At 38.7% G+C, this 56,908-nt stretch carries 57 protein-coding genes and 4 tRNA genes (2 of these 61 cut by a window edge); 18 read left to right on the top strand and 43 right to left on the bottom strand.

All coding sequences use genetic code 11. The annotated features are described in order from the left end of the window. The 9 genes from EHQ24_RS11380 to EHQ24_RS11340 form a co-directional block, all read right to left on the bottom strand. Positions 1-841 carry the 5' portion of a tRNA dihydrouridine synthase gene (locus EHQ24_RS11380; RefSeq protein ID WP_135601734.1) on the bottom strand. 173 nt of this gene lie to the left of the window's left edge, so only the first 841 of its 1,014 coding nucleotides appear in the window; it begins with the start codon at positions 839-841; the stop codon falls past the left edge of the window. 9 nt (positions 842-850) lie between these two features. Further along, complete coding sequence (gene gyrA, locus EHQ24_RS11375) at positions 851-3,376, bottom strand: DNA gyrase subunit A (RefSeq protein WP_135601733.1); 2,526 nt, start codon at positions 3,374-3,376, stop codon at positions 851-853. 19 nt (positions 3,377-3,395) lie between these two features. Next, positions 3,396-5,315 carry a DNA topoisomerase (ATP-hydrolyzing) subunit B gene (gene gyrB / locus EHQ24_RS11370; RefSeq protein WP_135601732.1) on the bottom strand — a complete coding sequence of 640 codons (1,920 nt, stop codon included), beginning with the start codon at positions 5,313-5,315 and terminating at the stop codon, positions 3,396-3,398. Between the two features lie 78 nt (positions 5,316-5,393). Beyond that, positions 5,394-5,717 carry a DciA family protein gene (locus EHQ24_RS11365; RefSeq protein ID WP_135601731.1) on the bottom strand — a complete coding sequence of 108 codons (324 nt, stop codon included), beginning with the start codon at positions 5,715-5,717 and terminating at the stop codon, positions 5,394-5,396. Beyond that, on the bottom strand, positions 5,714-6,817 hold the full coding sequence (gene recF, locus EHQ24_RS11360; protein ID WP_135601730.1) for a DNA replication/repair protein RecF: 1,104 nt from the start codon (positions 6,815-6,817) through the stop codon (positions 5,714-5,716). Before recF ends, EHQ24_RS11365 begins: the two co-directional genes overlap by 4 nt. Beyond that, entirely contained in the window at positions 6,817-7,935 is a 1,119-nt protein-coding gene (gene dnaN / locus EHQ24_RS11355) for a DNA polymerase III subunit beta (protein WP_004786738.1), read from the bottom strand. The genes recF and dnaN overlap by 1 nt, the downstream gene beginning before the upstream one ends. Positions 7,936-8,181: 246 nt before the next feature. Next, positions 8,182-9,507, bottom strand: coding sequence for a chromosomal replication initiator protein DnaA (gene dnaA, locus EHQ24_RS11350; RefSeq protein ID WP_135601729.1), 1,326 nt, complete (start codon positions 9,505-9,507; stop codon positions 8,182-8,184). Positions 9,508-9,724: 217 nt separating this feature from the next. Then, positions 9,725-10,657 carry a hypothetical protein gene (locus EHQ24_RS11345; RefSeq protein WP_135601728.1) on the bottom strand — a complete coding sequence of 311 codons (933 nt, stop codon included), beginning with the start codon at positions 10,655-10,657 and terminating at the stop codon, positions 9,725-9,727. Positions 10,658-10,663: 6 nt separating this feature from the next. Further along, the gene (locus EHQ24_RS11340) at positions 10,664-11,587 is read right to left on the bottom strand and encodes a branched-chain amino acid transaminase (protein WP_100743666.1); all 924 of its coding nucleotides are present in this window, start codon (positions 11,585-11,587) and stop codon (positions 10,664-10,666) included. 168 nt (positions 11,588-11,755) lie between these two features. On the opposite strand from EHQ24_RS11340, the gene mnmG reads away from it, so the two are divergent. Further along, positions 11,756-13,630: a tRNA uridine-5-carboxymethylaminomethyl(34) synthesis enzyme MnmG gene (gene mnmG, locus EHQ24_RS11335; protein ID WP_135601727.1), complete on the top strand. Its 1,875-nt coding sequence runs from the start codon at positions 11,756-11,758 to the stop codon at positions 13,628-13,630. Positions 13,631-13,886: 256 nt separating this feature from the next. Here mnmG and EHQ24_RS11330 read toward each other — a convergent pair whose 3' ends face one another. Then, a complete protein-coding gene (locus EHQ24_RS11330; protein ID WP_135601726.1) occupies positions 13,887-14,612 on the bottom strand; it encodes a hypothetical protein in 726 nt (241 codons plus the stop codon). A 58-nt stretch (positions 14,613-14,670) separates the two neighbouring features. Here EHQ24_RS11330 and EHQ24_RS11325 point away from each other — a divergent pair, with 58 nt between their 5' ends. From EHQ24_RS11325 to EHQ24_RS11315, 3 genes are read left to right on the top strand one after another with little or no spacing between them, the layout of a single operon-like run. Next, positions 14,671-15,414 carry an RsmG family class I SAM-dependent methyltransferase gene (locus EHQ24_RS11325; protein ID WP_135601725.1) on the top strand — a complete coding sequence of 248 codons (744 nt, stop codon included), beginning with the start codon at positions 14,671-14,673 and terminating at the stop codon, positions 15,412-15,414. After that, complete coding sequence (locus EHQ24_RS11320; RefSeq protein WP_100743669.1) at positions 15,407-16,168, top strand: ParA family protein; 762 nt, start codon at positions 15,407-15,409, stop codon at positions 16,166-16,168. The genes EHQ24_RS11325 and EHQ24_RS11320 overlap by 8 nt, the downstream gene beginning before the upstream one ends. Before the next feature lie 4 nt (positions 16,169-16,172). Next, positions 16,173-17,069, top strand: a complete 897-nt coding sequence (locus EHQ24_RS11315) for a ParB/RepB/Spo0J family partition protein (RefSeq protein WP_135572738.1) — start codon at positions 16,173-16,175, stop codon at positions 17,067-17,069. On the opposite strand, the gene EHQ24_RS11310 is transcribed toward EHQ24_RS11315, so the two are convergent. Genes EHQ24_RS11310 through EHQ24_RS11295 form a run of 4 tightly spaced genes read right to left on the bottom strand, consistent with a single transcriptional unit; the run spans position 17,043 to position 20,695 of the window. Next, complete coding sequence (locus EHQ24_RS11310; protein ID WP_135601724.1) at positions 17,043-18,869, bottom strand: ABC transporter transmembrane domain-containing protein; 1,827 nt, start codon at positions 18,867-18,869, stop codon at positions 17,043-17,045. The genes EHQ24_RS11315 and EHQ24_RS11310 overlap by 27 nt on opposite strands. A 4-nt stretch (positions 18,870-18,873) precedes the next feature. Beyond that, complete coding sequence (locus tag EHQ24_RS11305) at positions 18,874-19,344, bottom strand: YaaR family protein (RefSeq protein ID WP_135601723.1); 471 nt, start codon at positions 19,342-19,344, stop codon at positions 18,874-18,876. Positions 19,345-19,352: 8 nt separating this feature from the next. Further along, on the bottom strand, positions 19,353-19,706 hold the full coding sequence (locus tag EHQ24_RS11300; RefSeq protein WP_100788910.1) for a bactofilin family protein: 354 nt from the start codon (positions 19,704-19,706) through the stop codon (positions 19,353-19,355). Continuing rightward, entirely contained in the window at positions 19,706-20,695 is a 990-nt protein-coding gene (locus tag EHQ24_RS11295; RefSeq protein WP_135601722.1) for a M23 family metallopeptidase, read from the bottom strand. Before EHQ24_RS11295 ends, EHQ24_RS11300 begins: the two co-directional genes overlap by 1 nt. A gap of 106 nt (positions 20,696-20,801) precedes the next feature. Between EHQ24_RS11295 and EHQ24_RS11290 the strand changes: the two genes are divergently transcribed. The 6 genes from EHQ24_RS11290 to EHQ24_RS11265 all read left to right on the top strand — a co-directional run bounded on the left by EHQ24_RS11290 (position 20,802) and on the right by EHQ24_RS11265 (position 27,755). Further along, positions 20,802-21,611, top strand: coding sequence for a TatD family hydrolase (locus tag EHQ24_RS11290; RefSeq protein WP_208725756.1), 810 nt, complete (start codon positions 20,802-20,804; stop codon positions 21,609-21,611). Continuing rightward, complete coding sequence (gene serS, locus EHQ24_RS11285; protein ID WP_135601720.1) at positions 21,604-22,860, top strand: serine--tRNA ligase; 1,257 nt, start codon at positions 21,604-21,606, stop codon at positions 22,858-22,860. The genes EHQ24_RS11290 and serS overlap by 8 nt, the downstream gene beginning before the upstream one ends. Positions 22,861-22,889: 29 nt before the next feature. Then, positions 22,890-24,464 carry an OmpA family protein gene (locus tag EHQ24_RS11280; RefSeq protein WP_135601719.1) on the top strand — a complete coding sequence of 525 codons (1,575 nt, stop codon included), beginning with the start codon at positions 22,890-22,892 and terminating at the stop codon, positions 24,462-24,464. A 54-nt stretch (positions 24,465-24,518) separates the two neighbouring features. Next, positions 24,519-25,364, top strand: a complete 846-nt coding sequence (locus tag EHQ24_RS11275) for a substrate-binding periplasmic protein (RefSeq protein WP_208725803.1) — start codon at positions 24,519-24,521, stop codon at positions 25,362-25,364. Between the two features lie 6 nt (positions 25,365-25,370). Next, positions 25,371-26,921, top strand: a complete 1,551-nt coding sequence (locus EHQ24_RS11270; RefSeq protein ID WP_135601717.1) for an alginate export family protein — start codon at positions 25,371-25,373, stop codon at positions 26,919-26,921. A gap of 552 nt (positions 26,922-27,473) precedes the next feature. Then, on the top strand, positions 27,474-27,755 hold the full coding sequence (locus EHQ24_RS11265) for a hypothetical protein (protein ID WP_244310396.1): 282 nt from the start codon (positions 27,474-27,476) through the stop codon (positions 27,753-27,755). A 28-nt stretch (positions 27,756-27,783) separates the two neighbouring features. On the opposite strand, the gene recR is transcribed toward EHQ24_RS11265, so the two are convergent. The 8 genes from recR to EHQ24_RS11225 all read right to left on the bottom strand — a co-directional run bounded on the left by recR (position 27,784) and on the right by EHQ24_RS11225 (position 31,712). After that, on the bottom strand, positions 27,784-28,392 hold the full coding sequence (gene recR, locus EHQ24_RS11260; RefSeq protein WP_135601716.1) for a recombination mediator RecR: 609 nt from the start codon (positions 28,390-28,392) through the stop codon (positions 27,784-27,786). Then, positions 28,370-28,735, bottom strand: coding sequence for a YbaB/EbfC family nucleoid-associated protein (locus EHQ24_RS11255; protein ID WP_208725802.1), 366 nt, complete (start codon positions 28,733-28,735; stop codon positions 28,370-28,372). Before EHQ24_RS11255 ends, recR begins: the two co-directional genes overlap by 23 nt. 20 nt (positions 28,736-28,755) lie before the next feature. Next, the gene (dnaX, locus tag EHQ24_RS11250; RefSeq protein ID WP_135601714.1) at positions 28,756-30,264 is read right to left on the bottom strand and encodes a DNA polymerase III subunit gamma/tau; all 1,509 of its coding nucleotides are present in this window, start codon (positions 30,262-30,264) and stop codon (positions 28,756-28,758) included. Positions 30,265-30,494: 230 nt separating this feature from the next. Then, a tRNA-Ser gene (locus tag EHQ24_RS11245) sits at positions 30,495-30,581 on the bottom strand. Between the two features lie 45 nt (positions 30,582-30,626). Beyond that, a complete protein-coding gene (locus EHQ24_RS11240) occupies positions 30,627-31,067 on the bottom strand; it encodes a nucleoside deaminase (protein WP_135601713.1) in 441 nt (146 codons plus the stop codon). 1 nt (position 31,068) lies between these two features. Further along, positions 31,069-31,142 (bottom strand) — tRNA-Arg (locus EHQ24_RS11235). Positions 31,143-31,534: 392 nt separating this feature from the next. Continuing rightward, positions 31,535-31,621, bottom strand: a tRNA-Ser gene (locus tag EHQ24_RS11230). Between the two features lie 7 nt (positions 31,622-31,628). Continuing rightward, positions 31,629-31,712 (bottom strand) — tRNA-Ser (locus tag EHQ24_RS11225). A gap of 70 nt (positions 31,713-31,782) precedes the next feature. Here EHQ24_RS11225 and EHQ24_RS11220 point away from each other — a divergent pair. Next, complete coding sequence (locus EHQ24_RS11220; RefSeq protein ID WP_135601712.1) at positions 31,783-32,898, top strand: class I SAM-dependent RNA methyltransferase; 1,116 nt, start codon at positions 31,783-31,785, stop codon at positions 32,896-32,898. A 57-nt stretch (positions 32,899-32,955) separates the two neighbouring features. On the opposite strand, the gene EHQ24_RS11215 is transcribed toward EHQ24_RS11220, so the two are convergent. The 6 genes from EHQ24_RS11215 to EHQ24_RS11190 all read right to left on the bottom strand — a co-directional run bounded on the left by EHQ24_RS11215 (position 32,956) and on the right by EHQ24_RS11190 (position 36,167). Next, positions 32,956-33,156: a YgaP family membrane protein gene (locus EHQ24_RS11215; RefSeq protein WP_100743683.1), complete on the bottom strand. Its 201-nt coding sequence runs from the start codon at positions 33,154-33,156 to the stop codon at positions 32,956-32,958. A 48-nt stretch (positions 33,157-33,204) separates the two neighbouring features. Then, positions 33,205-34,083: an alpha/beta fold hydrolase gene (locus tag EHQ24_RS11210; protein WP_135601711.1), complete on the bottom strand. Its 879-nt coding sequence runs from the start codon at positions 34,081-34,083 to the stop codon at positions 33,205-33,207. Next, positions 34,064-35,080 carry a CE1 family esterase gene (locus tag EHQ24_RS11205; RefSeq protein ID WP_135601710.1) on the bottom strand — a complete coding sequence of 339 codons (1,017 nt, stop codon included), beginning with the start codon at positions 35,078-35,080 and terminating at the stop codon, positions 34,064-34,066. Before EHQ24_RS11205 ends, EHQ24_RS11210 begins: the two co-directional genes overlap by 20 nt. Beyond that, positions 35,077-35,550: a WbuC family cupin fold metalloprotein gene (locus tag EHQ24_RS11200; RefSeq protein ID WP_135601709.1), complete on the bottom strand. Its 474-nt coding sequence runs from the start codon at positions 35,548-35,550 to the stop codon at positions 35,077-35,079. The genes EHQ24_RS11205 and EHQ24_RS11200 overlap by 4 nt, the downstream gene beginning before the upstream one ends. After that, positions 35,528-35,719 (bottom strand): (2Fe-2S)-binding protein, encoded by a 192-nt coding sequence (locus tag EHQ24_RS11195; protein WP_135601708.1) that lies wholly within the window; start codon positions 35,717-35,719, stop codon positions 35,528-35,530. Before EHQ24_RS11195 ends, EHQ24_RS11200 begins: the two co-directional genes overlap by 23 nt. 70 nt (positions 35,720-35,789) lie before the next feature. Continuing rightward, positions 35,790-36,167: a winged helix-turn-helix transcriptional regulator gene (locus EHQ24_RS11190; protein ID WP_135601707.1), complete on the bottom strand. Its 378-nt coding sequence runs from the start codon at positions 36,165-36,167 to the stop codon at positions 35,790-35,792. A 157-nt stretch (positions 36,168-36,324) separates the two neighbouring features. Here EHQ24_RS11190 and EHQ24_RS11185 point away from each other — a divergent pair, with 157 nt between their 5' ends. Then, positions 36,325-36,687, top strand: a complete 363-nt coding sequence (locus EHQ24_RS11185; RefSeq protein WP_135601706.1) for a DoxX family protein — start codon at positions 36,325-36,327, stop codon at positions 36,685-36,687. A gap of 48 nt (positions 36,688-36,735) precedes the next feature. On the opposite strand, the gene EHQ24_RS11180 is transcribed toward EHQ24_RS11185, so the two are convergent. After that, a complete protein-coding gene (locus tag EHQ24_RS11180; RefSeq protein ID WP_244310395.1) occupies positions 36,736-37,827 on the bottom strand; it encodes a glycosyltransferase family 4 protein in 1,092 nt (363 codons plus the stop codon). Between the two features lie 137 nt (positions 37,828-37,964). Between EHQ24_RS11180 and folE the strand changes: the two genes are divergently transcribed. Continuing rightward, positions 37,965-38,537 (top strand): GTP cyclohydrolase I FolE, encoded by a 573-nt coding sequence (folE, locus tag EHQ24_RS11175; protein ID WP_276401133.1) that lies wholly within the window; start codon positions 37,965-37,967, stop codon positions 38,535-38,537. Between the two features lie 83 nt (positions 38,538-38,620). Continuing rightward, on the top strand, positions 38,621-40,585 hold the full coding sequence (acs, locus tag EHQ24_RS11170) for an acetate--CoA ligase (RefSeq protein ID WP_135601705.1): 1,965 nt from the start codon (positions 38,621-38,623) through the stop codon (positions 40,583-40,585). Positions 40,586-40,594: 9 nt separating this feature from the next. On the opposite strand, the gene EHQ24_RS11165 is transcribed toward acs, so the two are convergent. Continuing rightward, a complete protein-coding gene (locus EHQ24_RS11165; protein WP_135601704.1) occupies positions 40,595-41,764 on the bottom strand; it encodes a tetratricopeptide repeat protein in 1,170 nt (389 codons plus the stop codon). Between the two features lie 70 nt (positions 41,765-41,834). On the opposite strand from EHQ24_RS11165, the gene EHQ24_RS11160 reads away from it, so the two are divergent. Continuing rightward, positions 41,835-43,982 (top strand): sodium-translocating pyrophosphatase, encoded by a 2,148-nt coding sequence (locus EHQ24_RS11160; protein ID WP_135601703.1) that lies wholly within the window; start codon positions 41,835-41,837, stop codon positions 43,980-43,982. Between the two features lie 129 nt (positions 43,983-44,111). Here the strand turns inward: EHQ24_RS11160 and EHQ24_RS11155 are convergent, their stop codons facing one another. From EHQ24_RS11155 to EHQ24_RS11115, 9 genes are read right to left on the bottom strand one after another with little or no spacing between them, the layout of a single operon-like run. Beyond that, on the bottom strand, positions 44,112-44,528 hold the full coding sequence (locus EHQ24_RS11155) for an Ig-like domain-containing domain (RefSeq protein WP_244310393.1): 417 nt from the start codon (positions 44,526-44,528) through the stop codon (positions 44,112-44,114). A 27-nt stretch (positions 44,529-44,555) separates the two neighbouring features. Beyond that, positions 44,556-44,942 (bottom strand): TRL-like family protein, encoded by a 387-nt coding sequence (locus EHQ24_RS19370; protein WP_244310392.1) that lies wholly within the window; start codon positions 44,940-44,942, stop codon positions 44,556-44,558. Then, positions 44,878-45,123: a hypothetical protein gene (locus tag EHQ24_RS11145; protein ID WP_135601702.1), complete on the bottom strand. Its 246-nt coding sequence runs from the start codon at positions 45,121-45,123 to the stop codon at positions 44,878-44,880. Before EHQ24_RS11145 ends, EHQ24_RS19370 begins: the two co-directional genes overlap by 65 nt. Continuing rightward, positions 45,120-45,437, bottom strand: coding sequence for a TRL-like family protein (locus EHQ24_RS11140; RefSeq protein ID WP_135601701.1), 318 nt, complete (start codon positions 45,435-45,437; stop codon positions 45,120-45,122). Before EHQ24_RS11140 ends, EHQ24_RS11145 begins: the two co-directional genes overlap by 4 nt. A 3-nt stretch (positions 45,438-45,440) precedes the next feature. Beyond that, the gene (locus EHQ24_RS11135; RefSeq protein ID WP_135601700.1) at positions 45,441-46,262 is read right to left on the bottom strand and encodes a hypothetical protein; all 822 of its coding nucleotides are present in this window, start codon (positions 46,260-46,262) and stop codon (positions 45,441-45,443) included. Between the two features lie 2 nt (positions 46,263-46,264). Beyond that, positions 46,265-47,116, bottom strand: coding sequence for an SGNH/GDSL hydrolase family protein (locus EHQ24_RS11130; protein WP_135601699.1), 852 nt, complete (start codon positions 47,114-47,116; stop codon positions 46,265-46,267). Then, the gene (locus EHQ24_RS11125) at positions 47,103-48,368 is read right to left on the bottom strand and encodes a dicarboxylate/amino acid:cation symporter (RefSeq protein ID WP_135601698.1); all 1,266 of its coding nucleotides are present in this window, start codon (positions 48,366-48,368) and stop codon (positions 47,103-47,105) included. Before EHQ24_RS11125 ends, EHQ24_RS11130 begins: the two co-directional genes overlap by 14 nt. A gap of 39 nt (positions 48,369-48,407) precedes the next feature. Continuing rightward, positions 48,408-51,251 (bottom strand): DEAD/DEAH box helicase, encoded by a 2,844-nt coding sequence (locus EHQ24_RS11120; RefSeq protein ID WP_135601697.1) that lies wholly within the window; start codon positions 51,249-51,251, stop codon positions 48,408-48,410. After that, entirely contained in the window at positions 51,251-51,961 is a 711-nt protein-coding gene (locus EHQ24_RS11115; RefSeq protein WP_135601696.1) for a 7-carboxy-7-deazaguanine synthase QueE, read from the bottom strand. The genes EHQ24_RS11120 and EHQ24_RS11115 overlap by 1 nt, the downstream gene beginning before the upstream one ends. A 78-nt stretch (positions 51,962-52,039) precedes the next feature. Between EHQ24_RS11115 and EHQ24_RS11110 the strand changes: the two genes are divergently transcribed. After that, the gene (locus tag EHQ24_RS11110; RefSeq protein WP_135601695.1) at positions 52,040-53,689 is read left to right on the top strand and encodes an anti-sigma factor antagonist; all 1,650 of its coding nucleotides are present in this window, start codon (positions 52,040-52,042) and stop codon (positions 53,687-53,689) included. A gap of 1 nt (position 53,690) precedes the next feature. Here the strand turns inward: EHQ24_RS11110 and EHQ24_RS11105 are convergent, their stop codons facing one another. Further along, a complete protein-coding gene (locus EHQ24_RS11105) occupies positions 53,691-53,912 on the bottom strand; it encodes a transcriptional coactivator p15/PC4 family protein (protein ID WP_004785453.1) in 222 nt (73 codons plus the stop codon). Between the two features lies 1 nt (position 53,913). Beyond that, a complete protein-coding gene (locus EHQ24_RS11100) occupies positions 53,914-54,837 on the bottom strand; it encodes an FAD-binding oxidoreductase (protein WP_135601694.1) in 924 nt (307 codons plus the stop codon). A gap of 188 nt (positions 54,838-55,025) precedes the next feature. On the opposite strand from EHQ24_RS11100, the gene EHQ24_RS11090 reads away from it, so the two are divergent. Together EHQ24_RS11090 and EHQ24_RS11085 are read left to right on the top strand one after the other, a co-directional pair. Further along, positions 55,026-55,247 carry a hypothetical protein gene (locus tag EHQ24_RS11090; protein ID WP_135601693.1) on the top strand — a complete coding sequence of 74 codons (222 nt, stop codon included), beginning with the start codon at positions 55,026-55,028 and terminating at the stop codon, positions 55,245-55,247. 13 nt (positions 55,248-55,260) lie between these two features. Continuing rightward, on the top strand, positions 55,261-55,785 hold the full coding sequence (locus EHQ24_RS11085; RefSeq protein ID WP_135601692.1) for a DUF3015 domain-containing protein: 525 nt from the start codon (positions 55,261-55,263) through the stop codon (positions 55,783-55,785). Here the strand turns inward: EHQ24_RS11085 and EHQ24_RS11080 are convergent. Continuing rightward, the gene (locus EHQ24_RS11080) at positions 55,782-56,426 is read right to left on the bottom strand and encodes a hypothetical protein (RefSeq protein WP_135601691.1); all 645 of its coding nucleotides are present in this window, start codon (positions 56,424-56,426) and stop codon (positions 55,782-55,784) included. The two genes, EHQ24_RS11085 and EHQ24_RS11080, sit on opposite strands and share 4 nt — an antisense overlap. Next, on the bottom strand, positions 56,401-56,908 hold the 3' portion of the coding sequence (locus EHQ24_RS11075) for a TonB-dependent receptor plug domain-containing protein (RefSeq protein WP_135601690.1). Its footprint extends 1,670 nt past the window's final position; the window shows 508 of its 2,178 coding nt (coding positions 1,671-2,178); its start codon lies beyond the right edge, outside the window; its stop codon occupies positions 56,401-56,403. The genes EHQ24_RS11080 and EHQ24_RS11075 overlap by 26 nt, the downstream gene beginning before the upstream one ends.

Genomic DNA, 56,908 nt, shown 5'->3' with positions numbered 1-56,908 from the left:
ATCGTATAAAATGTTTTCTAAAAAGGATCAAAGCATAATCATCTTCGGAAGGATAAAAATTTAACATTAAATTTAAATGTTCCAAAATGACTTCTTTGATTTCTGACCAGCTAACCTCTTCCTTGGGTCTTTCAGAAAAAATCCAAGGGTTTCCAATCGCCTTGCGACCAATCAGAACAAGATCAACTCCATAAGCCTTTTTCTTATTCAATGCTTCTGAAAAACTGGCCACATCCCCGTTTCCGAAAATAGGAACATTTGCTTTTGATTTGATTTCACCAATTGCATTCCAATCGGCTAAACCGGTATAAGCCATAGCTTTTGTCCTTCCGTGAACGGAAATAGCCGATACTCCAGATCCTTCCAATACTTTGACTGTTTCTAAATAATTTAAGGAGTTAGAATCCCAACCGAGTCGAATCTTTGCAGTCACCGGAAGACCCGTTTTTTTTCGAATCCCTTCAATCATTGCACCAGCCAAATTAACATTTCTTAAAAGACCAGCACCTGAGCCGTGATGGGAAACTTTAGCAACCGAACATCCCATATTCAAATCTATTACATCTGGTTTTTTAGAAGCAGCAATTTCTGAGGCATTCACAACCGTTTCTAAATCCGAACCAAAAATTTGAAAAAAGATGGGTCGTTCCGTTTCTAAATAACGAAACATATCCAACGACTTTGTATTTCCCATTAACAATTGTTCTGTGGATACAAATTCCGTGTAAGCAAAAGCTGAACCATACCGTCTTGTGATTTGCCTGTAAGGACTGTCAGAAATACCCGCCATCGGAGAAAGAACAACATCACCTTTGATTGTCACTCCCCCGATGGTAATCATAATCCCTCTTTATTCCGACTCGGATTCTGAATCTCTAACGACGGCAAAGTCTTTTACAAAGTCATCATCTTTGGTATTCACAACTTTGACACCCATAGCAGAACGACCCACCATTGAGATTGTTTTCACTTCTACGCGAATCGCCATTCCGGATTGTGTGATGACGAGAAGTTCATCTTCTTCTTTTACAGAAGCAATTCCAACAGCCCGTCCATTTTTTTCACCAATCTTTAAGTAGGTCATCCCTTTGCCACCACGACCTTTAGTAGAGAACTCTTCAAAATCAGTTCGTTTTCCAAATCCGTTTTCGGAGACGCAGAATAAATTAGTTCCCGGTTCTACTTTTGTAATCCCTGCAATGGCATCGTCATCTTCCAACTTCATGGCAGTCACACCGGAAGCCGTTCTTCCTTGCGAACGAAGTTCATTCAAATTCATTCGAATTGCGAGACCATTTTTACTTCCGATAAACACATCAAAGTTGTTTGGATTGGCAATCACATCGATGAGTTCATCTCCATCACGAAGGCCAATGGCTATGATTCCCGATTTTTTAGTATTTGTGAATTCATCTAATTGGATTTTTTTCACAAAACCTTCTCTTGTTACCATGAGAAGATAGGACTCGTCGAAATTTCGGAATGTAAACAAGGAAGTGATGATTTCATCATCATTTAAGTTGATGACTGCTTTGAGTGATTTACCACGTGCTTCTTTGGTAGCAATTGGTAACTCATAAACTTTCATTAGGAATGCTCTTCCTTTATTAGAGAAAAGCATCAAGTTATCATGAGTCATGGCACTACTTAGTTTTTTAACAAAGTCTTCTCTTTTGGTTGAGATCCCTTGAACACCTTTTCCGCCACGTTTTTGGCGACGGAACGTATCCATAGGAAGGCGTTTGATAAACATATCTTCTGATAACTGAACGACTACTTCTTCATCAGCAATCAAATCTTCTGCGTTGAATGTTGAGGATTCTAAAGATTCAAGGCTGATTTCTGTTGCGCGAGTATTTCCAAAAGATTGGGCAACCTTTCCAAGTTCATCACAGATGATCGATTTAACTCGTTCTGGTTTGGCAAGAATGTCTTCTAGGTCAGCAATGAGAAGTCTAACTTGTTCTAGTTCTTCGATAATCTTTTGAACTTCTAAGGAAGTTAAACGTTGCAAACGCATTTCCAAAATGGCATCCGCTTGGATTTCAGAAAGGGAAAAGGTAGCCATGAGGGAGCCCTGGGCTTCTCTTGCATCTTTCGAAGCACGGATGATACGAATCACTTCATCGATGTTATCAAGAGCAATGCGAAGCCCTTCTAAGATATGAGCTCTTTTTTGTGCTTTGTCTAAATCGAATTCAGTACGTTTGATTACGACTTCGTTTCTGTGATTAGCATAGGCTTTTAGAATTTCTTTAAGAGAGAAAATTTTAGGACGGTTGTCTAAAATCGCAAGCATGGTAATTCCATAACTCACTTGTAGTTGTGTCAGTTTGAACAACTGGTTTAGAATTACCTGAGCGTTCGCATCTTTTTTAACGTGAATCTCTACTCGAATTCCTTTTCTATCTGAAAGATCTAAAATTTCAGAAATACCCTCTATGATCTTTTCGTTTACCAAGTCCCCAATTTTTTCGAGTAAATTCTTTTTGTTTACTTGGTAGGGAATTTCATTCACAACAATGATCTCACGACCTTTGTTGTTTTCGATGATATCCACTTTGGAACGAATGCGAATGGAACCTTTTCCTGTCGCGTAGGCTTGGTAAAGTCCCTCTCCACCAATGATCGTTCCACCAGTAGGGAAATCCGGTCCGGGAATGATCTTCATGAGTTCTGGAAGCGTGATATCAGGATTTTGAATGAGTGCAATCACCGCGTTCACCGCTTCTTTTAAGTTATGCGGTGGAATGTTCGTTGCCATACCCACGGCAATCCCTGTGGAACCATTGACTAAAATATTTGGAAAATTAGCTGGTAAAACATCTGGTTGCTGTCTCGTATCATCAAAGTTTGGTGAAAAACTGACTGTATTTTTCTCAATGTCTTTGAGAAGTTCTTCGGCTAGTTTTGTAAGACGAGCTTCTGTATAACGATAAGCCGCAGCATTGTCACCGTCGACAGATCCAAAGTTTCCCTGTCCATCAATCAAAGTTTCTCGCATAGAGAAAGTTTGGGCCATACGAACCATAGTTTCGTAAACAGGGGAATCACCATGCGGGTGATAGTTACCAATCACTTCCCCAACAATTTTCGCTGATTTTACATATGGACGATCGGATCTCCATGCTCTTTCATTCATCGCATGGAGAACACGTCTATGAACTGGTTTTAATCCATCTCTGACATCGGGAAGTGCACGTCCTACGATTACACTCATCGCATAATCAAGGTAAGCTTCCTTCATCTGGTCTTCGATTTCTACCGGAATGACTCTTACACCTGCTTTGAGAGCACCGGCAACGTCTGGTCTACCGGAAAGATTCAGTGCTAAGGTTTTGTTTGATTCGTTTTCTTGGCCGTTTTGTTCGGTCATTTTTTTATCCTAATTCCGATTAAAGATCTAAATTTGCAACTTTGTATGAATTCGCTTCAATGAAACGACGGCGTGGAGATACTTCATCACCCATAAGGATATTGAATGTATCTTCTGCTTCTACAAAATCTTGTAACTTTACTTGTAACATAACTCGTTCTTTTGGATCCATTGTGGTGTCCCAAAGTTGTTCAGGGTTCATCTCCCCGAGTCCTTTGTATCGTTGGATCGTTACTTTGTCATTGGATCTTGCTTTTAGGATTTCATCCTTTTCGCGATCGGAATAAACATAAACCGCTTCGCGACCAAATTTCAAAAGATACAACGGAGGTTGTGCAACAAAGAGAGAACCTGTTTCAATAATGGGTTTCATATACCGAAAGAAGAAGGTAAGTAGTAGAGTTCTAATATGAGATCCATCCACGTCCGCATCTGTCATAATGATGATTTTTTTATAACGAAGTTTATCGATATTAAACTCATCATCACCGATTCCCGTTCCCATAACTGTAATTAGGGTTCGAATTTCTTCATTCGACAAAATTTTATCCAAACGAGCTTTTTCCACGTTTAGAATTTTACCTTTCAGAGGAAGGATGGCTTGGGTATTTCTATCCCTACCTTGTTTTGCAGATCCACCAGCCGAGTCCCCCTCGACAAGATACAGTTCACAATGTTCAGGATCTTTTTCGGAACAGTCTGCTAACTTTCCAGGAAGGCCACCACCTTCTAAAACCGTCTTACGTCTTGTGAGATCTCGTGCTCGTCTCGCTGCTTCCCTTGCTTTGGATGCTAGAATACATTTCTCTAAAATCTTTTTAATGACAGCAGGATTTTCTTCAAAGAAACGATTGAGCCCTTCACCCGTGATCGTTTGCATCAGACCCTTCACTTCTGCGTTCACTAACTTTTCTTTTGTTTGTGAGTTGAACTGTGGTTGTGGAATTTTAATCGATATCACAGCGCAAAGGCCTTCTTTGATATCATCCCCTTGTAAACCATTGGGTTGTTTTTTGAAAAGGATTTGGTCTTTCTTTAAATGGTCATTTAAAGTTCTTGTGAGAGCAGTTCGAAAACCTTCTAAGTGAGTTCCACCTAGGTTGTTATTAATCGCATTGGTAAAACAAAAAATGTTTTCGCTGTAAGTATCGCAGTATTGAAGAGCAATTTCTGCCCAAACATTTTCCTTTTCGCCCACAAAGTGTAAAACTTTATGTAAAGGATGTTTTGCATCCGTGATGTATTCAACGAAGGAAACAATTCCGCCATCAAACTTAAATTCATGTTTCGCAACTTCTTCTTTTCGTTGGTCTTCGATACGAATGAGTAACCCTTTGTTTAAAAAAGCAATTTCTCTAAATCTTGCAGAAAGGGTATCAAAAGAAAAATCAACAGTTGTAAAAATTGTGTCGTCCGCTTTAAAACGAACGACTGTTCCGCGGTGAGTTGTATCACCAATAATTTTTACATCTTCAATAGGAACACCAGCTTGGTATTTTTGGTAATGGAGTTTTCCATCTTGGTGGACTTCTACTTCTAAATAAGTAGAAAGAGCGTTCACCACAGAAACCCCTACCCCATGCAAACCACCCGATACTTTATAAGCATCGTTTTCAAACTTACCACCGGCGTGTAGTATAGTTAATACCACCTCAATGGTAGACTTACCTTTATCCGGGTGAATTCCTGTGGGAATTCCGCGACCATTATCCCGAACTTCAATGATATGGTCTGGTAAAATGCGGACATCAATTTCTGTACAATGGCCAGCCATTGCCTCATCCACAGAGTTATCCACAACCTCATAAACCATCTTATGTAGGCCGGACTCATCTTGGGTTCCGATATACATTCCGGGGCGTTTCCGCACCGCTTCTAGACCCTCTAGGATCTTAATTTTCGAGGCTGAATAGGCGTTTGGATCGGTTTGGTTGGACATAGATTTATAAGATACCCTATAGGAAGTATCCTAGAAAGACCCTCGAAGGGCAAGTGAAATCGGGGAGATTTAAGTGACTTAAGACCTGGGATTTTGGAATTCGTTTCCTGTTTTAAATTGAATTTTTTCCAATAAAACTGGGTTCGTAATTGAGTTCACTTTCGCTAAAAGTTCTGTCTTTTGGAACTCTAATTCCTGGGAGATCATCGAGTGACGACAAACAACTGTGAGTTTTTTTCCATCAATGGATTTGGGAAAACTCTGCTTTCCAAAGTAATCACCTACTATGTCATTCCATTTGAGTCGTAATGTTTTCAGAATTTGATCCCGAAAGACAGCTTCCCTATCCATACCCATTTTTTCCAAACTTTGAAATAGTTCTGAGAGTTCGACCTTTTTCATTTCTCTGAAAACACCTTTACTTTTCCCGCTTCCACTTGGTAAATTTCTTTATCAACTGTTAGGTTTCCCACATATTCATGAATCCCTTCTAAATCTGTGGTGGTAAAAAATGCCTGACCACATTCAGAAATCAAATTCACAAAGTATTCTCTTCGTTTCACATCTAGTTCCCGAATGATATCATCAATCAGTAGAACGGGAGCTTCCCCCGTCGTATCACGGATCATTTGGAAACACGCAGTTTTTAGAGCAATGACAGCACTTCGTTTTTGACCCTGGGATCCAAATCCACTCAAATCTTTATCATCAAAACCAATCGGTAGCGTGTCGCGATGATTACCGCAACTCGTGTAACCGATGGCTCTGTCTTTACGTAGATTATCGGTTAGTTTTTGTCTATGTTCTTCTTTGGATGCGATATTGGGTTTGTAAGTTAAAAAGAAGGGATCTTTTCCAGAACTTAACTGTTGCAAATTTTTATGAAAGTATCCAGCTAAACTTTCAATGGTTTTGGTTCTAATTTCACGAATTTCTGCATCGTGTTGGATGATTGGTTCATCCCAAATTCCGATTTCCCGATCTGTAGAATTATCTTTTTTTAAAGTAGCATTTCGTTGTTTCAACAAACGATCATACTCAATGAGTTGTTTTAAATAATAACGATTGGTGGATGAAATAAAGGCATCTAAAAAACGACGACGTTCGACATTCCCATCTTCAATGATGAGGATGTCAGGTGGACTCATCACAATCGAACGAAAGTATCCTACATAGTCAGAGATTTTTTTAAACTCTTCTCCATTGACTTTCAGTTTCTTTCGTTTGGAATAGGAATGTTCAATTCCATACTCAAATAAATAATCAGTTTCTTCGGATTCAAATTCAGCACGAATGAAAGTATCTTTTGTATCCCAACGAAGGAGTTGGTTTTGGTCTGATTCGCGAAAACTTTTTAAATAGGAAAGAAGTGAAATCGATTCGAGAAGGTTTGTCTTACCTTCTCCATTGTTTCCAATAAAAAAGATAAGACGTGATTTGAATGTTAACTGAGTTTCTTCGTGGTTGCGAAAATTCTTTATGTAAATTTTCTTTAGAAACATTAAAGTTTCATTGGCATAATGACAGAAACAAAGTCGCTATCAGAAGGATCCTTAAAAAGAACAGGAGCACTAGAAGTTGTGAATTCTAAAATCACTTCAGGATCATCCACAGCTTTGACTACATCACTCAAATAATCTCCTTTAAACGCAATGGTGATTGCTTCTCCATTGTATTCAATTGGCATATTGTGATCAAACATCATCGTTCCAGGATTGGAAGAACTGATATTGACATTTCCTTTAGTAAAAGCCAAACGAATTTGTTTCGAAGGTTCTTCTGCAGAAATCAAAGCTTGTTTCAAAAATGTTAAAAAGTCAGCTTTTACAACTCGAACCGATTCTGAAGTTTGTTTTGGAATGACTTGTTCGTAATCAGGAAAGTTTCCATCAATGAGTTTGAAAAGAAGTTCTACGTTTCCGGAAGAAACATAAATTTGTTCTTCTACAAATCCAATCTTTGCAGTCTCTTTTCCTTCCATCATTTTAAGCATTTCACGAACTGCTTTGTGAGGAATGATCACACCATTTTTGAATGGGAATTGTTTTGGAAACTTACGAACGATTTTAGAAAGACGACGTCCATCCGTTCCAACAACAATTAGATCAGTATTGTCTGGTTTTAAAAAGAGACCATTGAATACAAAACGTGTTTCTTCAATCGCCATCGCATAAGAAGTTTTACGAAACATTTCACGAATGGTCTGGCAAGGAAATTCAACAACGCTTGTCTCATCTACTTTTGGAATGGTTTTGATATCTTCAGAATCAATTCCATTGACTTTAAACTTAGTGTCCATCTTACCACTGGCATCAGTGATAGTTGTTTCCGAGTTTTCTGATTGGTCAGTGGTTGTGAGCAAACTTGTATCAAAGTTTAAGTTTTTAAAAATACTCGATAGCTGTTTCGCAGGTAAAGATGCTGTTCCTTTTTCTCCGATTGTGGAAGGAACAGATGTTTTGATCGCGATCTCGAGATCGGTAGCAGAAAGATAAACTTCATTTTCACCTGTTTGGATTTTGAGATTGGAGAGAGCAGATTTAATTTCTCGAACTGAGATGACTCCATCCACTGAGTTGATTGCTTTTAGGAATTCTGTAGTATTGACAGTGAATTTCATTTTTCCTCTTCTTCTTATTTATATTATATATCTTTATATATATTATGTCGTTTCCGTTGGTTCTGTCAGTATGTCGATAAAGCCTGGAAACATCAATTTTTATTGAATTATGTCAGGATTTTTCCTTTTTGCAACTGTCAATATTTATGTCACTTTGAACAGGTTGGGAAAAATTTAAGGGACAATAAGGACTGACTATGTCCTATCGACAGTTTATCGACAGGTAATGGTCGGATTAATCACAGGTTATTGGAAACTTATCTTGTGTTTGATGGTATGAAACAGGTCTTCCCATTGTGGGTCTGTTTTCATACGCTCTTTGAATTTATCGATTCCGTGGATGACGGTCGAATGTGTGGTTGAAAAAATTCTTCCAATTTGTGCCTTCGGAACATGGAGGACATCGTGCAGGAGGAGCATACAAAGATGCCTAGGCGGAATGAAATCTGCTTTCCGACTCTTTCCTAACAAATCCTTGCGAGCGACATTGGATCTTTCGCAGACAAGATCAATGACCATATCGGGGCTGAATCCAATTCGTTTTTTATTCGTCAGAAAACGTGCTTCGGCAATTTCCTGAATTTTTTCTTCCGTGAGTAAAAAGTATTCATAAGCTTTTTTGTATAAAACCAAATCGTTTACGATTCCAATCAGAGCCCTTGAATCCCCTTCCAATCGTTCGGCAAGCCAAAGAAGAAGTTTGTCACTGGCCGGAATATTGAATTCAGAAAAATTGGCTCGCAAAAGTTCGATCCGCAGTGCCAAGTCATGTGATTTGATATCCGCTTGGAGACCGTGCACAAACCGAGATTTTAGCCTTTCGTGTAACGGGAGTTCGTAACTTGGTCTATCGGATGCAATGATAATCTGGCGTTTTCTATCATAAAGGAAATTGAAGAGAGCAAAAAACTCTTCTTGGGTTTTCTCAGCCCCACCATTTAAAAATTGAATGTCATCAAAGAGTAAAACATTATAAGACTGGTATCTGATTTTGAAAGATTCGAGTGACTCGCGGTTATTCTGACGAACCGTAAAAATAAACTCATTTAAAAACGAGGTACTATTTACATACCGTACAGTCTTCCATGGATCTTTCTTTTTGATCTCGTTTCCGATGGCATGCAATAGATGGGTTTTGCCCACACCCACTGGTCCAAAAATATACAATGGGTTGTATTTCCCTGGTTGTTCTGCTACACTTTTTGCGGCCGTATAAGCAATGCGGTTGGAATCAGAAGTGATATAATTACTAAAAATAAACTCTGGATTTAGATCCGAGTCGGATTCATCAAATTTGGATTGGATGACTTCCTTAAAAATCTGTGTGGATGATTCTGATTCAGCGAGAATGGATACTTTGAATCGATCACCTACTACTTGATAAACGGCGTCTTCAATGAAACTTGTGTATTTGGTTTCCACATGGCGTTTGATTCCTGTGGAAGGAGCCGTTAAGTGAACCACCTGGTTCTCTGATTTATCGAATTTGAGTGGTGCAATGAAATTAGAAAAGTACTTGGGAGGTATCTGTTTCGATATTTCTTCTAAAATTTCTTCCCAACGTCTTTCCAAGTTTCCCCGCCCTAAATGTGAAATCGGGTACTATACTTTTAGCAAGTAGGTAGAATTCAAATGAAAAATCCGAAAACGATCCAAACTAGAAAAAATAGTCGAACCGAATAAAAAAATTATGTCCCTTAAGTGATTTGACTGGAATTTACCTTATAATTTGCGTTAGGTGTTCTTTATTTCAATTGCTGACTTTACGATAACAATCGGCTTTTTATTACTATGTTGCTAAACGTAAAAATAACTGTGATAAAAGAACATACTCGAGTGCAGGAATTTCATAATGTAGTTTCATTTTAAAATCTAAGATGGCTTCAATCCTTCCTACATTGGCTTCAAAGTTTTTTTGTCTGTATTCATAAAGAAGTAACAAACAAATCATCTCTAAAAAATCAATTCCGGTTAGTCCTTCTTTGTTGGAGCGAAATTCTCCCAGTTGGTCTCGCACCCAGTTTTCCAATTTAAAAAGTAAAATGGAATCGTGACAATGTTCCCTTACATTCTCATGCCATTCTTCCAAAAACTCATCAGAGATTTCAAAGGGATTGAGTGATCCACCATAATAAAGTTTGGATTCAGTCATTTCATTTCTACGAATTTTTTTGATTTCGTTTTGAGGGAGATAGTTGAAAGGAACACAAACTGATCGAGAGACAATGGTTGGTTTTAAGTTTTTTAAATCGTTAACGATGAGAATGAACTTTGTATGAGGTGGAGGTTCTTCCAAAGTTTTTAGAAGAGTGGTTTCTGCTTCATTATTAATGCGATTTGCTTCGGGAAATAAAACCACTCGGTAATCTGATGTATGTGGTTTGAAAGGAATCCTCGCTGATAACAACCATCGGATGGTAAAATCTTCTGGATCTTTTTCTTTTCCAATGGCTATGTTTTTTCTTCTCGGAAATTGAATGAAGTCGGGATGCACACCTTTCATAAATTGTCTGCAAGAATCACAAACCCCACAAGAGGTTCCTTCTAAACAAAGAAGTTGTCTCGAGAATCTTTCAGCGGCTGTCCACTTCCCCACCCCATCGGGTCCGTAAAAAATGATAGATCCAGGAATTCGTGACCTATCATTTAAAAAAGATTTTAAGTAAGTCAGTGCAACATCTTGGCCTGACACTTGGTCGAATGAGAACAAAGCATCAGCCATTGGTCTTTAGTATACCGGTGTCAGCCAATTCATATAACTTGGTTGTTCACCACGAACCGCTTCAAAAAAGATAGATTGGATTTTTTTGGTGATGGGTCCGATGTTTCCATTTCCAATCACACGACGATCCACTTCTTTCACCCAAGCCACTTGCACACCTGTTCCTGAAAAAAATAATTCATCAGCAATATAAAGTTCAGAACGAGCAATGTCTCTTTCCACAACTTGGATCCCTAAGTCTTTTGCAATTTGAATGATACTTCTTCTTGTGATCCCTTCTAAAATTGAAGAAGGAATTGTCGGTGTATGGATCACTCCATCACGAACGATAAATAGATTTTCTGCAGAACCTTCCGATACAAAACCTCTAGCATCTAAAAAGATAGCTTCATCCATTCCATTTTGAACGGCTTCTGATTTCGCAAGAGCTGAGTTCACATACCCACCACTTACTTTAGAAAGAGTAGGAATTTGGTTATCAGAAAATCTTTGCCAAGAAGATACAATGGTTGTCAGTCCATTTTGAGTATCGAGGTAATCATCCAACTTCAAAGCATAAACGGTGATGTCTGCTTTTACGTCATGAAAACGTGGTGAGAGTTGTAAGGCAGAAGTGTAAATGAAAGGTCTTAAATATACATTTTGTTTTGCTTCATTTTTACGAAGCAGATCCAAAATGATGGATTGGATCTCTTCCGGTGTGATCTGAATTTGTAACTGCATGATCTTTGTGGAGTTCACGAGTCGTTTGCAATGTTCTGGCAATCGGAAGACATAAAGATTTTTTTTCGCTTCGTTGTAGTAACCGCGGATTCCACCGAAGACACCTGTCCCATATTGTAAGGCGTGGGTTTGGACACTGACTTTCGCGTCCTCGGAAGGAACAATCTTTCCTTCAAAGTATGTGTAAGGGAATGAATTCTGAGCCATTGAGATTCCTATCCTTCCAATCTTCTGAAGTTTCAAAATTAGAAAATGAATTTTATCTTTTTTTCTCTCGAAGCATAGGCCGATGCTTTTGATATCGTTCTAAGGAGTAGATTTTCTGATCCCACTCCCTCGCAATTTTTAAGAACTGAATCACTAAGAAGACATAATATGAATCCATCCTTTTATCCCAACCAATTTGATTGTATCGTTGTTGGTGCCGGTCATGCCGGAACAGAAGCTGCCTATATCTCTGCCAAAGCAGGACTCAAAACTTTACTGATCACAATGAACTTGGATACCATCGGACAGATGAGTTGTAATCCTGCCATCGGTGGAATTGCAAAAGGACATATGGTTCGTGAAGTGGATGCTCTTGGTGGACTTATGGGTCGGGTGATTGATCAAACTGGAATTCAATTTAAGATGTTAAACACATCGAAGGGTCCTTCGGTTTGGGCCCCCCGTGCACAAGCTGAGAAAAAACAATACCAGCTCATGATCAAACACCAGTTGGAAAAATTAAAAACTCTCTCCATCCGACAAGACACGGTTGAAGATTTGATTGTGGAAGGAAACCAAGTGACTGGTGTTATCACTGGTCGTGGATTTACTTTTTATACAAATCATGTGATCCTAACCACAGGAACTTTTTTATCCAGTGTGATTCATATTGGAACTTACCAAAAAGAATCAGGTCGGATTGGGGAACCTACAACCAAAGGTCTTTCCCATACACTCGCTCGTTTTGAATTAAAGCTCGGAAGACTCAAAACAGGAACTCCGGCTCGTGTTCATAAAAATTCCATCAACTTTGATGGACTCGATGTGCAAGATGGTGATGAGAACCCTCGTCCCTTTTCTTTTTCAACTAGTAAGATCGATCGCAAACAAATACCTTGTTACATCACTTATACCAACGACACCACACATGAACTGATCAAACAAAACTTAGAATACTCACCGATGTATTCGGGTCAGATCAAAAGTGTTGGCCCAAGGTATTGTCCTTCGATTGAAGATAAGGTCGTTCGGTTTGCGGAAAGAGATCGTCATCAAATCTTTATCGAACCGGAAGGATATGAAACCAACGAGATGTATCTCAATGGTGTGTCCACAAGTTTGCCCGAGGAAGTGCAATGGAAGTTTCTTCGAAGCATCAAAGGTTTAGAAGAAGTGGAACTCATGCGTCCGGGTTACGCCATCGAATATGATTTTGTAGATCCAACAGAACTAAACCCAACTCTCGAAACCAAAAAAGTAAAAGGCCTGTATCATGCAGGTCAAATCAACGGAACTACCGGGTATGAAGAAGCCGCAGCACAAGGACTGGTTGCTGCATACAATGTGATTCGTTCTGTCAGAAAGGAAGAACCAATTCTTTTCAAACGAAGTGAATCTTATATCGGAGTGCTTGTGGATGATTTGGTTTATAAAGGTGTGGAAGATCCTTACCGAATGTTCACAAGTCGCGCCGAATATCGATTGCTTTTACGCCAAGACAACGCCGACCAAAGACTCATGCAATATGGATATGAGATGGGACTTGTAGACGAATCTCTCTATACAGATATGAAAGATCGTTATGCTAGGATCGATAAAATCAAAACCCAAATGTTTGTAACATCGATGAAGCCAACAGAGGAACTCACAAAAGTTTTAGAAGAGAAGAAGATTGAAAATTATAAATTTGGTCACACGGTAGCTTCGTTTTTAAAACGATCTGATATCAAAATTGAAGACATCGAAACTTTTCTTCCTGAACTTCAAAACCTAAACGAAGATGAGAAAGCTGTTTTAGAAATGGAAGTCAAATACGAAGGTTATCTGAAACGAGAGTTGGAGACGATTGAATACCGTAAGAAGTTTTTAAACTTTCAGATCCCGCCTGATTTTGATTACGCCGCTGTGAAGGGTTTGAAGACGGAAGCTGTGGTGAAGTTAGAAAAACACCGTCCTATGAATTTAGAAAATGCGCTTCATATCTCTGGGGTGGATCCTTCTGATGTGGATCTTCTCCTCTATCATTTGGTGGACAGACGATAGAAATCGAATTCTGAAAAAGAATCACAAAGTTATCGATTCAAATTTTTCCTTAATTAAAAAACCAAGAAGGACTCCCCTCTTGGTTTTTGTTTCTCATCTATGAATCTGTTCATTTGAATTAGAAATCTTTAGGTTCATTCATCATACTGCGTTTCATAATTTGCAGTCTTCAACTACCGTTGGTTCCGAACTTACAATTTGAAAGCTACTTCTATCGATTGCCAATATGATCTGCTGAAATTGACTCTAATCTTTTCTATTCGTAAACAAGCACATGGGTCTTTTCCAAGATCCAGTTGTCCCCTTGTTTCACGTGAAACGAATGTGACTCCAGACTTCCATCTGCTTTGTATTTGAGTTTGTGAACCCGGCGGTTGTCACCTTGGAAGAATTCTCTCTCCACTAGGTTTCCTTTTGCATCAAACTTAAAATGAATTTCACCAAGACCTTTTTTCTTATCATCATTCAGATATTGAATTTGAACATTAGGACGTTTTGGATCGATTTGGAATCGGAAAGATTCATTGTCTTTGGTTTCTAAGTTCTTTCCTTCAGCAGCAAAAACATTTCCTTCACCATCGCTCTCAATGGAATAGACAATGAGCAATCTACCTTCACCATCTTTCACATTCATCTTTTTCAAAGCGCGTCCTTTGAATTGGAAATCCTTTCGTTCGACTAGATGACCACCGTTATCATAAACTTCTTCGCTCGAAAGTAAACCATCGGTATAACGAAAAGATGTTTTGCCGTCACCCTTCCCTTCTTTATCAGAATAAGTTTCGGTGATTAATTTTCCGTCACTGTTGTATTCATATTCTGCGACATAAACAACCTGACCTTCGCCGTTACGAACGATCTCTTTGTTAGGAACTTTTTTAACTTTTTTAAACAAGTAAGCATCTTTGTGGGACCACTTGCCGGGTGTGTAACCTAAAATAGGAAAGGAAAGGATGATTAAAAAACTAATGATTCGAATCATGGAAAAGAGTTCTCCTACAGGAGACATCGGCGAATTCATTTAAAACGATAATACGATTATGTCAGAAAAAACCATCCAAGAAGAAATCCAAACCATCATCCCCGATCTGTTCCCCAAGTTGGAGCCAGAGTTTGATTGGGAACTAGTGAAAAACTTTTACGAGTTTCTCAAACGAGACAACGAAAAAGGAGGATTTTTTTCTCGAAATGATTCAGAGAAGATTCTCGAGAGACATATTATTGAATCTTTGATCTATGTTTGGAAACTAAAAGTCAGCGGATATGTTTCACGTGAAACAAATGTAGCTGATGTAGGAACTGGGCCAGGTCTTCCCGGTTTTCTTTTTGCTCTCTTAAAAAAAGCGCCGCATGTTTTCCTCGTCGATTCACAAAAACGAAAACTTGCACTTCTTGAAACAGAAATCGAAACGGGAAGTCTTTCCAAAGTCAAAAAGCGAGTGGAGTTTATCTACGCGCGGACAGAAGAAATTAATTCTAATTTTGATGTAGTCACTTCCAGGGCGATGGTTCCCTATCCATACATTGCTGAAGTCACAACACGAATGGTAAAACAAAAAGGAATCTTATGTCCCTTCCTTGCCCAACCCTACCAAGATTTGGATAAAGAAACAGAGGTTCTTAGCAACAACGGGTTCTTTATGAAAAAAGAAATTCCCATTCCTGAATTAGAGTTTGTGGGAAAGAGACATATAAAAATACTACAAAAGAATTCCCTTCCTAAAAAGGGATTCCCCCGCGACTGGAAAGAAATCGTAAAGGAGACGAAAAGCAAGAATGGGTAAAATTGTTTCTATCAGTAATCAAAAAGGTGGAGTCGGTAAAACGACAACAGCGATAAACTTGGCATCCAATCTTGTTGATTTGGGAAAAAAAGTTTTGCTCCTTGATATCGATCCGCAGGGAAACTCAGGCTCAGGTCTTGGGTTGGAAGTGCAGTCTTTACAAAAAACAACTTATGAAGTTTTGATTGGGGAACTTTCTGCAAGAGAAGCGGTTCAAAAAACTTTCGTAAACAATTTGGATATCATTCCTTCCAACATCAACCTCTCCGGTTTGGAAGTGGATTTCCTTGGAATGGAAAGAAAGGAATTCAAGTTGAAAGATGCTTTGGCATCTGTGAAAGAATCTTATGATTATATTCTAATCGATTGCCCACCTTCTCTCGGTGTTCTTACTATCAATGCCCTTTGTGCCTCTCAATCTGTGATGATCACTTTGCAAACAGAGTACTTTGCTCTCGAAGGATTGTCGCAGTTGATGCGAATTATTTCTCTCGTGCAGTCACAATGGAATCCATCCCTCGCACTTGAAGGAGTACTTCTCACGATGTATGACAAACGAACCAACTTAGCAAACCAAGTTGCTGAAGATGTTCGCAACTATTTCAAAGAGAAAGTTTATGAAACTGTCATTCCAAGAAATGTAAAATTGTCAGAAGCACCTTCTTTTGGAAAACCAATCAACTACTATGATCCAGATGGTGTGGGTGCAAAAAGTTATAAAAGTTTAGCGGAAGAAATTGTAGGGAAGGCATAACGTTATGGCACTCGGCAAAGGAAAAGTTTTAGGAAGAGGACTTGGGAATTTAATTCCCGTAAATGAAAACAACGTTGAGATTTCTAAAGACGAACAAACTGGTTTAAGAGAAATTAAAGTCACAGAAATTTTACCGAACCCACACCAACCAAGAAAGCAATTTTCGGATGCCTCCATCCAAGAGTTATCTAATACAATCGTGGAACATGGAGTGATCCAACCGATCGTTGTACAAAAAAATCCTTCAGGTTCAGGATTTCTATTGGTAGCCGGTGAAAGAAGATTACGTGCATGCAAACTTGCAGGTTTCGCAAAAATCCCAGCAATTGTTCGCGATCTTTCAGAAGCAGATATGATGGAACTTGCCCTCATTGAAAATATCCAAAGAGAAAATCTAAATCCGATGGATGAAGCTTTGGCTTATCAGGCAATTATCGACAAACGAGGGTTAAAGGTAACAGACCTTGCCACTCGTGTGGGAAAAAACAGAGCTACCATTTCTAACTTAATTCGTCTTCTTTCCCTTCCTAAATTATTACAAGACTTAGTGAAGGAAGGAAAACTTTCCGAAGGACAGGCTCGCCCTCTTCTCTCTATCCCTGATCCAAAAAAACAATTGGAAGTGGGTCAGAAAGTGATCGCCGAAGGTTGGAATGTTCGCGAGGTTGAGAACTTTGTTTCAAACCTTTTGCACCCTGATAAAAAATCTAAACCTACTTCTTTTGGTGCTGATAAACGAGATGCGAGTATTGTAAAATTAGAATCCAAACTCAGAAACAAATATAGTTCCAAAGTGGAAGTTGCCCACAATGAAACGAATGGAAAAGGGAAAATTGTTTTTTCTTATGCCAATCTAAATGATATGGAAAGGATTTTAGAGCAGCTCGGTGTGAAACTGTAGTTTCGCCAAACGTTCATACAATTCACTTTTTCGAATGAGTTCGTCATGGGTTCCGACGGACTCAATTTCCCCTTCTTTAATTACCACAATCTGATCCGATTTCACAACTGTAGAAAGTCTATGAGCTATCATAATGGTTGTTCTTTCTTTCACTAAAAAATCCAAAGCCCTTTGGATCATTTGTTCTGATTCCGAATCGAGAGCGGATGTTGCTTCGTCCAACAAAAGAATTCTTGGGTTGCGAAGGATGGCTCTTGCGATAGCGATTCTTTGTTTTTGTCCACCAGAGAGTCTAGTTCCTAAATGTCCTAAGTTGGTATCATACCCATCAGGAAGTTGGTTTAAAAATTCTGTGACATAGGCGTTGGCTGCGGCCTTTTCGATTTCTTCAAAACTTGCATTTGGTTTTCCGTACGCGATGTTCTCTCGCAAAGTTCCACTAAAGAGAATGGGCTGTTGGGGAACAAACCCAATGAGAGATCTCAAATCTTTCAAAGTTAATTCTTTTAGATCAACACCTTCGATGGAAATCTTTCCGGCTGTAGGATCGTAGAACCTAAGGATGAGTTCAAAGAGTGTACTTTTTCCACCACCGGAGGGACCAACGAGGGCAGTAGTTTTGTTGGCAGGAATTTCTAAATCAATTCCGCGAATGGCTTTGTGTTCCGGACGTGAAGGATACGAAAATTCCAAATGATCCAAATTGATTTTTAGTCCTTTCTTTTCAGTGGAGCCGTTGAGAGATAAAGATCCATTCCCTTCCGTTGGAAGTAGTACGTCTGCGATTGGTTTTGGAAACTTTGGATCTTTAATTTCTGATTCTGATAATAAAAGTTCCATCAATCGTTCTGTGGCACCCGCGGCTCTTTGTAGATCTCCAAGAACCTCCGATACAGCACCGACACTGTTTGCTACCATAATCGCATAAAAAGAAAATGCGATGAGTTCCCCGCCTGTTATTTTTCCTTCGAGTACATCTGTTCCACCGATCCATAACATGACACTGATTCCAGTAAGGATGAAAAGAATGACTGCCGCAATGAGAAGAGCTCTTTGTTTGATGCGAGCAACTGCGACATCAAAAGCTGCTTCAACTGTATGAGAAAATTTTTCAATGTCTTCTTCTTGGTGGTGGAATGACTGAAGGATTTTTATATTGAGAAGGGATTCACTGACGTAAGTCCCAATGCTTGCAATTTTGTCCTGCGTTGTGCGCGATAAATTCCTTACTTTTTTTCCATAGAACAAAATCGGGAACACGATGAAGGGAACACTCAGTAACACAATCATAGTGAGTTTTGCATTGGTGATAAAAAGAAAAATAATTCCACCGACAAACATCAAAACATTGCGAAGGGCAATGGAGGCGGAAGATCCGATCACTGTTTGGATGAGTGTTGTATCCGTTGTGATCCGCGATTGGATTTCACCAGGAGAATTGAGCTCAAAAAAACTGGGATGGATGAAGATGATATGTTTGAACACATCCCTGCGAATGTCTGAGGCCACACGTTCCCCAATCCAAGAAACTGCGTAATGACGAATGTAAGTTCCAATCGCAAGGAAGATCCCCACTAGAATAATAAACGCAAGTGAGTAACCTAATTCTTGTTTGGATCTAGCAGAAAATCCTGCGTCCACTAAATGACGTAACCCTTGGCCAAGTCCCAAAGTCACTCCGGCCGTAAAAAGGAGAGCCAAGGAAGAAAGGGTCATTTGGAATCTGTAGGGTTTTAAATAAGAAAAGGTTTTAGAGAGGACACGGAGATTTTTTGACTTAGCGCGGTCTGGAGTATGCAAAGATTTATCCTTTTAGATCAACTAGTAGACCCCTAATTTCATCTAATTGTTTCAAAATCACGAACGCACTATTGTTGGGAGAAAACATTGTTTTGGCGAGTAGATCCAATTTTTCATCCACAACCTTTACATAACGTACGTCTTTTTGGTCATTTCGTCCACGCTGTGGTGCTTGCATGACCTTGTAATTTTTTTTCAAAATTAGTGCTGCGATTTGTTTGATGTGTTTTTTGTAGGATTCGAGATTTCTGTGATTGGGATCTTTGATGAGCTCTTTTTCCAAATCAGGTAAATCTTTCCATAGTTCGTTTAGCTCTCTGGTTTCTTCTTTTCCGGCCGGAACAATGGATTCTAAAATTTCTAAAAAACTCTGTTTGGATTCATCGACCGGTGCAAACGAACCTGAGAGTTTTTCTTTGGATCCTTTTTTCGCCTGAGTGGATACCGACTTAGGGTTGTTGTTTTGAATGATCATAAACCCGCCTAATGACGAGTGGGATTAATAGTGCATTTTCCGTGAAACACGACACCTTCTTCTACGATGAGGCGAGGAGTGACAATGTCTCCTTCCAATCGACAGCTAGAAAGTAATGTAACTCGTTCGGTTGCATAGATGTTCCCGCGAATTTCTCCACCGGCAACTACCACTCTTGCTTTGATATCTGTATCGACGATTCCAGATTTTCCTATAAGTACCTTTCCGGTAGTTTCGAGGACTCCACGAAATTTTCCATCGATACGAATGAGGCCAGGGAATTTGAATTCGCCTACGAACTCGGCGCCTTCCCCAATGATGCTATTAACTAAAAATTCTTCTTCTGTAGATGGATTCGGCATTATTCTTGAATTTGGTTGAGAAACGAAAACGGATTCAACGCTTGGGTACCAACATGTACTTCATAATGAAGATGGTAAATCGGATTTTCTGGTGATTTTCCAACATAACCTAAGATGTCACCCTTGGAGAGTTTTTCATTTTTCTTAACACGAATTCTATCAAGGTTGGAATAGATTGTTTTCCATCCAAATCGATGTGATAATTTTACATAGTAACCTGTAGCTGGAGAGTATCCAGTATCAAAAACAATTCCAGGAGCCGTTGCAATGACTTCGGCACCAGGAAAGGATCCAATGTCTAATCCTCTGTTGAGTTCTTCTTTTCCTGTCACTGGTGAAATGTATTTTCCAAAAGGAAATAATACATAACCTTTTGTTGGCCAAATGGACGGAGTGTTACGAATGATGCTCTTTCTTTTTTTGATGAGTTTGATGATCTCTTCGGAAAGTTCAGAGGATAATTTTAAATTATGAATGTCTTCTTTGATGCGAAAGGATTCATCAGTGATGTCGGACTGCGGTGTACCTTGTAATGCGAGAAATTGTCCTGCTTGTCCACCCATCCCTTTGGAAACTCGGGAAGGATCTCCGCCGAGTTTGATATAGAGGTTAGAAATTCTTTCGTAGTAGTATTGGATGGTTTCGTGAAGAGAGTTTACCTCTTCTTTCATCTTGGAAGATTGTCTGATAAAGTCTTTGTTGGTTAAATTGAGTTCTGTGAGTTGGTGGATGGATCCACTGTGAGATAAAACGTTCACAGCACTGATCACAAGTAGGATCACCATGATTCCGATGAAGATGGAAATGGCTTTGTAAGAGATCACAAAGTTAATTGTTTTTCGATCGGTGTGAGGAATGACCATAATTGTCAGACGTTCCCGACCTTTTTTGTCAAGATCCTCATAACGTTGGGATAACTTAAGCTTCCATTCCTGGACTTTATACCGTAATCGGTAAAAAATTAGATGTAGTCTTTGTTTTGCTTCCACGTTCTTTTATTGGCCTTCGACTATTTAAACAAAAGTTAATGCACCCACTATATCTTTCGATTGAATTTTCATTTTCATCCAGTGGAAATTACAAATCTTGCTATTTATGGGATATTCAACCATTGACACTCATTGCCACTTAGACATAATTCGGGAACAAGGCCAAGAGATTCAAGAAACTCTGGCGAAATCCCGAATGGCTGGAGTAGACCGTATGGTTCAAATCGGGATCGATTTACCAAGTTCTATCGAAGCGGTTCGTATTTCAGAAACTCATTCGAAAGATGATTTAGAAATTTTCTACTCCATTGGTTGTCACCCAACGGAAACTCATGAATTCCCTAATGCGGATCAAATTTTAGATTTAGCAAAATCCCGAATGAATGATTCCAAATTTTCGGCGATTGGCGAGATTGGTGTCGATCTCTATCATGATGCGAGCACACGATCTGCTCAGAATGAAGTTTTACGCAAATTTTTAGAATTTTCTTCTGAATATAAATTACCGGTTGTGATTCATTCCCGCGATGCATTTGAAGATACCTACGAAGCGTTGAAAGAATATAAATCAAAAGCCTTTGGTGTGATTCATTGTTTCACTTATGATTATGAAGCAGCCAAACAGTTTGTGGATTTAGGGTATTACGTTTCCTTTTCTGGAATTGTAACTTTTAAGTCAGCAACGGAAATCCAAGAAGCAGCACGAAAGATTCCTTTGGAAACCATCTTGATAGAAACAGATGCTCCTTTTTTATCACCGATGCCACATAGAGGCAAACGAAATGATTCTTCCCATTTGCCATTTGTTCTTGAGAAAATGTTTTCTTTGCGAACAGAAACCAATGCAGAAGTAGCAGATCGCATTTATCAAAATTCATTAAAATTCACACAAAGAAAGGCTTATCACCATGCTTGATATCAACCGTATTGTTCAAAACCCTGAAGAGTTACTTTCCACCTTACAAAAACGAGGTGTTGCCTCCACAGACATTGAAGCAAAAATTAAATCTATCTCTGAAAAACAAAGAAAGCTAAAACTAGAAGTGGAAGACCTTCGTGCTGAGAGAAATCGAGTTTCTAAAGAAATTGGAATTCAAAAATCACAAGGAAAAGATATCACAGAAATTTCAGCTTCGATGAAAGGAGTTGGTGATCAGATCAAAGCAATTGAAGAAGAACTGACCAAACAGGAAGAATCTTTGCATGATTTGAATCTAGGCCTTCCAAACTTACTGGATCCATCTGTTCCAGAAGGAAAATCAGAAGCAGATAATATACTTGTCCGACAGTGGGGAGAAATTCCTAAACTTTCCTTTGAAGCTAAAACCCATTTTGATATTGGTGAGGCTTTGGGAATTTTTGATTTCGAACGAGGCGTTAAACTTTCTGGAGCGAGGTTTTATACCTACCGTGGACTTGGTGCCAAATTAGAAAGAGCACTTATGAATCTAATGCTCGATACACATACTTCTGAAAATGGATATGAAGAGATGTGGGTTCCCGTTCTTGTGAATGATGAATCCATGACGGCCACAGGCCAACTTCCCAAATTTGCCGAAGATTTCTACCGATTGGAAAAAGACGGACTCAATTTGATCCCAACTGCGGAAGTTCCTCTCACCAATTATTACCGGGATGAAATCATTTCTGAAAAAGAATTACCTATTTCAGTTTGTGCGCATACTTCGTGTTTTCGCAGAGAAGCTGGATCTTACGGGCGTGATACACGCGGTCTTGTGCGAGTACACCAATTTCAAAAAGTGGAACTTGTGAAGTTTGTAGAACCAGAAACTTCGCAAAACGAACATGAAAAAATGCTCCAAGATGCCGAATCCATTTTGCAAAAGTTAAAACTTCCCTACCGTGTGATGTTACTTTGTAGCAAGGATATGTCCAGTGCTTCCTCCAAAACCTATGATATCGAAGTTTGGATGCCGGGTCTTGGCCGTTTTATGGAGATTTCCTCTGTTTCTAACTTCAAAGACTATCAAGCAAGACGGGGAAAAATTCGATACAAGTCAAAGGAAGGAAAAAACCTGCTCGTCCATACTCTGAACGGTTCCGGTCTTGCGATCGGTCGAACACTCGCGGCAGTGATCGAAAACTACCAATCAGCTGATGGAACCTTCCAAATTCCGGATGTATTGAAACCATACATTCGTTAGAAATTTTGGGCAGATGACCGAGGTGTCAAATGCCCTATTCCTTTCCTTTAAAATATAATTCAAATCTTAACCTAAGCATTCTCTCATTTGATGGAATTAATCCTAGGTCATCTATAAAGGATGCGACGTTTTATCGGCAATACAGATATCCCACCGGTTTGGCGGAATATACGCTCCACGCAAATTCAGAGATATATGGCGGTTATGCGAATAGCAAATATCCCCAGTTTGAAATAGAAACGGGGAATATCCGCAGTGCGTATATTTCCAAAAGTATCATCGGGTGGATAAAATCATTCATTCAATCAATACAAAATTTAAAATTTTCGTTTGGTATGTTTTATCTATTTGTTTCGATCTTTATGTTTATCTCAATTTCTTCTCCCCTTCGCATTTATAGCCAAACTCAAGGGAACGAACCGACTCTACTTGTGGCCCCGATCCAAGGCCCAATCAATACAGAGTTCCAAGAATTTGGTCCAACGATGACTCCGGATGCAAAAACCTTATATTTTTATTCCAAACGTTCTAATCGTGGTTATACGGAGATTTTTAAATCGGAAAGAAAAAAAGATGGGACTTGGGATTTTCCAGAAGAGGTAGATGTTTTGAATTCGCCATTCGATGACCAAAGCCCCTTTATATCGAGAGATGGAAAAACACTTCTTTTATCATCGAATCGTGATGGATCTGTCGAAGTGGTGTTACCTGATGGAAAGGTTGGAATTTCTCGGGATTTGTATGTATCAAACTGGAATGGAAAAGAATGGGGTAGTCCCGTTGCATTACCTGCTCCCATCAACACAGAAGAAATAGAAGAAAATCCACATCTCCTCGGTGATACTTTACTTTTTACAAGATATCCATTTGGAAAACCAAATTTGGCAAAAGTCTATTTTAGCCAATACAGAGGAGATAAATGGTCAAAGCCAAAACTCTTACCATCTCCAATTAATGATAATTATGCGACCATTGCGGCTGCCTTCAATGATGATGGTAGTATTTTGTTTTTTTCCTCGAATCGTCCTGGCGGTTATGGCGGGTTCGATTTATACATGGCAAAAATTGATGGGGATTCGTTTAAGGATATAGAGAATTTAGGATCTCCTATTAACTCAAACGAAGACGAAGCATATATTGTTTTCCAACAGGTAAAAAAAACATTTTTGTTTTGTAGAAGGGTGGAGGGAAGGTCGTTTGATCTTTTTACGGCTTCCGTTCCTAAACAAGAAAATCTAGTGCAAAAGAAACTTGAGGAAACCAAAAAAATATCTTTGGACTCTGTATATTTTGAAAGGGCTTCTTCCATTTTAAAACCAGAATCATCCGTTCCTTTGGATGCCATCGTCGATTTTTTACATGAAAATTCTGATAAAAAAATGAAGATTATTGGTCATACTGATTTAACAGGTACATTTGAAGACAATATGGTTCTCTCCAAGGAAAGAGCGGAATCCGTTAAACAATATTTAGTCTCTAAAGGTGTGGATCCCAAACGTTTGGTGACCGACGGGAAAGGACCAACTCAACCAGTGGTGCAGGCAACTGACGAGGTTTCCTCTAAAAAAAATCGGCGCACCGAATTTGTCCTAATAGATCCTTAATTTTTCCTTGCCGTTTCCATTTCCGAAGAAAAGGTAATGGGGATGTTGTTTCTTATTAAGGTTCGAAATTTTGGATTTGTTTCCATTTTGGTAATTTTGTTCTCTAATTCTATTTCTGCGCAAGCGAGCCAAGTTTTAGAAAAAATAAAAAAAACAAAAACGCTTACAGTTTCTGTGAATGAATTTTACGATCCGTTTTATATTGAAAATCCCAATCCCAATTTTCCGGGGTTAGATGTTGAGTTAGCTCAGGAATATGCAAAATTTTTAGACGTTGATTTAAAAATTATTCCACTTCGCACCTTCGACCAACATGCAAGGATGTTAGAAAAAGGTGATACGCAAATTGCTATGGCAGGAATTTCATCTTCTATCAATCGATTTAGAGACGTGTATTTTACAGATCCTTATTTGATTTCGACTCCGGCCGCACTAGTGAATCGAACAGCTTTACCACCAGAACCAGAAGGACAAATCGTAACTGTACAATTGTTTCGAAACTTAAATGACCTAACAAATATTACAGGAATTTCTTATTCAGTACTTGCAAACAGTTCGAACCATCAATTTTTACGTGATGCCTTTCCTAAGGCACAAACCTTTTCTTATTTTACTAACGAAGCTGCCTTAAGTGAATTAAAGAAAAATAATGTAAATGCATTCGTGGCGGATTCGTTTTACATTCAGGCACTTTTACAAAAAGATTCTTCTCTAAGAGCCAACTATTTGCCAATTTTGGGAGTTGTGCAAGAAGATCATATCAGTATGGCCACAGCAAAACGAGATGTTGAATTTCTTTATAATTTAAATTTCTTTATCAAAGAATTAAAACGTACAGGAAAAATCCAAGGTTTGATCAACAAATATTTTAAATCAAACCAATGGGTAAAAAAAGAATAAACTGAAATGTCATTACGAAATTTATTCTTCTTCAGTTTAGTTTTTCTTTTGATTCCGTCAGGTCTTTTGATCGCGCAGGAAGAAGAATCACAAAGAACTTTTATGAATTTTAATGGTTCCTTTAGGGTTCGGGCGACAAACGTTGGACGAGATGTTTTATTAGAAAGAAAAACTCCCGTTACACCAATCAATAATTTAGAAAAAGAAAATACAGAACGCCAACAAGCGGAACAACAAACAATCCAATCGGATTTAGAAAGAAGACAACAAGGTTTACCTAGCCAAATCACTCGAAGAAAGGAAGACGTAAGTTATTACGATTCTAGGTTTTTATATAACATGAGTTTTTCCGCTAACAAATATGTGGAAGGAGTCTGGGGGATGCAAGTCGGTGATATTCCTTTTGGTGGAAAGGGATTACGTGCTACTGGGCCTGATGGATTTGATCCTGGACTTGTTGGTCCAGGATCCGGTGGGGAAAGAGGTCGCACGGCTGCAGTGAATGTGCAAACCAACTTTTTGTATTTGAACTTTCGAATACCTGAGTCCGGGCTCTTTATCAAAGTTGGACAACAACTTTTTAGTTCCGCACAAGGACGTGTTTTATTTTCAACTGGAACAGGCGTTAGTATTCTTAAAAACTTTCAATTTTTACGTTTGTCATTGGAAGGTGGAATTTTACGGGCACGCGACCAAAGTTTTATGGATGTAGATAAAAATGGATTCGCGGATAAAAATTACCAAAGTTCCAATATTTACTATAATCGTTTAAAATTTGAATACTTTCGCAATATTCGAAATGAAGTGTATGCCTACTTTTTGGATGACAATGATAAATCCGATAATGAAACCGCAAGACTTGCTTGGTATGGACTTCATAATGAATTTAATTTTCAAAAATTTTCATTTATTGTTCATGGAATTTTAAATACAGGAACGGTTAAAAAACTTCGTGCTGTTACTGATAGTAACGATGTTACTATTTATAATACGACACAGAGAAATTTTATCAAAGGTGGAATGTATGATTTTCAATTTACCTACCGTTGGAGTGAGTCGTTAAACTTTAATTTGATTGCTCTTGGAACAACGGGAAGACCTGGTTACGATGAAAAAGGCCACGAAGCCAATTTGAAAGGAAATGGATACAGAACTTTAGCTCCCGGATTTTCAATTTCAAACATAGCAACGGACTTTACAGGTGGTTATGCTTTGTTCAATGGTTCTAGTTTTTCTGGTTTGAATGAGTATGGTTTTTATTCTAATATCATTGCCTTTGAACCATATCAATTCACGTTGGGTTACTATCAATTGTGGGCAACAAAATCCCCTGAGATACGTATCAATCGCGAGTTTAGTGAACTGAATGGATATAGAACATCCACTTATATGGGGATGGAATATAATTTTAATATTCGTTATAACGTAACATCAGACTTCCAAATTATTTTTCGATCTGGTTATTTCGTAGCTGGGGATGCTCTTTTTGTATTGCTTGATTCCAAATATGGGCGCGTGTTACGAGAAGCATTCATTGTGTTCGAACATCGGTTTTAAAATATTGAACATTTTCTTTATTCACTTTCTACGATCAGGATTATAAATTCAGAAGGTACAAAATTGAAGATTTGGTTAATTCAAATTATTTTGATTTTTTCATTTTTGGTGAATTGTTCTGCATTCAATTCATTTGAGAGCAAAGAAGAAAGAGAGAAGGAAAAGTCAGATAAAAAATTTGAATCTATTTGTATATCTATGATGGCTTTATATTTTTCCACATGTTCGGATTCAAATAAACCTAGGAACCTCTGTTCTGACATGTATTTACAATGTCTTTATGTTTGCGGGGCGCAGACTTCACTCCCTGGATGTGGATTTTAATTGAATACTTGACTATTTTTGTATTTTAATGTGATTCAAGTTGTAAATTCGAATCATGAAGATATCGTGCAAAAACTTATCAATTACAAAGGGAATGATATGTTAAAAGTAATCGATTAAATATCAGTTAAGGCTCCAATTCATAAGATTTGGGATATACTCACAAATCCAAAGTTTATCAAAGTATGGGACGATATTCCTGAAAATTATTCGGGAGGATCGTTAAGATTGAATTCTGTTGTAGAATGGGAAGGGCACGCCAGGATGGTTGTGACTGAATTTGATGAATTAAAAACTTTGAAACTTAACTTATATTTACCAAAAGTTAAATTAGATCCCTCCGACTATGATGTTAGTTACCGATATACTTTAACAAAAGAGGATGATGCTGTTCTAAAATTTGAAATCGGCGTTTTTTCCCCTCTTCCTGATGCTAAAGACTACTATGAAAGTACAATCGAATGGTTAAATATAGCCAAAGTAAAAATCAAAACTCTAGCAGAGAGTTGATACAACATTCGCATAATATCAGTTAATGTTATAAAGTTAACCTTGACTTGATTGCTTTACCTAAAGTGTATTGGTCAGAATATTCTAACGTACCACCAATGGTGATTCCATGGGCAATTCTTGTAATTTTAATTTCCATTGGTTTGATCACTGTGGAAAGGTAGGATGCGGTTGCGTCCCCTTCGAGTGTAGGGTTCGTTGCGATTAGAACTTCTTTGATTTCTCCATCTTCTAATCGATGGATGAGTTGGCGAATTCGTAATTGATCAGGGCCAATTCCATCTAAAGGTGAAATGGCTCCATTGAGTACATGATATTTTCCAACATATTCTTTTGTGTTTTCAATAAAGAAAATATCTTCTGGTTGTTCGACAACGCATAGAATTCCTGTCTCTCTTCTGTCAGACAAACATATAGAACATACAGCATCTTCTGTGAGTCCGCCGCATTCATCGCAAAACCGAAGTTTGGTTTTGGCCTCTTCTATGTTTGAAAGCCAGGAACGGAATGTTGATGGATCCATTCGTAAAATATGGAATCCGATCCTTGTAGCACTTTTTTTTCCAATTCCAGGAAGGCTTGAAAAAGATTGGATTAGTTTTTGAAATTGTGGATCAGACAGGTGGGAACCCTCCATCCTTTTGGAGTTGGTTGAACACTCCTTCAAAATCACTTGGATTGAATCCCAGAACATTTTTCATTTCATGAGCCATTGTTTCTTTGGCTTTTCTTTGTACTTCGTTCGTAGCAGAAAGAATTAGATCTTCTAACATTTTTTTGTCATCAGCATTGAACATGATGGGATTGATGTTGAGATTAGTAAGAATTCCGTCAGCAGTTGCCGTTACTTCTACCATCCCTGCTCCTGCGGACGCCGTTACTCGAATCTGAGCTAGGCGCTTTGCGAGTTCTTCTTGTTTTTCTTTGATGTTACCGAGTTGCGAGAATGCTTCTCGCATTTGTTTCATTTGATCAAAAATTCCCATGGTACCTTTTGGACTTATAAATTCTTAAATTGGTTGGGATCAACTTCCATCCCAGAGAACTTTTCTTTCAAAAGTTTTTCCATGTCTTCTGGGCTGGATTGTGTTGTCTCGGCTGGTTTCGGAGGATTTGGTTTTGGTTCAGACGTTTGTTTTATTTCTACATCCAAATTTGATTTTGGCTGCGAAGGTTGTTTTATTTCCGGTTCTCGATTCTCTACTGGTTTTTCCGAAATGGTTTTTGTCGGTTCTGGTTGTGTGTTCGTTACAGTATCTTGTTTTTGTGTAGCAGCAGTAGTTGCGGTAGCTGCTTTTTTGGGAGTCTCTAAATTGTCAGGGATATGAGAGATATCACCTTGTACCAGTTTAGTGAGTTCTGAAATTTTAGCAAGTAATCCCGACACACTTGGTTTTTCGCGATCCAAAATTAACTTACGAAACTGAATTTCTAAATAAACTTTCATCTCGTAAGAACTGCGAAGTTTCATCAGATTCAATTTTTCATGTACGGAAAAAATACGTTCTGCGAGTAAAACTAAAACTTCACGATCAAGTTCTCTGTAGTTTTGTTTTAATTTTTGCAAATCCTCTTGAGGGATGTTAATTGATTCTCTATCTGCCAAATTGTCTTTGATGAGAAGAAGAGAATTCAAAAATTCAATAAAATCCCAAACAAACTTACCAAGATCAATTCCTGCTTGGAAAAGATTTTCGAGAGTTTCAAAAATTTGTGCACTTTGGGAGGAATCAAGTAATTGATTTAGAAAATCTGTAAAGGTATCAATTCCATGATACCCAATCATTTTTCTAAGTTTGACACCTGTTAGGTTTCCATCCGTAAAAATAACCGCTTGTTCCATAAAGGAAAGTGTGTCGCGAACGGAACCATCACCTTTTTTTGCAATCCAGAACAATCCTTCTGAATCGTATTTCAAATTCTCTTTTTCACAAAGAGTTTCGATGTAATTTTGTAAAACGGTGACAGGTACTTTTCTAAAATGGAAGTCTTGGCAACGGGAAAGAATGGTCTCTGGAATTTTATGATATTCGGTGGTCGCTAAAATAAAAACAACATGAGCAGGTGGTTCTTCTAAGGTTTTGAGGAGAGCGTTAAAAGCCGCTCCACTTAACATATGAACCTCATCCAAAATATAAACGCGGTACTTTCCACCCATTGCATTGAATTTTACATTTTCGCGTAATTCTCGGATATTATCCACACCACTGTTGGAAGCGGCATCGATTTCAAATACATCATTTGAATTTCCCTTGGTGATTTCCAAACAAGAGGTACATTCGTTACAAGGTTCAACACCATCTGGCCTTTCACAATTGAGACGTTTGGCTAGAATTCTCGCGATGGTTGTTTTACCAACACCGCGGGGGCCAATGAAAATATAAGCATGGCCAATCTTTTTCGATTTAAATGCATTTTGTAAAGAACCAACCGCAAGATCCTGATAAATTACATCACGAAAGAATTGAGGTCTGTATTTTCGAAAGAGTACTTGGTGGTTTTCGCTCATGTAAGTCCGTGTCTCAAAAGATAAGAAAAGGAAAATTTGTGAATCACTTTGATCCTGTAAGTTCGTATGTTGGAGGCAATGAAATATTTACAGTTGTATTGGATATTTTCTTCTTAAAATTGCGGCGACTGGATCTCGGGAAGTTTCAAGGAATATGGGAGATTTCTGAGACAAAGCAAGGTTTCGGTCATTCGAAACTTTAGGATTAGAAATGAAGAAAGAGTAGAACCTGGCGGAGAGACCGGGATTCGAACCCGGGGTGCTTTTGGCACACATGCTTTCCAAGCATGCACAATAGACCACTCTGACATCTCTCCAATGGTTTCTACTGGCTTCCATAAAAAGAAACCGTCATTAGAATTCTACCTTTTCTCTTTGAAAAAACTCAGAAATTCGAATTTTATGTGGGATCTTGGGATGAGAGTGCATTTGGGAAAATGATTCAATAAATAAATGGACTCGGTTGTGTAAGAGGAAATTCCTTCGCCCGGTTTTGCCGGAACAAAATAAACCACTTCAGGAATTTTCATTCGTAAAATGGCACCTGCACAAAGCAAACATGGCTCAAGAGCTGTAATCAAAATATGATCTGTGAGATAACGACCTTCTGTTTTAGAAAGGGCATCTTCCATTGCTAAAATTTCGCTATGTTTTGTGGGATTTAATGTTTGTTCGACGGAATTAAAAGCAGAGGACACAACTTGACCGTCTTTTGTGATGATTTCTGAATAAGAGGGAATTTCGTCAGGATGGTTGGAAACCGCTTCCGAGTATCGTTTTAGAAACGAGTCGAATGTTTCCACGTGCGCCCAAGAGGATTTGAACCTCTAACCTTCTGATCCGTAGTCAGATACTCTATCCAGTTGAGCTATGGGCGCAATGAATGCTTGAAGCACTTTTACCCAGTCCAAAAGAACGGGTATCTCTATGCTTTTTTTAAAGCGGATGGAGTAAATCAAAAATCCAGAAATTCCTAGATAAAGTAGTATAGAAATTAAGTGGATGGTTGCAGCCAAATAAAGCCCAACAAAGGGTAGAGCGGAGACAACTTGTGCAAATAGAAGGATCAGCAAGAACAAACAAGTATTAACTGCAGAATACAAACAAACTGTCACAAATTCGGGAACACTTCGTTTCCAAGTAAAAACGGGTACCCAAGAGAAATACAAAGGTAAAACAGCAAAAATTTTTGCAGCTTCCTCAGTGAGTAAGTAAGCCTTGAGTTTCTGGATTTTTTCTTTGATTTGGGCGGTATTCATGGCAGTATCAACGGAGACGCAGGGATTCGAACCCTGGGTACGATTGCTCGTACGACGGTTTAGCAAACCGCTCCTTTCGGCCACTCAGGCACGTCTCCAGCGACTCGGAGAAGGTAGGATTCGAACCCACGGTGGGATTACCACGACGGTTTTCAAGACCGCTGCTTTAGACCACTCAGCCACTTCTCCAAGAGTACCTATCCGTTATGTTAAATGCGAGTGCAGTGTCAATTGAATATTCAATGAATGGTTCTAGAGAATGGAAAAGTTGCGTATAAAACTAGAAAAGTGGGTGAATGGTGGCTTCTGTTTAGCGCATCATGAGGGTCATGCCGTCTTTGTAGAAGGCGGAATCCCTGGTGAATTAGTAGACATAAGTCTTTATAAAACTGGAAACAAAGAATGGTTTGGAACTGTTTCTGAGGTGATTGAATCTGCAGAATCCAGAATCCCATCTGATTGTTCTGTGTTTACGGAATGTGGTGGATGCAGTTATCGCCATATTTCTTACCAAGATGAGATCAAAATCAAAACTTCACTCCTAAAAGCGATGTTTCCTGAATGGACCGGGAAAATTGAAGTAGTGACCGGACCGGAAAACGAATACCGAAACAATGTGCAGTGGCAATCAAATGGAAAAGAAATTGGATATTTTGCAAAAAATAGCCATCGGATTGTGAACGAATCTCAATCGGTTTGTAAAACTGTCGATAAACGATTGTTATGGGCTGAAATTCCACAAGGGATAAAAAAATCGGTAGCCAAACAAAAATCCATCCAACTAAGGCTTTCGTCAAAATCGGTTGTGAATTATGAAAGGGACCAAACAGAAATCAGTGTTTTTAATACTAAACTCAAAGTCCCCGAACGTGGATTCTTTCAAATCAATAAATTCCTTTTAGAACCGTGGCTTTCAAAAATCAAATTTCTCATACCAGATTCGGCCAACATTCTAGAATTATTCTGTGGTTCTGGAAGCATTGGCATTTCCATTCGGGAAAAAATTGCCTCCCTATACGGAATCGAATCTCATGAAAAAAGTATTCGGTATGCAAAGGAAAATGCCAAAACTAACAATGCGTTGCAGTTTGAATATGAAGTCAGCGATTTGTATCAAAAACATTTACCGAAACATACTTCAAAATTTCCCATTTGGATTGTAAATCCTCCAAGAGCTGGACTCACGGAAGGAATCATTGAATCAGCTTCTATGTTTTCACCAAAACAAATTGTTTATTCTAGCTGCAATCCAAGTACATTAAAAAGGGACATTACAAGGTTAGAAAAAATTGGGTACCGATTGCAGTATATTGGTTTGTTTGATTTTTTTCCAAGAACACAACATTATGAAGTTCTTGTGAGTTTAAAAAAATAAAAGAACATACAACTCACAGAGAAAATTCTGTGAGTTGGTTCTGATAACTTTACTCTGTTATTTTTCTTTCGTTGTGAATTTAAAAGGAAGGTAAGCTGGACAGAATCCAATGGCAGAGGTAGCAATCATCACAAGCCCAATTACAAAAAGTACAATTGCAGTTGTTCCTTCTACAACCCCACCTAGATAGAGACCACCTAATACTAATCCTACGACAACTCGAATGATTCGGTCATAAAGACCCATATTTTGAAACATATCCAATCTCCTTAAAGTAAATTGGACGAAAAAATCTCTTTGGATTTTTTATTTATTTTTTTCTAACCATTCTAAAATCGACTTCGTCACTTCTTCCCTTTTTTCCCAATGGAGGAAATGTCCGGCATGATCGAATCCAATTTTGCGAAACCCACAGGGGAAGTCTGTTTCATCTAATCGGTGTTCAAATAGGTTTTTATGAAAACAACCATCGTTTAACCCGTAAAGAATTTGCGTGGGAACGGTAATTTGTGAATCTAAAATTCCTAATATACTTTCTCTACCTGACTCGGTAAATAAGTCGTTTAAATTGCGGTAATAGGCAAGAGCCGAAGACAAAATTCCTGGATTTTGGAAATTGGCTTTAATCTCTGCTAAATGGTCTTGGTTTGGCGAATATCCAGGTGACCAATCTTTCCATAAATAATCCACGAGCGCAAATCCATTGGAACGAATGGTAAGTTCTGCTAAAAAGGGAATTTGAAATAAAACTACATACCATGAATGGACGGTTTGTTGGGGTGCCCAAAAGAAGGAATCTTGGTAAGTGCGAAGGAGCGGTACTCCAAGGCTTGTGATGGATTTGATCCGATTGGGATAATACATTCCGGCCGCAAAGGCAATGACAGACCCCCAGTTATGACCAACAAGATGTACTGAATCCCAACGACGGTCATCCATCCAACCAAGGATATCATCCACTAAATCCACAACATGTAATTTCTGAGCATGAGAGATGGTAGAAGGTTCATATCCACGCATAACAGGCGCAACACATTGGTATCCCTTTTTACCAATGGATTCCATGATGGGAGCAAAGGTTTTATGATTATCAGGAAACCCATGAAGGAAAAGGACGGGTGCGCCTGTTCCTGTTTCTAAAGTGGTAAATACGCTAGATGAATTTCTAATTTCCGAGTGATGCATTGTGATTTGCCAACTTTTCTTTTTTATAATTCGTTCGAAAGAATTGTAACACAATCTCCCTTGTATCCAAGTCCTTACTTAAGTATCCGTATTGTTTCTCGTTTTGGTAATAGAAACCATTTGGCCAGATATGCCCACCACCAGGGATCAAATACCCTTCCACAATTTGGTCACTGGAACAATCAGTAAATTTTGTGTATTGAATGTCTCTTTTCCAAAATTTGTTTAGATGTCTTTTATGGGATTTTGATTCTTCTTTGCAGGAAAAACTAGAAGTCCAGTATTCTAATGATTCTAAGTAAGACATCACATCCCCGGCTGGAATTCTATGTGCATTAGGACTTGGATCAGTAGGAATAGAAACAGTTCCACCTTTATAAGGCACAACATCATCCGCAGTTCCCATAATGAAGCCTATGGATTTTTTTGGAGGTGGATTACAGATCTCTTTTAAACCCTTGGACGTGACCGCAGCAATCGAATATCCTGAACTAAATAAATCCTCAGCTTCGCATAACAACCGCTGAGTCATAAAACCACCATTGGAGATTCCCACAACATGGATTCGGTTATAATCAATGGGAATTTCTTTATCGATAAAACGAACCATATTACGAAAAAATTCCACATCATTTGTATTTCGTTTATCTGTAAGAGAATGTGAAATCTTTCGTCCATCATTCCAACGATTGGCATACCCATCAGGATATACTGCCACAAATCCATATTCTTCGGCTTTTTCTGACATTCGAGAAAGGTAAATCATTCCTTCTCCACTGCCGCCACCACCATGTAAGATAAAAATCAAAGGTAGACGATTTTCTTTAATTTGTTTGGGAACGTAGTAACGAAATGTACGGATGATTCCATCAGAAGAAATCGATTCCAATCTATGTTCTTTTACAGGAACAATGGAAGGGAGAGATTTACAAAAAAAAGAAAAGGAGATCATAAGAATTAAAGGGATTAACTTTTTGTTGAATGAAATCAAATTCATATAAATAGGGATTCAAAGGATTTGATCGTTTCTATAAACTTAGGATCACTTTCTAACGGATAGTTTGGATGAAATTCTTTATCGATTGTCGGATCATAAGGACCCGACTTCCCTTCAAAACAAACTGCCGTTTCAGACAAACAAACCAAACTATGCCAAACCCCAGGTTGTAAGTCGATTCCTCGTTTTGGTCCGTTTCCAGAAAGTTTATGTGCTTCTTTTACTTCCCCATTCTCATGGAAAATTAAAAATCCGATTTCCCCTTCGAGGATGACGAAAGTTTCCGGTTTTGGATCCGACAAATGTCTGTGAGGTGGAATGTAGGTATTTTTAGAAAGAACGTTGAGAAATCTTTGGTACACTTCCTTTTGTTCATGGAAGTTGTGATTCGTACGTTTTCTATCTGCGGTTTGAGCTTTTTTAACGAGGTTTCCGATTAAGTCGGAATCAATGAGTTGTATTTCCTGCAAGTTGACCTTCCAATTCCTGCTCGATGAAGGCTAACATATCCGGAACACAAGCCGTACAAGTATCAGCCGCTCCCATCTCGCGGGCGACTTCTAGTATAGGGCGGTTTGTATCTTTGACAACATTTAAGATAGATTCAAAGAAAACTTCTGCACAGTGACACTTGATCATGGTTCTGAGAATCAGTCTCTTGGTTAAAAACAATTCTGACAAGTACTTTTGGTCTTCAAAGTAGAGATTTTTAGCCCTTTGTACCTTTTGGCGTTTTGTTTTTTTGGTAGTGAGAGACTGCCCACTGAGTCAATTCCCTAATCACTGCTTCCAATGATTTGCCGTGTGCCGTGATTGAATATTCTACGCCAGGAGGAAAGGAATCGAGGACGGTGCGTTCAATTAGAAGGATTTTTTCCAATTCTTTCAATTCTTTGGATAACATACGATCCGTGATTCCTGGTATTTCTTCACCAATTTCCTTGAAACGTTTTTTTCCAAAAGAAAGGGACATAATAATTGGAAGTTTCCATTTCCCACTTAGAAGTTCTAAGGCTTCCCTGAGTGGTAAAATTAGATTTGCACACTCCGCGTGATCTTTCTGGCAACTTGTTTCTTTTCCTTTCATGACAATGCTTCTAGAATTTGTATTCCACACGTAACGTCAACCCAAGGATTCTATCTGATTTTCCTTCTTTTTTTTGGACGAATGGGAACAAGACTGATCTGATGATAGTTACTTACAAAAGAATAGTAACTATTATTAATGTCAAAAGGATAGAATTATGAATTGGATAAAAACAATATATTGGATCACTACTTCAGTCATTGCAGCGATGATGTTGTTTAGTGGGTATAATTCCTTAAACAATGCAGAAATGATCGAAGGATTCCGTCACCTTGGTTTTCCTGATTATTTCCGAATAGAACTGGGAATTGCGAAATTATTGGGTGCAATTGTTCTAATTGTTCCAAAAGTTCCGATACGTTTGAAAGAGTGGGCTTATGTTGGTTTCGGAATTACCTATATCTCAGCAGCGATAGCACACTTGCAAGTCGGTGATCTAATAGGTAATGTGATCGCACCTTTTGTGTTTTTGGCTATTTTAGTGACTTCGTATCTAATGTTTCACAAAACTAAAACATAAAGAGATTTTGAAAAACTTGATTGTAGATACCAGAAAATTTTTTTGAATCTATAACGACTGATACACTTTTAGATATGGTTTTAATACATCTCGCCAGAGGAAACGTTTTGCATTTTCCAATCCTTTTTTCTGGTAAGATGTTTGTTGTTTAGGATTTCGAAGGATCATGAGCAATTTCGTTTGGAAATCTGCTCCATCGTTTGGATCAAAGAAGCTGGCAGAATCATGGAGCACTTCCGGCAATACAGAAGCATTTGAAGAAAGTACAGTGGTTCCCACAGCCTGTGCTTCTAAAACAGGAAATCCAAACCCTTCAAATAAGGAAGGATAGACAAAGACTTTAGCTCCTTGGTAGGCAAGTGGCAAACGATCGTAGAGAACATGATTTAAAAAATAGATTCGATTTGAATTTTGTTTTTGGAATTTTAAAAATTCAATAGGGATTTCTTTACTTATGCCACCCACAACAAGAGGAAGTGTAAGCGATCCTTCTTTCCACATACGTTCCAAATTCTTTAATAAAAAAGGAAAGTTTTTATGCGCTTTCCCGATCCCCACAGTAAAAAGATATTCCTTTGGTAACTTTTGTTCTTTGACAAACGAATTCACTTGGGCAAGGGAATGTTTTGTAAAATTAGAAAGATCAATTCCATTGTAAACCACAGAGATGGAACCATCCTTATATCCAAAACTTTTAATGAGATCATCTTTGGTGTACTGAGAAACAGTGATGATTTTGCGAGCAAACCATTTGATCCACCGGAAGACAATTTGCATATACACTCGTTTGACGAGGGAACTATGGGCGGCTTTAAAATGATAAGGAATGAGATCGTGAATGGTAACAATGCATTTACGAATGTATGGAAAGGGAATATTAAAATGTGGGATGTCTAAAAGATCCATTTCTGCCATTCTGGAATGACCTAAAAATTCTTTGAGGGAATAGATATTTGTTTTGTATTCTATGATTTCCGCGTGTTTCGGAAGGTCGTATTTTTTTAAAACAGAGGGATCACCAAAAATATATAAATCGGCAATCTTTGAAGGAATGGGCCAAAACTTCAAAATATGTTGGATTCGAATTCCAATCCCAGAATTTTCGATCATCCGTGCATCGTATCCAATTTTAATCCGCATTCTGATTTGATTATGTCCTTTAGAATTAATTTAAAAAAAAAGGAAATGTATCTTTTCCCGATAAGTCAAGTCTAGTCAAATTACTAGTAAATATTCTGCATTCATAATTTGGAAGGCAGGATCAAGACACCAGGAACATATCTGTCAAAAGGAATCGAATGGAAAACTTAATCGAAGAAATCCTAAAACAAATTGGTGAAGATCCCTCGCGAGAAGGTCTTGTGAAAACGCCTAATCGAGTAAAGAAGGCTTACGACTTTTTGACAAGTGGGTATAAAGCTGATTTGAATCAAATTGTGAATGGTGCGATCTTTGAAGAAAATACCACAGGGATGGTACTTGTCAGAGATATAGAAATGTATTCTTTGTGCGAACACCACTTGCTTCCTTTTTATGGAAGGGCCCATGTGGCTTACATTCCCAATAAAAAGATCATTGGAATTAGTAAAATTCCAAGAATTGTTGATGTGTTTGCTCGTCGTTTGCAAGTACAAGAAAGACTCACTGACCAAATTGCCCAGGCTATCCAAGAAACTTTGGATCCTTTAGGTGTGGGTGTAGTTATCAAAGCCAAACATTTATGTATGATGATGCGTGGAGTGGAAAAACAAAACTCAGAGCTATTTACATCTAGCCTACTTGGTCTCTTCAAAACGGATCCAACCACACGAAGTGAATTTTTAGATCTGATCCGAACCGGCTCGCATTAAGTTCAATTTTTAAATTCGATTTTTCAGATTCATGCTGGACTTTTCTAAAAAAAAGTTCAGCATTCTTTCTTTAGAGGGAATCTATGCCGAAAGAAAGAATCGTGGCACCGTCCAAAGACTTCGCTAAATTAGCGAACGTTAGTTTAAAAGAATACAAAACAAAATACAAAGAATCCATAGAAAAACCAGAAAAGTTTTGGGCCGAACAAGCAAAACGCCTAACATGGTTTAAAAAATGGACCAAGGTTCTCAAACATGATTTCGCCAATGCAAAAGCCGAATGGTTTGTGGGTGGGAAACTCAATGTTTCCTATAATTGTTTAGACAGACATTTAGATTCTCCTTTAAAAAACAAAGCGGCTCTCATTTGGGAAGGAGACAACCCTGATGAATCCAAAGTCCTTACCTACCATGACCTCCACCGCGAAGTGAATCATTTTGCAAACGTTCTAAAAAAGTTTAATGTAAAAAAAGGGGACAGAGTCCTCATTTATCTGCCTATGATTCCGGAGCTTGCCATCACTACGCTTGCTTGTACACGAATTGGTGCGGTACATTCCGTTGTGTTTGGTGGATTTTCGCCAGAAGCCCTACTTGGCCGGATTGAAGATTGTAAACCTACACTTGTCATTACTGCAGATGGCGGGTATCGCGGCGGCAAACCAGTCGAACTCAAAAAAAATGTGGATGTTGCTTTAGAAGATAGTAAATACAAAGTCAAAGACGTAATCGTTGTTAAGCGAACTGGAGACGAAGGTAATTTGAATTGGAAAGAAGGTAGAGACCACTGGTACCACTACCTGATGAAAGAACCGGATGTAAAAAAAGAATGCCCTCCTGTGATCATGGATTCCGAAGACCCACTTTTCCTTCTTTATACTTCAGGATCTACGGGAAAACCAAAAGGTGTCCTTCATACCACAGCTGGATATCTACTCGGTGCCAATCTTACCTTTGCCACCATCTTTGATTATAAAGATACGGATACGTATTGGTGTACGGCAGACATTGGTTGGATTACGGGACACAGTTACATTCTCTATGGACCTTTGTCCAATGGTGCCACATCTCTTATGTTTGAAGGCGTTCCTAGTTATCCGGATGCCGGTCGTTTTTGGGATGTGATTGATAAATATAAGGTGACTGTATTTTACACAGCACCGACGGCCATCCGTGCGCTCATGCGAGAAGGAATTGAACCTATCAAAAAGAGATCTTTGGCATCGCTGCGTCTTCTTGGTTCTGTGGGTGAGCCTATCAATCCAGAAGCTTGGGAATGGTATCATACCAATATTGGTAAATCAAAATGCCCGATTGTGGATACTTGGTGGCAAACAGAAACTGGATCCATTATGATCTCTGGAGTTCCTGGTGCCATCCCACAAAAGCCAGGTTCGGCGAGTTGGCCATTTTATGGAATCCTACCAGTCCTTGTGGACAACGAAGGTGTGGAGATCAAAGGCAAAGGAGAAATCTCTGGAAATCTATGTATCGCGAAACCTTGGCCTTCCATGATGCGAGGTGTGTATGGCGATCCAAAACGGTTTTTTGATACCTACTTTTCGCAATTCAAAGGGTATTACTTCACAGGTGATGGTGCCAACAAAGACAAAGATGGATACTTTCGCATAACAGGAAGAGTTGATGATGTACTGAATGTGTCGGGACACAGAATTGGTTCTGCAGAAGTGGAGAGTGCTCTTGTTGAACATAAATCTGTTGCTGAGGCTGCGGTTGTGGGATTTCCACATGACATCAAAGGCCAAGGGATTTATGCTTATGTGACTGTGAAACATGGAGTGACCACCAATGATGCCTTAAAAAAAGAACTGATTGCCATGGTAGAAAAAGTGATAGGTAAAATTGCAAGGCCAGAAGTCATCCACTGGGCTCCGGGACTACCAAAAACCAGATCAGGGAAAATCATGCGTCGGATTCTAAGAAAAATTGCCAATAACGAATTTGATACTTTAGGAGATATCAGCACCCTCGCTGATCCATCCGTAGTGCAGTCGTTAATTGACGATAAGAAAAAATTCCACAGTTAAGATAAGGTTTTAAAGATCCTGCGGGAGAGCGGAAAACACTCCCATCACTCGCAGGAATTCAGATTCTTCAAATTCCAAATCCCTATCTTTTAATTTTTGACGGTATTCGTTTGCTTTTGCTGTATCTCGTTTGGAAAACCAGTGGATACAAAACAACAAATACTCTCTATTTTTACGATACGTGTTTTGGTGATTTTCTAATTCGGTGGCCGTGAGTTTGTTTTGGTTTTTAAAGTCTTTAACAAGGGAATCAATTGCAAGAGTGTCTCTGTCTTTTCCAAGATTCGCATAACTTTGACGAATGAGAAATAAAATTTCACCTGCATCCGAATCGGGAAAAAATTTAAGTAAATTGTAAAATCCTCGGCGAAATAAAGTTAAAGCTTCCAGGTATCTTTGTTTTTCTTGGAGAAAGACTCCATACCTTGTGAAGTATCTAGTTTCATTTAAAAATACGGTAGTTGTCCATTGATAGGCTTGTTCTAAAAGGTCAGACTGTCTTCCTCTACGGGCCAAAATTAAGGTTTCATACATCCCTTCTTCACGAGGGAAATAAACCAAGTATCGTAAACTCAAGTCATCTGCTTCTTTCCATTTTTTGCTTTTGATATTTTTTTGAAGGCTAGTTTGTAAGGCATCTTTTTCAGAAACAAAAGTTTTGTCTGATTCTAATATTTGAATATAGGATTCGTAATCGGATTCCAAACCAAGTTGTCTAGATAAAATGGCCGCTGTATACAATCTGTACTTAGCACTGGGTTTTTGTTCTAAATACAATTTGGTATAGAACAAAGCTTCCTTTTGTTTCCTTTCCTTTTCGTAAAAGTCTGCAATGTAGAGAACCAAATCGAGTTGGTCTTTTTTCTTTTTGATGGATTCTTCATAGGCATGAATTCCATCAAAGACCTGCCCTAACTTCATGTGGGCGCGTGCGGCTAAATTATAGTACCGATAGTCCGGATCAGGATTTAATTCTTTGGCTTTGATGAGAAAATCGAAGGCTTTGGTCGGGGTTTCTTGGACAATTTTGTCTTCGGCCATTCGCAAAAGATCTTCGTATCCATAAAAAACCTTAACAGGGTTCAGAACCTCTGTCTGCGCTAAATTTGGCCTCGAAACCAGAAATAGACTTGTTACCAGAACACCAAATTGCCATATTCTCCTAGACCGAAGTATCATCTATGGATTCTCATCGGTCATCTTCTAAATAATCTTAGAAATTCAAATAAACAATCTCAAAGAGGATCTCATGAATGTAGAGTTAATCATCATCGTCATGGCACTGGTTTCCATAGTCACGGCGATATTCTACGCGGCTCGGGTGGTTCGCATCCAAGTGGGCGCAGGCGGCGGAAGCGAAAAAGAAACCGCTAAATTGAAAGAAATCTCCGCTGCGATCGCAGAAGGGGCTATGGCCTTCCTTCTCAGAGAATACCGAGTCATTTTGCTATTTATCAGTTTCATGACGGTTCTCATTTATTTACTTTTGGATAATCCAAAAACTGAATTCAACGAAGGAATTTATACTGCCGTTGCTTTTGTTTCAGGTGCCCTCATTTCTTGCCTTTCTGGTTTTATAGGAATGAAAATTGCGACTGCTGGTAACGTTCGTACAGCAGAAGCCGCAAAAACTTCTCTTTCCAAAGCTTTCCGTGTTGCTTATGATTCTGGAGCCGTAATGGGTTTTGGTCTGATTGGTCTTGCGGTTCTTGGAATGATCGGACTTTTTCTTCTATTCACAGGAACAAACGTAGGTGTTGCCAAACACATCCTTATGGAATCACTTGCTGGTTTTGGTCTCGGTGGATCTTCTGTAGCACTCTTTGGTCGTGTGGGTGGTGGTATTTATACTAAAGCCGCTGACGTTGGTGCTGACCTTGTAGGTAAGGTAGAAAAAGGAATTCCAGAAGATGATCCTCGTAACCCAGCAACCATTGCTGATAACGTAGGAGACAACGTGGGTGATATTGCTGGTATGGGTGCTGACCTTTTTGGTTCTGCTGCGGAAGCAACTTGTGCGGCTCTTGTGATTGGTGCAACAGCATCCGCTCTTGCTGACAATAACTCTGCTCTACTCTATCCACTTTTAATTTCTGCAATTGGAATCCCAGCTTCCCTCATCACTACATTCTTTGCTCGAGTGAAAGAAGGCGGAAATGTAGAAAAAGCTCTCAAACTCCAACTTTGGATTTCTACATTCATCGTAGCAGCAGCTCTTTACTTTGTAACTGACATCTTTATGATCGATAGTTTCCAAATCGGAGACAAAACCATCACTAAGTGGAATGTTTATACTTCAGTCGCATTAGGTTTGTTTGCTGGTATGTTCATTGGTTGGATCACTGAGATTTATACTTCTCATTCTTACAAACCAGTACGTGAAGTTGCTGATGCTTGTGAAACAGGTGCTGCGACTAACATCATCTACGGACTTGCTCTTGGTTACAAATCCACTGTAGTTCCAGTGATTTTACTTGTGATCGTAATTGTTGTTTCCAATATCCTTGCAGGTATGTATGGAATCGCAATCGCTGCTATTGGTATGATTTCCACAATTGCAATTGGTCTTACGATCGATGCTTACGGTCCAGTATCTGATAACGCCGGTGGGATTGCTGAGATGGCGGAACTCGGAAAAGAAGTTCGTGATAGAACTGACAACTTGGATGCAGCGGGAAACACCACTGCGGCCGTAGGAAAAGGTTTTGCGATTGGTTCTGCTGCGCTTACTTCCCTTGCCTTATTTGCAGCCTTTATCACTAGAACACAAAATGCTTCCAAAGAAATGGGTGAAGGTGCGATTGATCTAACTTCCATCGAACTACTTGATCCACTCGTATTTGGTGGTCTTCTTTTTGGTGCCATGCTTCCTTTTATCTTTTCTGCGATGACTATGAAGTCTGTAGGAAAGGCAGCTCTTGATATGGTAAAAGAAGTTCGTCGCCAATTTAAAGAAATTCCAGGTCTTATGGAAGGAACGGCAAAACCAGAGTATGCTAAGTGTGTAGACATTTCTACTTCTGCTGCTCTTCGGGAAATGATTCCTCCAGGTCTATTGGTTCTACTTAGCCCGATTGTCGTTGGTTATTTGTTTGGTGTGAAGTCACTTGCTGGTCTTCTTGCAGGCGCCCTCGTTTCTGGTGTGGTTCTTGCGATCTCATCTGCAAACTCCGGTGGAGCTTGGGACAACGCGAAAAAATACATCGAAAAAACTGCTGGTGGAAAAGGTTCTGAGAAACACAAAGCTGCGGTTGTGGGTGATACAGTAGGAGATCCATTCAAAGATACTTCTGGCCCTGCCATCAACATTTTGATTAAACTTATGGCGATCACCTCACTCGTGTTTGCTGAGTTTTTTGTAACAAAAGGTGGGATCATTTTAAATTTCTTTAAATAAGAAATTTCTATAATGAATACGATCAAAAGGATTTTGTCCTTCTAAATCAGAAGGGCAGTTTTTTAGATCATCCAATCTCTGAAAAAGTGATTGGATCTTTGGAAGAGCCGGCGGAAACGTCGGCTTTTTTTATAGGGTTGTAAAACTGAAACTAGTGTTTGTGCCGAGGGTCAGCCCAAATATGGATTGGATGTTTTGACCGAGTGTGATGGTGTAAGTGGTTCCCGTTGTCAGAGCACTGGCAGGTGTTAGGGTAATGGTTCTATTGGACGCACCACCGCTAAGACTGGGGCAAGAAGGCGTACAACTAATATTCGTGTTGAGGGAAGTGGTATCCACTGCTTGGGTCAAAATGATCGTGATTGTGGGGCTCAGCGCAACACCCGTTTGTCCATTTGTTGGGGATGTGGATTCAATGGTAAAGTTTGACGAAGTTTGTGTCACGAGTGGAAGCACGAGGACACCCAAAAGAGAGGGTTCGGGTTCAGGAAGACAAGTTAGAGAGGAAAAACCAAACAGAAACAGAATTTGAATTTTCTTCCACATTGTCATAACGTCTAGATTTAGTTTCGACTAATTTCCCTTGGTAACCGTGCAGAGTTTTGCGTAAATCCCGAAGAAATTAAAAGTTTCTAGTTCAATAGACGTAATTTCCCTAATATTTCCGTTCCTTTGGGCGACCTCTACTGAGGCATCCCCCAAAGCAATTAGGCCTAAGTAGGATTTTGCACAGGCAATCCCTTCTTTCGTGGCAAGGATACCCGTTTCCATCATACTGATCCTTTGGTCTTCGTAGAGTAACCCTTGGGTTCCAAATCCGGAACTGGCGCAGGATGAACTGAGAGTGAATGAAAAAAAGGCTAAAACAAGGATACGGATCTTCGGCGGGTAAATTTTATTTTTTAAGTTCCAAATCCAAAAGTTTAGAAAGTTTGTTTTGTAAAATGATGATATCGTCATAGAGTTTTTCGATTTGTTCTTCTTTCTTTTGGATTTTAGCGGTTAACGCATCCAATGATTTGTTTGGTACATTGTTTTTTTTAGAATGGAAATCCTTCAATTTGGATTCTATCTCTTCATAGATAAGTCCACTTTTTAATTTCTTTGCAAATTCACTAAGGGATTCAATGTTCTGTTTCATCTTCCGGTAATTCGCAAACAAAGTTCTTGGAAAAAGAAATATTGGTTTTTATAATAATGATCTAAACTGTGAATTTCTTTGGGTCGAGTGTTCCGAGGAATGAAATCATAACTAGCATTGCCCAAACTCACAAGTCCAAAATAATTTGTGGTGCAGGATTCAACAAAACGATCGGTTGGAACCGGGATTTTTCCTGGAGAATGCCAACCTTCTTGTCCTTTGTTTTGAAATATTGTTACCGACGGATTTCCAATTTGTATACTGAGACAATGAAACAAAAAAAAGACCATCGGTAAAAATAAAACTTTTATCATACTCTACTGGCTTGTATCAAAAAAGTAGAAATAGGAGAATCGAACACCCCTGTCCATCGCGTTGTCTGCTTTGGGAAGAACACCAAGTAAAAATGAAAAACTAAATGTACCTAAACTTTCTGTACTCATGGAAATACCGGGATAAAAATTAAAATAACGCAAATTTTTATCAGCAGTTTTGTCTAGAGGTTCTCTATATTCAAGTTCCGTGAAGATTCGAACAGAATCGGCAATGGCAAAAGAAGGAGCAATGCCTACTTGGTAATAACGTTTGAATTCTTCCAAACTTGATTCTTTACCATGTCGGTTTGTTTCTGTTTGGAATCGGAATTCCGACATAATTTGAAATATACCACGTTTGTAACCGAGTCCAAAGTTCGGTCGGATCAAATAAAAATCTGGATTTTCTTTTTCACGAAATTCAGCGTTTCTTTTTTTGTCGTAAATTCGCAAACCACCACCAATCAAAAATTGGGAAGATCCATTATCAAAAATTTTTCCGTATTTGATTCCCCCATTCCAACGATCCCAAGTGATTTCTTTTGCAGAATCGGTTTGAGAATATTCTGTCCTTCCAATGGAGGATATGACAGAAAAAGATTCGGAGAATTTATACTCACCTTCGACATTTATGTTTTTATTAATTTCCTTCACACCGTTGAAGTTTTTATCCCAGTAACCTACGTTACCTCTGATTTTTGTATAAACTGCAACAGGTTCTACTTGGAGGGGATGGGCAAAACCAGTATTTGCAGATGTTGGCTGTGAATATAAGGAAACAACCGAAACGAAAAAAACTAAAGAAATGATGATTATATTTTTCATATTTAAAATCCTACATTTGTGATCGGATAAATTAATCTTGCAAATTTGTCGGCAAGAAGTGTATAACCCAAGTTATTTGCATGAATGCAGTCTAACATAAATTCAGCGCGCGAATATGGTTTTCCACCCAAAGTATTCCTTAAGTCTACATAGATAAAAGATGGTTCTTCTCTAGAGATATCAACTAGCAGATTGTTGAAAGAATCTAATTGTTCTGAGGTAAATGCAGCCGCATCAGGAACAATTAGTCCTACACGATCAAATTTAGTTTTACATCCTTCGTCGGATCCAGCAATCGCTGGTGACATATAAGGATTGGGATAGTCGTATCCATGGATGATCCATTTTATAGGGGCTCCACCGAATCTAGCGATTTTGTAAGCATTACCAGTAACAATCATTTGTTTGAGATTGGCTTTGATGGTAGCAAATCTTTGAGCTTGGACTGTACTTACGTTTCCAATGTATTCGGAAAGGTTTGCTTGGATGTCATTACCACCGAGGGAAAGGATGATGACTTTCATATCAGCCCCTCCTTGGTCAATGACTTGGAATTGGAGGCCTTGGCTGACTACTTGTTGTAAAGTTTTTCCACCAAGAGTGGCACCAACAAATTTATATTGGAAACGGTTTTCTAATTGGGGTCTTAGAGTTTCGACAACTGGATATCCAAGAAGAATGTCTGTCCAACTGTCACCAATGATTCCAGTTTTTGCGGGAGTTTCCCCATTACAAACAGCGTAGGTGTTACAAAGGAAATGAGCCCCAACATCTTCAAAATAATCCTTTTTGGTATCACAATGGATTAGGAAGGTTAAAATTCCTAAAAGAGCAGCGTATTTAATTTTTTTCATTGGGTTTGGTTTCCTTCCAGATATGGTCCATGATAAAGGCACAAGATAGATCGCCGGTCAGATTTACTGAAGTTCTACACATATCTAAAAAACGGTCAACCCCAAAAAGGATAGTGATACCTTCGATGGGAATGTGAAAGGTATAAAGGATGGATGCGAGGATGACAAGTCCCACCCCGGGTGTGGCAGCAGTCCCAATCGAAGCGGCTGTTACTGTCCCAACTAACAAAAACAAGTCTAGTGGGGAAAGGTCTACTTGGTACACTTGACTTAGGAAAACTGTAGCTACGGCTTGGTACAAAGCTGTTCCGTCCATATTGATGGTTGCACCAAGGGGAAGAACAAAGTCAGAGACTGTTTCTTTAAGTTTTAATTTTTCCTTTGCTAGTTTTAAAGAATAGGGAAGGACAGAACTAGAGCTAGAAGTAGAAAAACCAAGTAGGGGAATTTCACGAACCTGGTTCAGGAAACGAATCGGATTTTTTCCTGTAAAAAATAAAATCAAAACTCCATAGAAGATTAAAATACAAAAAAGTCCTAAAAGAACGGTTCCAATATAAGATACGAGTCCTAACAAAAGAGAAAATCCAATTTGGACCATTGCATAACTCATGAGCCCCAAAACTGCTAAGGGAGCTAATTTCATTGCAGTAGCCACAACCCATAAACAAAAACTTTCTAACGAATGACAAAAGGCTTTTAAGGCAGCACCAGATTCACGAGAAGTGAGGAAAAAAATTCCCAAAATCATTCCAAAAAAAACAACAGATAACATTTGTTGTTTGGACCAAACATTGACTAGATTTTTAGGAATGATGTTAGCAATGATTTCTGGAATGGATTCACTTTTTTCATCCAAGTTTGTAGAAGTAATGTTTTGATTTGTAACTGTAGATTGGTTCTGGATATGGTTCCCTGGTTTGATGATTAGGGAGAGAGAAATTCCAATACTTACGGAAATTACAGTTGTGAAAATAAAATATAAAAGTGTTTTGCTTCCTAAACTCCAAAGATCCTTCAAATTCCGTAAACTAGAAACTCCGAGCGCAATGGATACGATCACAAGGGGAATCATAATCATTTGGAGTAGATTTAAAAAAAGATCTCCGGGAAGTTTCATCCATGGCAGATAAGGTTTTAAATTAAAGGCAGAGATAAACCCTGTTTCGGGATTCAACAGAATTCCAAAAATCAAACCTAACAATAGAGATACGAGGATCTGAATCCAAAAAGGAACTTTGGGAAAGAACATTCCCAAAATTTATCTTTTGAAAATTTTATGTAAATGAATTTAAATACTGATATAAGTTTGGAACAACCGAATTTTATGAAAAATCTTCGCACCATTTTTGATTTTTCGAATTTCGACTGTATATTCGTCTTTTGCTCGTTGGATTTCTTTCATCGTTTTATGGAGGACTGCTTTTTTTTCAGGACGATTGTCCCATTTATAAGCGGCCTCTTGGCGCATTAGTTTTTCTTCCAGTTGGCGGATGGTTTTTTGGTGAGAAAGTTCTACTTTGTATTCTTCCTTTTGGAATACGGACAAAGTCTCTTTTCTGAGGATTTCTTTTTTTGTTTCTGCTTCTGATTCAACAATCGGATAACAATGAATAAATGCTTCTTCTAGTTTTGACAATGGAATTTCTTTTTCGGGAACATACGTTTTTGCTTCTGCCCATTCGTTAGGTTTTTCCGTATAAACTAAAGTTCGCTTTTTCTTTAAATCAAATTCCATAAAAAAGAGATCTTTTCGTTTGAGAGAAAAATCGAATTCTACTTGGAAGACAAAAAGAATTTTTTGGCCTAAGTTGTCCGATAGTAAGTATTTCTTTTTACGGCCTACATCACTTTGAGTGAGTAACTCGGTAACCTTTTCAACAAAAGGATGGCCAAATGCCATAAATTCTAGAGAATCATTTGTGAGTGCTAAATCGGAATCAAAAGTTGCTTTTTTGATTTTACCTTCAGCATTTTTATATTCGTAAGATCCTTTTCCAACGGATGTTAATGTTCCAGGAAGATGAGCTTGGAAAAACTTGGAACCTTGCGCTACCACTTCTTCTAGATGGCTATTGTTCCATTCTCTTTCTTCCAGAGTATGATCGTAATAATCTTTTAAATTAAAATCTAATACTTTAGGTGTCACAAGTGCGTTTAGTTTTTCAAAACCTTTCTGAGCTACTTGGATGCGAAGGTCAAATTCCGTTTCTAATTCTTCTTTGGTTTTTGTACCCGTCACAAATTTCATAAGGCTTGAGTTGAAATCAAGTTCCTCTTCGATGGTTCCAAGTAAATCATCAGAAGCACCAATGGATTCTTCAAACAAACGAATTTTATTTGTGAGTACTTCTAAAATTCTTTCTGCCACTGTATCTTTGGACGCAAAGTTAAAGATATAAACATTATCTTTTTGACCAAAACGATGGATCCTTCCAATTCGTTGTTCGATCTTTAGTGGGCTCCAAGGTAAGTCATAATTAAAAAGTATATTAGCAAATTGTAAGTTACGGCCTTCCCCACCCGCTTCCGTACAAATGAGAATTTCGTAGTCTTCTTTGAATTTTTGGATGGCGACTTCTTTTTCATCCATACTTAGGGAACCATGGAAAGGAGAAACTTTGAAGTCTGGTTCTAAAACCGATTGTAAATGGTCTTGTGTGGTTCTGAATTGTGTGAAGATGATGAATTTTTTATGGCCCTCTTTCTTTAAACGATAAAGAGTTTCCTTTAGTTTTTGAGTTTTTTTATCTTCTTTGATTTGTTTTCCCAAATGGATGAGACGGTTAAGAGTAAAGAGCTCCCTTTTGATCCTTTGGAAACTAGACATTTCTTCATCTTCTAATTCGGTGATAAAGTCTTCGACACCTTCCGTTTCATCTAAGTCCCAATCATCCAAAGTGGTTTCATGTTCTTTCATGTAATGGAATTTGGATTCCAACATAAACTTTCTTTTTTGTAAGGCAGAAAGAAGGGCAATCACTGAGGAATCCAAAAGTTTTTGGAAAACCACCATCACAAATCCAATGGCACGGTTTTTAGTTCCCATAGCCATATTGTATTCTCGTTTTACATAATCAGTAGTTTCATCATAAAACGCACGTTCAATGGGAGAAAGATCGATCCTAACCGTTTTTGCAAATCGTTTAGTAAACCCACCTACTTCCACTTTCCGACGACGAAGGAGAACTTTGGAGATTTTTTCTTTTAAGTCCCCTTTTTGACCAACAACATAGTCATTTACAAAAGTGTGATATGGCCCAAGGATATTTGGATCAACTAAATGGAGTAAGTAAAATAGTTCTTCTAACTTTCCTCTAAACGGTGTTGCTGTGAGTAGGAGAAGGCATTCCGTTTTACGTGCAATTTTTTCAGCAAACAAATATCCACGAGTGATTTTCGAATAATCTCGACGAAGTCTATGTGCCTCATCAAAAACAACGATGTCCCATTTGGTACCAAGTATTTCTTCAGCATACCTTGGATTTTTGATAAAATCTATTGAGGTAATGATTTTATTGAAGTTTCTCCAATGGTCTGCACCGTTTGTAACAAAATTCCTTCTACGAACAATCGCAAACTCTTCATTAAATTTGTTTTTCATCTCTTGTTGCCATTGGACAAGGAGGGGAGAGGGAGCAACCACGAGCACTCGTTTGAGACCACGACGAAACATTAGTTCCTTAACCGCAAGACCCGCCTCAATGGTTTTTCCAAGACCTACTTCATCGGCTAAGATAAACCTTGGTTTTAAACTATTGGCAACAATGAAAGTCGACTCAATTTGGTGAGGGAGCAAACGAGTTCTAGAATTGGAAAGTGATGAGAGTTTATTAAAATTATAAGTAAGTTTAAGTTGGCTTGCTGTAAGTGCCAAGTCCATTGCTTTTGGAAATTCTTCCCAAAGACGAAGCGATTCAGGGTATTGATTTAAAAATTGTAAGTTTTTGTTTGATTTATTAACATTTCGAAAAATTTCTTTGGATTCAAAAAATAGTTCTACGGAAGTAGGTGATTCTTTTGTAACTTTTGCTAGACCTAACTCCGGTTCATCGATGAGAAACCCATACTCATTTGTTTGTTTTGGTTCAACCGTTGTTTCAAAATCTAAACTTAATTGAGTAGGGATGTCCATCAAACTCCTTTCTGATTTCCCCAAAGAACTTTGTGAATTTGAAGCGACAAACGACACTTAGGTGGGTTGTCTACCTTGATCCATTCGACTAGTTCTTTGGCATCCACTTCACCGTGGACGGGCGAATACAATATATTTGTGTGTATTTTTTGTTCGCGAATGACTTCGATACTTCTTTCAAAGTCGATTCTATCTCGCACAACGAACTTGATTTCGTCAAGTGAATTATGTCTCTTTTCTAGAATCCGGAAATTTTCCTGATCCATTCGGTCTTCCATACCCGATCCAGGAAGTTTGTAGTCCATTGTGAAAATAAAAAAAGGATCTTCCGAAATACGTTCGCTTCCATTGGTTTCCACACGTGCTGCGGGATAAGGCAAACTAGCCTTTGTCCGGTGTTCGTAGATTTTGTTTGCTAGCGAGATGGAAAGATCGCGGTTTTTTCCTTCTAAGGGTTCACCACCTGTCAACAGAACCTGATAACCATGATGGGGATCTAAACTTTCTAATTCTAACCAAAGGGAATCCAAACTTTTTTCTGTACCTTGGTTGGGTCCTAAGGCATAAGCTGTGTCACACCATAACGCCTTCGATTCTGTTTTGCCACAACGTAAGGAACAACCTGCAAATCTGATAAAGACAGTAGGGATTCCTTGTGAAATTCCTTCGCCTGAAATGGAAGAATAGACTTCATGAATTTTTCCAAACATTGTGATGTTTCCTTCTATGTCAGATTACAGTAAATTGTTCTTGCGAAAACATTTATTCAGAATTTGCTTTTTAGGGTCATGTTCGTAGACGCAAAATTGGAATACCCAATCATCCAAGAAAATGAGATTCAAGAAACTCATCTTTTGTTAAGGTTTAGAACTCCTGCCAACCCAAATACCGATGATCGTAAACCTTTGGTCATTGGTCTAACCATCGATAAAAGTTGGTCAATGAAGGGTGAAAAAATGGAAGCAGTGATTGATGCTTCATGTGCCCTTGTGAATTGGCTCACAAGAAATGATGCCGTTTCGATTGTGGCTTATTCTGCAGATGTACAAATTGTTCTACCTGTCACTCACCTAACAGAAAAAATCTCTGTGACTGATAAAATTCGTAATATCCAAGTTGCTACTTCTACAAATTTAAGCGGGGGATGGCTTTCTGCTTTAAAAAATCTTAACCAATCTAAAATTCCCAATGCATACAAACGAGTTTTATTACTTACCGATGGAAATCCTACTTCAGGAATTAAAGAAAAAGAAGCACTCGTAAAGATAGCGGCAGACCATTTGGCCTTAGGAATTTCTACGACAACGATTGGAGTGGGAAACGATTTTAATGAAGAAATGTTGGTGGAGATTGCAAAAGCCGGCGGCGGAAATTTTCATTATATCGACAATCCTGAAAAAGCATCCGACATTTTCTTTGATGAATTTGGAGACATCGGTGCTTTGTATGCACAGGCAATCGATGTGGAGTTACAATTTGCTCCCGGTGTTCGATTGAAACAGGTTTTATCAGAAACATCCCACCAAATTGCAGAGGAATTTGATGAATTTTTAGGTGATTCCAAAACAGTTTCGAGGCAAAAAATCAATTTGCAGTTAGGTGACCTCAGAGCCGACGACATTCGTAATTTAGTATTGCGTTTGGAAATAGATGATCGATTGAACCAATCAGAATTGCCTTTTTGTGAAGTGAATGTATCTTATTATAATTTATTACAACAAAATGCTTTGGAATCCGTAAAAGATTTTTTTGCGTTTCCTAAAGGCAAAAATCGTGGCAAACAAGATCCAGATGTTCTCGTTGAAATTTTGATTACAAATGCAACCAGTGGGATTAGAGAAATTTCGGATTTAATCAAACAAGGCCATAGTGAAGACGCCAAAGCTTTGTTATTTGGACTGATCCATGATATAAAAGAAAATTTACATTTTGCTCCCAATGCCCTGGGATCTGTACTTGGTCGTTTGCAATTACTGGAATCTAAAATTACCACTAAGTCCGATGATCTTTCTAAACATCTATTTATGAATTCACAAATTTTGATGAAAGGCCCTGAAAAGTTGGATTTAAAAGATCTAAAACTTCATGATGAAATATTTGAATACCGCACGAATGGGGATATTGATTTGTATAAATGTCCGGAAATTAAACTTTTAATAGAACAGAAACTTTCAGAAGGATTCAGATATATTGTTTTTGATTTTGCCAACACTTCACATATTGATTCTTCAGCGATTGGAATGGTGATTCAGATTGTAGGTTGGTTACGAAGACGGGGTGGTGAACTTGTGGTTGCCAACATTCATGATTCCGTAAAAAAGATTTTTGAAATCACTCGGTTGTACAACCACATCCGTGTAGCAGAAAATGTTTCCTCTGCCAAAGATATTTTGCAGAGGATTATTTATGCAAACGAAGGAGATAAAAAACCTAGTTAGTTTAAGCCAACCAACGTTCTGCTTCTTCGATGGCTTCTTTTAAGTCACCAACGAGTGCGGGCGCAATGGCGATTCCTTTTTGAGTAGGTTTTAATTCCCCATTCGGATCGGTATACCAAACGCGAATATTAAAAAAAGTTTGGCCTTTGTATTCGGAGATTTCCACGCGGATTACCTCTCCTCTACCTTTGTCAATGTCTCGAATGATTCCTGTTTTTGCCATTTTAGTACGTCTCTACAAAAAGTTGTTCTTTTTCCTCTAGGTGTTTTTTGAATTCATCATACGAAAGATCAGTTCCGCAAGCAGACATGATTTCTTGAATGACTCCTTTTTCCATTCCCTTCGGGCCGCCACAAATATAAAACTTACCGTTTCCATTGACAGCATTTTTAATGGATTCTGCATTTTCTTTTGCACGGTGTGTGATGTACATCTTTCCGCCATCAAAAGAGTTTTTTTCTTCTCGACTAATGGCCGTTATAAAGTGAAAGTTGGGATGGTTTTTTGCCATATCTTCGAAATAATCACGAAGGACAATTTCATCTGAATATGGTGCGCCGTAAACCAACCAAACATTTCCTTGGAAGGAAATTAGTTTTTGGACGAGTAATTCTTCCACCATTCCAAAAAAGGGACTGATCCCTGTTCCTGTTGCAAAAAAGAAAATATCTCCTGAGTAATCCACTTGGGGTAAAAGGAATTTTTTTCCAGCGGGCCCTGTCATGGTAACCGTATCACCTGGTTTCAAATCACAAAGGTAATTGGAACAAACACCTTTGTGAACTAGGTTTCCATTTTCGTCGTACACATTGTCTCTTTTGACTACAAATTCAATATTATCCTTGGTCTGACCAAAACTAAACGAGGGTGAGGCGATGGAATACAAACGGATGGTATACGACGGATCAGCTGATCCTTTGGCTTGTTTTTCTGGGTCTACACCTGGAGGAATGATTCCCGCACTTTGCCCGATCATGTAAGGGTAAGTATTGTGGTCTACGGCAATTGTGATCCGGTGTACTGCAGAATCCCCTTCCTTTGCGGGACGTTTGCCTTTTCCTGGTTCGGGAGTCAAACGGGTGTTGGCCAAAACTTGGGCTAAGATGGGATTGGATTTTTTAAACAGATTGATCTGAGGGGTAAGCAAAGTCGTCCTCGTAACGGGTGGTTTTTGGTCAAGTTTGGCATTCCGATGGTTCGGGAAAAGGAGAACTTGGAGTTTCTATTTTTCCTCCCCGGAATTATGTCTCTTGTTGACTCATTTTTTGGAGTTTTTAAACTTTAGTCATTCCGGCCCCCTCGCCGATCTTAAGGACAACGGGGAAAACAAATTGCATGAGACCAACTGAAGCACAAGAAAAGAAACCGTTTCCACTTTCCAATACAGTCCTTCACCAAAAATTGGAATCATTCACAAACTCGATGATCCACTCTCTGCAAACGAAAACCAAAGAAGAAAAATCATGGGCCGTTCTCTCCATGTCGGGCGAAATTTTGGCACATGGCCACAGACTTCCACAAATCGATCGTAATTCCGATACTTTATTTTCTATCTAATTCACGAGGTTTTATGTTCAAACCTGCTATGTTCTTTTTTTTTAAGATTCAGCTAATACTTGTTAGTGCTTTTTTACTTACAATTCCTAATCAAATTTCAGCAGAACCATATGGGATGGCTGGATGTGGACTCGGATCTATGGTTCCTGTTTGGAAAAATGATATTGGTCAGGTTCTTGCTGCTACAACCAATACTAGTTTATCTTCACAAACTTTTGGAATCACTTCAGGAACATCAAATTGTACCACGGATGGGATTGTCCGAGCAGATCGTGTTCAGGAAGTTTTTATCAGTTATAATGAAGACCCTCTACAAGTGGAAACAACAAGGGGAACAGGAGAAAGAATTCGAACGATAGCGTCTCTATTAGGTTGCCCGACTCATGACCAGGAATTAGGAAAGTTAATGAAAGAACAACACTCCTATATTTTTCAAACGACAGAAGATGATTTTGTTCCAAGATCCAAATTAATTTTATCTAGACTCAAATCAAAAATTGCAGAAGATCCAACTTTAAAAAAAGCCTGTTTGTATTAGTCGCGGATGACCCGCGAAATTTCTGAATTGTATCTGTGTGCAGCTTCCGTTGGGTTGAGATAACCATACGCACCTAATTCAAATAAAAATGCAGCAGTGATCCCGTAACCACCATCGACAACCGAATCACACCCCTTTTTTCCTGCGGGATGGATTTTCCAATCACGGGGATTTAAAAATTGGAAATTTTCAGGGCAAACCACATGGCCATAATCTTTTCCATCTGCATGCCTTGCTTCATGTAATAAAACAAGTACTCGATCCAAACGACTCAAATTAAAAAATGGGCGACCAAGTAAAACGTCACCGTCATGATACATCGCTATGTATTCCCCTGTGGAGCCGTAAGAATATTTTTTGATTCGCGATTGGATCCAACGCGATAGTTTTTTACCAGAAAATCCAAACTTAAATATAGATTCAAATTGGGTGAGTTTGGTGTATGTGGGTTTGTCGATTTTAATTCGTTTGGGTTCGAGAGATTCTAAATAGGAAAAAGATTCCTTTAAAACTTTGGATTGTTTTGCATTTAACTTGGATTCATCGGCGTACAAAACGACACCGGAAACCAAGTATAGAACAAGACCAATGAATGTTGTTTTATGAGAACTAAGTTCAAAAAGTGGCTTGGAGTCCACCATAGTAAAACCTGGGACGAATGGGATTGTATGTAAGCTCGTATTGGTCTAGGACGTTGTCCACTCCTAAAAACAAAGACATCCTACCGTCGAAGAATTTTTTTTCCATCCGTACGTTCAGTAAGGTAAATGGTTTTCCGTACACTACCTTATTGTTTTCTTCCACACTTTTGGTTTGTTGGTCGATGAGAGCTGTGCTGGTTCCCGCAGTAAATTCGTTGGTTGTACTATAAAACGGCCGTTTGTCTAAACGTTTGGCACGAAGAGCAAATTCCCAACCGCCAGGAGCATTTACAAAAAAGTTCATTGTTCCTTGGTGTAAGGCTCTTCCTTCCAAGGGTCTATCGGTTGTTAGGTCTCTTGTATCGGTTTGGTTGTATCCTAATTCCAAAGCAAAATACTTTAGAAAACGTACACGGGAACCAGCTTCCACACCTCTTGTATAGGCACGCTGTATGTTCTTTAATTGGAAGTTGGCAAATTCA

The sequence above is a fragment of the Leptospira noumeaensis genome (assembly GCF_004770765.1).
Classification (GTDB): Bacteria; Spirochaetota; Leptospiria; order Leptospirales; family Leptospiraceae; genus Leptospira_A; species Leptospira_A noumeaensis.
This window is presented reverse-complemented; position numbering and strand designations above follow the sequence as displayed.

Excerpts from the sequence above, each read along its gene's own strand:
- gyrA (WP_135601733.1), bottom strand. The coding sequence starts at position 3,376 with ATGACCGAACAAAACGGCCAAGAAAACGAATCAAACAAAACCTTAGCA.
- gyrB (WP_135601732.1), bottom strand. The coding sequence starts at position 5,315 with ATGTCCAACCAAACCGATCCAAACGCCTATTCAGCCTCGAAAATTAAG.
- EHQ24_RS11365 (WP_135601731.1), bottom strand. The coding sequence starts at position 5,717 with ATGAAAAAGGTCGAACTCTCAGAACTATTTCAAAGTTTGGAAAAAATG.
- recF (WP_135601730.1), bottom strand. The coding sequence starts at position 6,817 with ATGTTTCTAAAGAAAATTTACATAAAGAATTTTCGCAACCACGAAGAA.
- dnaN (WP_004786738.1), bottom strand. The coding sequence starts at position 7,935 with ATGAAATTCACTGTCAATACTACAGAATTCCTAAAAGCAATCAACTCA.
- EHQ24_RS11345 (WP_135601728.1), bottom strand. The coding sequence starts at position 10,657 with ATGGCTGATGCTTTGTTCTCATTCGACCAAGTGTCAGGCCAAGATGTT.
- EHQ24_RS11340 (WP_100743666.1), bottom strand. The coding sequence starts at position 11,587 with ATGGCTCAGAATTCATTCCCTTACACATACTTTGAAGGAAAGATTGTT.
- mnmG (WP_135601727.1), top strand. The coding sequence starts at position 11,756 with ATGAATCCATCCTTTTATCCCAACCAATTTGATTGTATCGTTGTTGGT.
- EHQ24_RS11330 (WP_135601726.1), bottom strand. The coding sequence starts at position 14,612 with ATGATTCGAATCATTAGTTTTTTAATCATCCTTTCCTTTCCTATTTTA.
- EHQ24_RS11325 (WP_135601725.1), top strand. The coding sequence starts at position 14,671 with ATGTCAGAAAAAACCATCCAAGAAGAAATCCAAACCATCATCCCCGAT.
- EHQ24_RS11320 (WP_100743669.1), top strand. The coding sequence starts at position 15,407 with ATGGGTAAAATTGTTTCTATCAGTAATCAAAAAGGTGGAGTCGGTAAA.
- EHQ24_RS11315 (WP_135572738.1), top strand. The coding sequence starts at position 16,173 with ATGGCACTCGGCAAAGGAAAAGTTTTAGGAAGAGGACTTGGGAATTTA.
- EHQ24_RS11305 (WP_135601723.1), bottom strand. The coding sequence starts at position 19,344 with ATGATCATTCAAAACAACAACCCTAAGTCGGTATCCACTCAGGCGAAA.
- EHQ24_RS11300 (WP_100788910.1), bottom strand. The coding sequence starts at position 19,706 with ATGCCGAATCCATCTACAGAAGAAGAATTTTTAGTTAATAGCATCATT.
- EHQ24_RS11290 (WP_208725756.1), top strand. The coding sequence starts at position 20,802 with ATGGGATATTCAACCATTGACACTCATTGCCACTTAGACATAATTCGG.
- serS (WP_135601720.1), top strand. The coding sequence starts at position 21,604 with ATGCTTGATATCAACCGTATTGTTCAAAACCCTGAAGAGTTACTTTCC.
- EHQ24_RS11280 (WP_135601719.1), top strand. The coding sequence starts at position 22,890 with ATGCCCTATTCCTTTCCTTTAAAATATAATTCAAATCTTAACCTAAGC.
- EHQ24_RS11270 (WP_135601717.1), top strand. The coding sequence starts at position 25,371 with ATGTCATTACGAAATTTATTCTTCTTCAGTTTAGTTTTTCTTTTGATT.
- recR (WP_135601716.1), bottom strand. The coding sequence starts at position 28,392 with ATGGAGGGTTCCCACCTGTCTGATCCACAATTTCAAAAACTAATCCAA.
- dnaX (WP_135601714.1), bottom strand. The coding sequence starts at position 30,264 with ATGAGCGAAAACCACCAAGTACTCTTTCGAAAATACAGACCTCAATTC.
- EHQ24_RS11220 (WP_135601712.1), top strand. The coding sequence starts at position 31,783 with ATGGAAAAGTTGCGTATAAAACTAGAAAAGTGGGTGAATGGTGGCTTC.
- EHQ24_RS11215 (WP_100743683.1), bottom strand. The coding sequence starts at position 33,156 with ATGTTTCAAAATATGGGTCTTTATGACCGAATCATTCGAGTTGTCGTA.
- EHQ24_RS11210 (WP_135601711.1), bottom strand. The coding sequence starts at position 34,083 with ATGCATCACTCGGAAATTAGAAATTCATCTAGCGTATTTACCACTTTA.
- EHQ24_RS11205 (WP_135601710.1), bottom strand. The coding sequence starts at position 35,080 with ATGAATTTGATTTCATTCAACAAAAAGTTAATCCCTTTAATTCTTATG.
- EHQ24_RS11195 (WP_135601708.1), bottom strand. The coding sequence starts at position 35,719 with ATGATCAAGTGTCACTGTGCAGAAGTTTTCTTTGAATCTATCTTAAAT.
- EHQ24_RS11190 (WP_135601707.1), bottom strand. The coding sequence starts at position 36,167 with ATGAAAGGAAAAGAAACAAGTTGCCAGAAAGATCACGCGGAGTGTGCA.
- EHQ24_RS11185 (WP_135601706.1), top strand. The coding sequence starts at position 36,325 with ATGAATTGGATAAAAACAATATATTGGATCACTACTTCAGTCATTGCA.
- EHQ24_RS11180 (WP_244310395.1), bottom strand. The coding sequence starts at position 37,827 with ATGCGGATTAAAATTGGATACGATGCACGGATGATCGAAAATTCTGGG.
- acs (WP_135601705.1), top strand. The coding sequence starts at position 38,621 with ATGCCGAAAGAAAGAATCGTGGCACCGTCCAAAGACTTCGCTAAATTA.
- EHQ24_RS11165 (WP_135601704.1), bottom strand. The coding sequence starts at position 41,764 with ATGATACTTCGGTCTAGGAGAATATGGCAATTTGGTGTTCTGGTAACA.
- EHQ24_RS11160 (WP_135601703.1), top strand. The coding sequence starts at position 41,835 with ATGAATGTAGAGTTAATCATCATCGTCATGGCACTGGTTTCCATAGTC.
- EHQ24_RS11155 (WP_244310393.1), bottom strand. The coding sequence starts at position 44,528 with ATGTGGAAGAAAATTCAAATTCTGTTTCTGTTTGGTTTTTCCTCTCTA.
- EHQ24_RS19370 (WP_244310392.1), bottom strand. The coding sequence starts at position 44,942 with ATGACGATATCATCATTTTACAAAACAAACTTTCTAAACTTTTGGATT.
- EHQ24_RS11145 (WP_135601702.1), bottom strand. The coding sequence starts at position 45,123 with ATGAAACAGAACATTGAATCCCTTAGTGAATTTGCAAAGAAATTAAAA.
- EHQ24_RS11140 (WP_135601701.1), bottom strand. The coding sequence starts at position 45,437 with ATGATAAAAGTTTTATTTTTACCGATGGTCTTTTTTTTGTTTCATTGT.
- EHQ24_RS11135 (WP_135601700.1), bottom strand. The coding sequence starts at position 46,262 with ATGAAAAATATAATCATCATTTCTTTAGTTTTTTTCGTTTCGGTTGTT.
- EHQ24_RS11130 (WP_135601699.1), bottom strand. The coding sequence starts at position 47,116 with ATGAAAAAAATTAAATACGCTGCTCTTTTAGGAATTTTAACCTTCCTA.
- EHQ24_RS11125 (WP_135601698.1), bottom strand. The coding sequence starts at position 48,368 with ATGTTCTTTCCCAAAGTTCCTTTTTGGATTCAGATCCTCGTATCTCTA.
- EHQ24_RS11120 (WP_135601697.1), bottom strand. The coding sequence starts at position 51,251 with ATGGACATCCCTACTCAATTAAGTTTAGATTTTGAAACAACGGTTGAA.
- EHQ24_RS11115 (WP_135601696.1), bottom strand. The coding sequence starts at position 51,961 with ATGTTTGGAAAAATTCATGAAGTCTATTCTTCCATTTCAGGCGAAGGA.
- EHQ24_RS11110 (WP_135601695.1), top strand. The coding sequence starts at position 52,040 with ATGTTCGTAGACGCAAAATTGGAATACCCAATCATCCAAGAAAATGAG.
- EHQ24_RS11105 (WP_004785453.1), bottom strand. The coding sequence starts at position 53,912 with ATGGCAAAAACAGGAATCATTCGAGACATTGACAAAGGTAGAGGAGAG.
- EHQ24_RS11090 (WP_135601693.1), top strand. The coding sequence starts at position 55,026 with ATGAGACCAACTGAAGCACAAGAAAAGAAACCGTTTCCACTTTCCAAT.
- EHQ24_RS11085 (WP_135601692.1), top strand. The coding sequence starts at position 55,261 with ATGTTCAAACCTGCTATGTTCTTTTTTTTTAAGATTCAGCTAATACTT.
- EHQ24_RS11080 (WP_135601691.1), bottom strand. The coding sequence starts at position 56,426 with ATGGTGGACTCCAAGCCACTTTTTGAACTTAGTTCTCATAAAACAACA.